The 57,671-nt window shown below is 38.5% G+C and carries 50 protein-coding genes (2 of these 50 cut by a window edge); 30 read left to right on the forward strand and 20 right to left on the reverse strand.

Annotated elements, in window-relative coordinates; genetic code table 11:
* The 8 genes from SanaruYs_RS03490 to SanaruYs_RS03525 all read left to right on the forward strand — a co-directional run.
* Positions 1-1,453, forward strand: partial view of a DUF8693 domain-containing protein gene (locus tag SanaruYs_RS03490; RefSeq protein ID WP_127121106.1) — the 3' end only. It extends 1,502 nt beyond the left edge of the window; 1,453 of the gene's 2,955 nt are visible here — the last part of the coding sequence; the start codon falls outside the window, past its left edge; it ends in the stop codon at positions 1,451-1,453.
* 4 nt (positions 1,454-1,457) lie between these two features.
* Positions 1,458-1,652, forward strand: coding sequence for a hypothetical protein (locus SanaruYs_RS03495; protein ID WP_127121107.1), 195 nt, complete (start codon positions 1,458-1,460; stop codon positions 1,650-1,652).
* 284 nt (positions 1,653-1,936) lie between these two features.
* Complete coding sequence (locus tag SanaruYs_RS03500) at positions 1,937-2,350, forward strand: response regulator (protein ID WP_127121108.1); 414 nt, start codon at positions 1,937-1,939, stop codon at positions 2,348-2,350.
* Positions 2,340-3,815, forward strand: coding sequence for a PAS domain-containing sensor histidine kinase (locus tag SanaruYs_RS03505; protein ID WP_127121109.1), 1,476 nt, complete (start codon positions 2,340-2,342; stop codon positions 3,813-3,815). The genes SanaruYs_RS03500 and SanaruYs_RS03505 overlap by 11 nt, the downstream gene beginning before the upstream one ends.
* Positions 3,816-3,824: 9 nt before the next feature.
* Entirely contained in the window at positions 3,825-4,265 is a 441-nt protein-coding gene (locus tag SanaruYs_RS03510; protein WP_127121110.1) for a response regulator, read from the forward strand.
* Positions 4,262-7,321: a PAS domain S-box protein gene (locus SanaruYs_RS03515; protein ID WP_127121111.1), complete on the forward strand. Its 3,060-nt coding sequence runs from the start codon at positions 4,262-4,264 to the stop codon at positions 7,319-7,321. Before SanaruYs_RS03510 ends, SanaruYs_RS03515 begins: the two co-directional genes overlap by 4 nt.
* A gap of 92 nt (positions 7,322-7,413) precedes the next feature.
* On the forward strand, positions 7,414-7,812 hold the full coding sequence (locus tag SanaruYs_RS03520; protein ID WP_127121112.1) for a response regulator: 399 nt from the start codon (positions 7,414-7,416) through the stop codon (positions 7,810-7,812).
* A gap of 38 nt (positions 7,813-7,850) precedes the next feature.
* Positions 7,851-9,794 (forward strand): PAS domain-containing sensor histidine kinase, encoded by a 1,944-nt coding sequence (locus SanaruYs_RS03525; protein ID WP_127121113.1) that lies wholly within the window; start codon positions 7,851-7,853, stop codon positions 9,792-9,794.
* Here the strand turns inward: SanaruYs_RS03525 and SanaruYs_RS03530 are convergent.
* Positions 9,778-10,746 (reverse strand): sterol desaturase family protein, encoded by a 969-nt coding sequence (locus SanaruYs_RS03530; protein WP_127121114.1) that lies wholly within the window; start codon positions 10,744-10,746, stop codon positions 9,778-9,780. The two genes, SanaruYs_RS03525 and SanaruYs_RS03530, sit on opposite strands and share 17 nt — an antisense overlap.
* 385 nt (positions 10,747-11,131) lie before the next feature.
* Here SanaruYs_RS03530 and SanaruYs_RS03535 point away from each other — a divergent pair, with 385 nt between their 5' ends.
* Together SanaruYs_RS03535 and SanaruYs_RS03540 are read left to right on the forward strand one after the other, a co-directional pair.
* Positions 11,132-11,638: a hypothetical protein gene (locus SanaruYs_RS03535; protein WP_127121115.1), complete on the forward strand. Its 507-nt coding sequence runs from the start codon at positions 11,132-11,134 to the stop codon at positions 11,636-11,638.
* A gap of 186 nt (positions 11,639-11,824) precedes the next feature.
* Entirely contained in the window at positions 11,825-12,472 is a 648-nt protein-coding gene (locus SanaruYs_RS03540) for a TMEM175 family protein (protein ID WP_127121116.1), read from the forward strand.
* Between the two features lie 427 nt (positions 12,473-12,899).
* Here SanaruYs_RS03540 and SanaruYs_RS03545 read toward each other — a convergent pair whose 3' ends face one another.
* On the reverse strand, positions 12,900-13,913 hold the full coding sequence (locus SanaruYs_RS03545) for an App1 family protein phosphatidate phosphatase (RefSeq protein ID WP_246011826.1): 1,014 nt from the start codon (positions 13,911-13,913) through the stop codon (positions 12,900-12,902).
* A gap of 74 nt (positions 13,914-13,987) precedes the next feature.
* Between SanaruYs_RS03545 and SanaruYs_RS03550 the strand changes: the two genes are divergently transcribed.
* The 3 genes from SanaruYs_RS03550 to SanaruYs_RS03560 all read left to right on the forward strand — a co-directional run bounded on the left by SanaruYs_RS03550 (position 13,988) and on the right by SanaruYs_RS03560 (position 16,606).
* The gene (locus tag SanaruYs_RS03550) at positions 13,988-14,887 is read left to right on the forward strand and encodes a diacylglycerol/lipid kinase family protein (RefSeq protein WP_246011827.1); all 900 of its coding nucleotides are present in this window, start codon (positions 13,988-13,990) and stop codon (positions 14,885-14,887) included.
* A gap of 136 nt (positions 14,888-15,023) precedes the next feature.
* Positions 15,024-15,767, forward strand: a complete 744-nt coding sequence (locus tag SanaruYs_RS03555) for a sterol desaturase family protein (protein ID WP_127121117.1) — start codon at positions 15,024-15,026, stop codon at positions 15,765-15,767.
* 101 nt (positions 15,768-15,868) lie between these two features.
* Positions 15,869-16,606, forward strand: coding sequence for a DsbA family oxidoreductase (locus tag SanaruYs_RS03560; RefSeq protein ID WP_262708663.1), 738 nt, complete (start codon positions 15,869-15,871; stop codon positions 16,604-16,606).
* Between the two features lie 84 nt (positions 16,607-16,690).
* On the opposite strand, the gene SanaruYs_RS03565 is transcribed toward SanaruYs_RS03560, so the two are convergent.
* The 4 genes from SanaruYs_RS03565 to SanaruYs_RS03580 all read right to left on the reverse strand — a co-directional run bounded on the left by SanaruYs_RS03565 (position 16,691) and on the right by SanaruYs_RS03580 (position 24,133).
* Complete coding sequence (locus SanaruYs_RS03565; RefSeq protein WP_127121119.1) at positions 16,691-17,149, reverse strand: hypothetical protein; 459 nt, start codon at positions 17,147-17,149, stop codon at positions 16,691-16,693.
* Positions 17,150-17,160: 11 nt separating this feature from the next.
* A complete protein-coding gene (locus SanaruYs_RS03570; protein WP_127121120.1) occupies positions 17,161-21,387 on the reverse strand; it encodes a LamG-like jellyroll fold domain-containing protein in 4,227 nt (1,408 codons plus the stop codon).
* A gap of 151 nt (positions 21,388-21,538) precedes the next feature.
* Complete coding sequence (locus SanaruYs_RS03575; RefSeq protein ID WP_160118574.1) at positions 21,539-22,285, reverse strand: LytR/AlgR family response regulator transcription factor; 747 nt, start codon at positions 22,283-22,285, stop codon at positions 21,539-21,541.
* Positions 22,286-22,306: 21 nt separating this feature from the next.
* Positions 22,307-24,133, reverse strand: a complete 1,827-nt coding sequence (locus SanaruYs_RS03580; RefSeq protein ID WP_127121122.1) for a tetratricopeptide repeat-containing sensor histidine kinase — start codon at positions 24,131-24,133, stop codon at positions 22,307-22,309.
* Between the two features lie 331 nt (positions 24,134-24,464).
* On the opposite strand from SanaruYs_RS03580, the gene SanaruYs_RS03585 reads away from it, so the two are divergent.
* Positions 24,465-25,484: an NAD(P)/FAD-dependent oxidoreductase gene (locus SanaruYs_RS03585; RefSeq protein ID WP_127121123.1), complete on the forward strand. Its 1,020-nt coding sequence runs from the start codon at positions 24,465-24,467 to the stop codon at positions 25,482-25,484.
* A 243-nt stretch (positions 25,485-25,727) separates the two neighbouring features.
* Here the strand turns inward: SanaruYs_RS03585 and SanaruYs_RS03590 are convergent, their stop codons facing one another.
* Genes SanaruYs_RS03590 through SanaruYs_RS03600 form a run of 3 tightly spaced genes read right to left on the reverse strand, consistent with a single transcriptional unit; the run spans position 25,728 to position 29,908 of the window.
* Positions 25,728-26,702, reverse strand: a complete 975-nt coding sequence (locus SanaruYs_RS03590) for a ring-cleaving dioxygenase (protein WP_127121124.1) — start codon at positions 26,700-26,702, stop codon at positions 25,728-25,730.
* A gap of 51 nt (positions 26,703-26,753) precedes the next feature.
* A complete protein-coding gene (locus SanaruYs_RS03595; protein ID WP_127121125.1) occupies positions 26,754-28,115 on the reverse strand; it encodes a 3-oxoacid CoA-transferase in 1,362 nt (453 codons plus the stop codon).
* Positions 28,112-29,908 (reverse strand): FAD-dependent oxidoreductase, encoded by a 1,797-nt coding sequence (locus SanaruYs_RS03600; protein WP_127121126.1) that lies wholly within the window; start codon positions 29,906-29,908, stop codon positions 28,112-28,114. Before SanaruYs_RS03600 ends, SanaruYs_RS03595 begins: the two co-directional genes overlap by 4 nt.
* A gap of 89 nt (positions 29,909-29,997) precedes the next feature.
* On the opposite strand from SanaruYs_RS03600, the gene SanaruYs_RS03605 reads away from it, so the two are divergent.
* From SanaruYs_RS03605 to SanaruYs_RS03620, 4 genes are read left to right on the forward strand one after another with little or no spacing between them, the layout of a single operon-like run.
* The gene (locus SanaruYs_RS03605; RefSeq protein ID WP_127121127.1) at positions 29,998-30,861 is read left to right on the forward strand and encodes a dioxygenase family protein; all 864 of its coding nucleotides are present in this window, start codon (positions 29,998-30,000) and stop codon (positions 30,859-30,861) included.
* Between the two features lie 6 nt (positions 30,862-30,867).
* A complete protein-coding gene (gene pcaF, locus SanaruYs_RS03610; protein ID WP_127121128.1) occupies positions 30,868-32,073 on the forward strand; it encodes a 3-oxoadipyl-CoA thiolase in 1,206 nt (401 codons plus the stop codon).
* A gap of 10 nt (positions 32,074-32,083) precedes the next feature.
* Positions 32,084-32,857 (forward strand): IclR family transcriptional regulator, encoded by a 774-nt coding sequence (locus tag SanaruYs_RS03615; RefSeq protein WP_127121129.1) that lies wholly within the window; start codon positions 32,084-32,086, stop codon positions 32,855-32,857.
* A complete protein-coding gene (locus SanaruYs_RS03620) occupies positions 32,854-33,918 on the forward strand; it encodes a maleylacetate reductase (RefSeq protein WP_127121130.1) in 1,065 nt (354 codons plus the stop codon). The genes SanaruYs_RS03615 and SanaruYs_RS03620 overlap by 4 nt, the downstream gene beginning before the upstream one ends.
* Positions 33,919-34,080: 162 nt before the next feature.
* Here SanaruYs_RS03620 and SanaruYs_RS03625 read toward each other — a convergent pair whose 3' ends face one another.
* On the reverse strand, positions 34,081-34,665 hold the full coding sequence (locus tag SanaruYs_RS03625; RefSeq protein WP_218022354.1) for a DUF1287 domain-containing protein: 585 nt from the start codon (positions 34,663-34,665) through the stop codon (positions 34,081-34,083).
* Positions 34,666-34,831: 166 nt separating this feature from the next.
* Here SanaruYs_RS03625 and SanaruYs_RS03630 point away from each other — a divergent pair, with 166 nt between their 5' ends.
* Positions 34,832-35,713: a PAS domain S-box protein gene (locus SanaruYs_RS03630; RefSeq protein ID WP_127121131.1), complete on the forward strand. Its 882-nt coding sequence runs from the start codon at positions 34,832-34,834 to the stop codon at positions 35,711-35,713.
* A 202-nt stretch (positions 35,714-35,915) separates the two neighbouring features.
* On the forward strand, positions 35,916-37,010 hold the full coding sequence (locus SanaruYs_RS03635; RefSeq protein ID WP_127121132.1) for a sensor histidine kinase: 1,095 nt from the start codon (positions 35,916-35,918) through the stop codon (positions 37,008-37,010).
* A gap of 31 nt (positions 37,011-37,041) precedes the next feature.
* On the opposite strand, the gene SanaruYs_RS03640 is transcribed toward SanaruYs_RS03635, so the two are convergent.
* From SanaruYs_RS03640 to SanaruYs_RS03685, 10 genes are all read right to left on the reverse strand, one after another.
* Positions 37,042-37,398 carry a DUF2200 domain-containing protein gene (locus tag SanaruYs_RS03640; protein WP_127121133.1) on the reverse strand — a complete coding sequence of 119 codons (357 nt, stop codon included), beginning with the start codon at positions 37,396-37,398 and terminating at the stop codon, positions 37,042-37,044.
* A gap of 333 nt (positions 37,399-37,731) precedes the next feature.
* Positions 37,732-38,802 (reverse strand): SMP-30/gluconolactonase/LRE family protein, encoded by a 1,071-nt coding sequence (locus tag SanaruYs_RS03645; protein ID WP_218022355.1) that lies wholly within the window; start codon positions 38,800-38,802, stop codon positions 37,732-37,734.
* 115 nt (positions 38,803-38,917) lie between these two features.
* Positions 38,918-39,490, reverse strand: coding sequence for a Crp/Fnr family transcriptional regulator (locus SanaruYs_RS03650; protein WP_127121135.1), 573 nt, complete (start codon positions 39,488-39,490; stop codon positions 38,918-38,920).
* Positions 39,491-39,541: 51 nt separating this feature from the next.
* The gene (locus SanaruYs_RS03655) at positions 39,542-40,810 is read right to left on the reverse strand and encodes a glucose-1-phosphate adenylyltransferase (protein WP_127121136.1); all 1,269 of its coding nucleotides are present in this window, start codon (positions 40,808-40,810) and stop codon (positions 39,542-39,544) included.
* On the reverse strand, positions 40,797-42,014 hold the full coding sequence (glgA, locus tag SanaruYs_RS03660; RefSeq protein WP_127121137.1) for a glycogen synthase: 1,218 nt from the start codon (positions 42,012-42,014) through the stop codon (positions 40,797-40,799). Before glgA ends, SanaruYs_RS03655 begins: the two co-directional genes overlap by 14 nt.
* A 300-nt stretch (positions 42,015-42,314) precedes the next feature.
* Positions 42,315-42,968 carry an XAC2610-related protein gene (locus SanaruYs_RS03665; protein ID WP_127121138.1) on the reverse strand — a complete coding sequence of 218 codons (654 nt, stop codon included), beginning with the start codon at positions 42,966-42,968 and terminating at the stop codon, positions 42,315-42,317.
* Between the two features lie 176 nt (positions 42,969-43,144).
* Positions 43,145-43,567 carry a hypothetical protein gene (locus SanaruYs_RS03670; RefSeq protein ID WP_127121139.1) on the reverse strand — a complete coding sequence of 141 codons (423 nt, stop codon included), beginning with the start codon at positions 43,565-43,567 and terminating at the stop codon, positions 43,145-43,147.
* A gap of 546 nt (positions 43,568-44,113) precedes the next feature.
* Positions 44,114-44,710 (reverse strand): ribonuclease HII, encoded by a 597-nt coding sequence (rnhB, locus tag SanaruYs_RS03675; RefSeq protein WP_127121140.1) that lies wholly within the window; start codon positions 44,708-44,710, stop codon positions 44,114-44,116.
* 373 nt (positions 44,711-45,083) lie between these two features.
* Positions 45,084-46,205 (reverse strand): TFIIB-type zinc ribbon-containing protein, encoded by a 1,122-nt coding sequence (locus tag SanaruYs_RS03680; protein ID WP_127121141.1) that lies wholly within the window; start codon positions 46,203-46,205, stop codon positions 45,084-45,086.
* A 120-nt stretch (positions 46,206-46,325) separates the two neighbouring features.
* Positions 46,326-47,435, reverse strand: coding sequence for an SPFH domain-containing protein (locus SanaruYs_RS03685; RefSeq protein WP_127121142.1), 1,110 nt, complete (start codon positions 47,433-47,435; stop codon positions 46,326-46,328).
* A gap of 277 nt (positions 47,436-47,712) precedes the next feature.
* Here SanaruYs_RS03685 and SanaruYs_RS03690 point away from each other — a divergent pair, with 277 nt between their 5' ends.
* The 10 genes from SanaruYs_RS03690 to SanaruYs_RS03735 all read left to right on the forward strand — a co-directional run.
* Positions 47,713-48,264 (forward strand): NUDIX domain-containing protein, encoded by a 552-nt coding sequence (locus tag SanaruYs_RS03690; protein ID WP_127121143.1) that lies wholly within the window; start codon positions 47,713-47,715, stop codon positions 48,262-48,264.
* Positions 48,265-48,301: 37 nt separating this feature from the next.
* Positions 48,302-49,642: an MATE family efflux transporter gene (locus tag SanaruYs_RS03695; RefSeq protein ID WP_127121144.1), complete on the forward strand. Its 1,341-nt coding sequence runs from the start codon at positions 48,302-48,304 to the stop codon at positions 49,640-49,642.
* Between the two features lie 131 nt (positions 49,643-49,773).
* Positions 49,774-50,328: an acyl-CoA thioesterase gene (locus tag SanaruYs_RS03700; protein WP_127121145.1), complete on the forward strand. Its 555-nt coding sequence runs from the start codon at positions 49,774-49,776 to the stop codon at positions 50,326-50,328.
* Positions 50,329-50,372: 44 nt separating this feature from the next.
* Positions 50,373-51,044, forward strand: a complete 672-nt coding sequence (locus SanaruYs_RS03705) for a 4Fe-4S dicluster domain-containing protein (RefSeq protein WP_246011828.1) — start codon at positions 50,373-50,375, stop codon at positions 51,042-51,044.
* A complete protein-coding gene (locus SanaruYs_RS03710; RefSeq protein WP_127121147.1) occupies positions 51,041-51,550 on the forward strand; it encodes an NADH-quinone oxidoreductase subunit J family protein in 510 nt (169 codons plus the stop codon). The genes SanaruYs_RS03705 and SanaruYs_RS03710 overlap by 4 nt, the downstream gene beginning before the upstream one ends.
* Entirely contained in the window at positions 51,550-51,852 is a 303-nt protein-coding gene (gene nuoK / locus SanaruYs_RS03715; protein ID WP_127121148.1) for an NADH-quinone oxidoreductase subunit NuoK, read from the forward strand. The genes SanaruYs_RS03710 and nuoK overlap by 1 nt, the downstream gene beginning before the upstream one ends.
* Positions 51,849-53,765: an NADH-quinone oxidoreductase subunit 5 family protein gene (locus tag SanaruYs_RS03720; RefSeq protein WP_127121149.1), complete on the forward strand. Its 1,917-nt coding sequence runs from the start codon at positions 51,849-51,851 to the stop codon at positions 53,763-53,765. The genes nuoK and SanaruYs_RS03720 overlap by 4 nt, the downstream gene beginning before the upstream one ends.
* Before the next feature lie 16 nt (positions 53,766-53,781).
* Entirely contained in the window at positions 53,782-55,398 is a 1,617-nt protein-coding gene (locus SanaruYs_RS03725) for a complex I subunit 4 family protein (protein WP_127121150.1), read from the forward strand.
* 2 nt (positions 55,399-55,400) lie between these two features.
* Positions 55,401-56,873 carry an NADH-quinone oxidoreductase subunit N gene (locus SanaruYs_RS03730; RefSeq protein ID WP_127121151.1) on the forward strand — a complete coding sequence of 491 codons (1,473 nt, stop codon included), beginning with the start codon at positions 55,401-55,403 and terminating at the stop codon, positions 56,871-56,873.
* Between the two features lie 12 nt (positions 56,874-56,885).
* Positions 56,886-57,671, forward strand: the 5' portion of a protein-coding gene (locus SanaruYs_RS03735) for an amidophosphoribosyltransferase (RefSeq protein ID WP_127121152.1). It continues 1,098 nt past the right edge of the window; 786 of the gene's 1,884 nt are visible here — the first part of the coding sequence; its start codon is at positions 56,886-56,888; its stop codon lies off the right edge, out of view.

Here is a 57,671-nt window from a genome sequence, read left to right on the forward strand (position 1 = left end):
TACATGTTCAGGGTGCCTTCCAAATCAATCCATGTTTTCATACGATGAAACGGATATAGCAGACACCGATGGAAGTGGAACAGCTGACCTTAACGATGGTTATGTCAATTTTCCAATTGCAGCTAACTCAGAGACATTTATACCCGGAAAAGGATATACTGTATATGTTAGAGGTAATATTTTAAGTACAACGATGTGGGATCTGCGTGGCACTGTCAACACAGGAAATGCCACAAGTATTTCATTGCCCATAACGTATACATCATCTGGAGATATTTTGAATGATGGATGGAATCTTGTCGGCAACCCCATGCCTTCATCAATTGATTGGGATGCAAACACCGGGTGGACAAAAACAAATCTGGACGCTACAATCTATTTAGCAGACAATGGCAATAGTACACTTCAATATGCCACATGGAACGGCACAACAGGAACTAATGGAGGTTCGCGCTTCATTGCAATAGGTCAGGGCTTTTGGGTTAAGGCGAATGGAGAGAATCCAGTACTAAGCACTAATGAAAATACGAAGGCTGCTGGGACGCAAACTACCTTTTTTAGAGAAGGCGCTCTAGAAAACCTGCTGCGAATAACCATGACAACAGGAATAACCCGTGATGAAGCAGTTGTGCATTTTCGTGAGGATGCTACAACTGATTTTGATATTTCAGCAGATGCATGGAAACTAAATAATCAACTGTTCAACCTTAGCACATTATCAAGTAACAATGAAAAACTAGCCATTAATTCCTGGTCTGAATTATTGTGCAGCACTTCAATTAAACTCAGCGTAACGGAAGCCGCCATGGGTACATATACGCTTAAGTTCACCAATATCGATTCATTCACTGATGATACACAACTTGTTTTGAATGATGCCTTTGCAACTAATTCAATTACTATTGTTGAAAATTTAGAATACACCTTTACTGTTACATCAGATCCAAATTCGCAAGGCACTGATCGCTTTGTTTTACATTTCCAAAGGGAAGCCCCTCCTATTGTTATTCAAACAGTAGCAGAAGAACTTTCAGTGGGCTTTACTGAAAATATTCAATGGTATTTCAATGGGCGCCCAATACCTGGTGCAACTCTCCCAAGCATCCAGCCTGACTCATCCGGTACCTATAGCGTGGTGGTTAACTATAACGGCTGTGTCCTCGAAGGGTCAGCTGAATTTCTCGTGACCGCCATTGATGAAGTTATAGAGGACTCCCCTATTGTCTATCCTAATCCAGCAACCGAAAAAGTATATATACAATCACAAAAGGGTGGTATGGAAACGATTTACCTGATCAACGCTTTAGGGCAACAAGTTGACAAAATTCAATCATCTATAGTTGGTGAACAGCAGACGGAGATATTCTCAATGGAAGAGAGGCCAATTGGTGTATACCTAATTAAAATTATTAAAGGGCAAAATGTGTACCTGAAAAGAATTATTAAAAACTAATATTATGAATACCCCCACATTCTTAACCATTGTTCTTGTCATTTCATGCACTAGTCTTTTTGCACAGCCTGGCAATCCTAATAAAGCCCCAGATCAAAATGCTGTTCCTATTCAAGGTGAGTGGATAATTGTTTTGATTGGAGGTCTTTTAGGAGTAGCAAAAGTTTTAAAATACAGAAGACAGGCAATCCAAAAATAAATGAACAGTCCTACCTAACATTGTTTTATCAGCCATAGTACCGCCACCAAATACCAGATATTGTTTGTTTAATCTAGCAGCCATGTTAGAAAGAGTGCAATTGGGCATGCCTGCTCTTCTCGCTTTTCATCTAAGTCTATTGTACTAACCTTCAACAAACGCTATTGAAAGGTAAATCCCAAGAATTATGTAGTAATAAAAGTGACAAACATTGTCTAATACCTCCTACAGAAAAATGGCCTGTTCTTGATCAACTTGCAAGCATAAAATATAATCAATACCTGATGAGAATATTAAAAGTCGTAACCGTTGATGATTCACCAATCATTGCAGAGCGTCTACAAACTATCCTTGCTCAGATAGATCATATAAATTTTGTTGGTAATGCAAATAATATTACCTCAGCGCTTAGTTTGATTGATCATGCGCAGCCACAGGTAGTCATTCTGGACATCAATCTGGAAGCTGATCTTCCAGATCTAAACGGGATTAACTTGTTAATTATGCTGCGTAAGAAATACCTAAACATGAAGATTATCATGCTTACTAACATTACCCACCTGCAATATCGCAATACATGCCTCGCAAACGGAGCAGACTATTTTTTAGATAAATCAAATGAGTTTGAAAAGATAACAGAGATCGTGGGAGGTTTTACCAAACAAGCTGAACGCAATTTTATTAGTAATGAGGAATAAAGAGAACTTTTCTTTCGGAGTCTTAAGCTGGGTTAGTCTAATTGTTATCCTAAGTACAGGAATACTAGAAATGGTGAGCCCTGAAGGTGTATTCCTTTCTTGGGGATACATTGTAGGTGTGCTTGTGGCGCTAATGTCAGAGAAAAAACGTGACATCATCATATCGGTGATATTGTCCTTAATATTTGTAAGCATTTCGTTTTTCAGAATTGAAGATGAAGCCGAGCTACTTACAATTTTAATAACAAGATCGTATGCCTTAATAGGTCTGGGGTTTATGGGGTATTTTGTGCTGCGTTACATTAAGCGCGAACTAAAAACAGCCAATGAAAAAACGTTAATGGCTGGAATTTTTTCGCATGGTACACAGGGTATTATTTTAACAAAACAAAATGGAGAGATCGTTATGGTTAATCCATTCGCAGAAGTACTTTTCGGCTTTAAGGCGAATACATTAACCAGATGCAATATCAACCAATTAATTAAACAAACCACAGTAAGTGAAACACCAAATGATTTATCAGCGATTCCAAATAAATTTAAAGCAATCAGAAACGATGGTGAAGAATTTGCTGCAGAGATAAGCGCCAATCATTACCATTCTGGCGGAGAGTACTACACAGTACAATTCATTACAGACATTACCCAACGTAACGCTGACGAAGAAAAACTTTTGGCCCAAAAGCAAGAATTGGAAATAGTGAATCAGCAGTTAAAGTCATTCTCTTATTCAGTCTCGCATGATTTACGCTCACCTTTACGTGCAGTAGGTGGTTATGCGGAAATGTTGGCTGAAGATTATAGTACCCGCCTGGATGAAGAAGCAAACAGATTGCTTAGAAACATCCGAAGCAATGCCAAGCGTATGGGGACCTTAATTGATGACTTACTTACTTTTTCACGTTTGGGGCGAAAAGAAGTACACAAGCGAATGATCAATATGAATCAGATAGCTGAGGCAGCATTAGCTGAAGTTTCAGAATCGCTAACACACCAAGCAAAAGTTACCATCGAGGCATTACCTGAGGTAATGGCCGATCAGTCATTAATGAGACATGTACTCACCAACTTAGTATCAAATGCAATTAAGTATTCATCTAAATGTACCGAACCGATAGTTAAAATAAGCTTCACCCAAGATGAAAATGACTTTATATTTTGTGTGAGCGATAATGGTGTAGGCTTCGATATGAAGTATGTGAACAAATTGTTTGGCGTTTTTCAACGTCTTCATCTTGACAGTGAATTTGAAGGCACTGGTGTTGGATTAGCCATTGTCTATAGAATCATTCAAAAACATGGCGGTACAATACGCGCTGAGGCTAAAGTAGGTGCTGGAGCCGCATTTTATTTCACTTTACCGCTGGAGCAATCTAATTCGGCTACTGTACAAACAAGTGATTCGATAGGATATACGGTGGAAACAACGAGATTTCTGGGATCGCAGAAATCGAATAACAATTAATATGTATGTATGAAAAATTCGATTGTTGAAATTCTACTCATAGAAGATAACGAGCATGATGCCGAAATGACCATTCGTGCATTAAAAAAAAATAGAATAACAAATGGTGTTATTCATTTAAAGGATGGTGAGCAGGCGTTACATTTTCTTTTTGGAACTGGAGAGTTTGATGGAAGAAATACAAACGAAAAACCCAAAGTTATTCTATTGGACTTAAAAATGCCTAAAGTAGATGGCATAGAAGTGTTGCAACAAATAAAATCAAATGAATTAACCAAAACCATACCCGTAGTGGTACTTACCTCTTCTAAAGAGAATCCTGACATAGAGAAATGCTATGCATTGGGAGTCAATAGCTACATCGTAAAACCAGTAGATTTCACTGGCTTTATGGAGGCAATTACCCACTCTGGTATGTACTGGGTTATGCTAAATCAACCTCCCCAATGAAAAGTGCGCTTGTCCCTATTCTGCGTAGCAACCCAATAAAAATACTACACCTGGAAGATCAACCTTCCGATGCAGATCAAGTTGCGTACATCTTAAAAAAAGCAGATATAGCATTTGAGTTAAAACTTGTTTCAACCCGTATAGAGTATATTGATGCATTAGAAACTTTTGAGCCGGAGGTTGTTTTAAGCGATCATAGTCTCCCCTCTTTTAATTCCATAGAGGCTCTAGAAATATTACGGACAACGAAATCAAAAATTCCATTTGTATTAATTACAGGCACTGTCTCTGAAGAGTTTGCTGTAGAAGCCATGCACGCAGGTGCAGATGATTACATTTTAAAGGATCGCATGCAACGCCTACCCAATGCAGTAACGAACGCATTGCAAAAATATCAAATAAAAAAAGAGCAAGAAGAGGCAGAAACAAAAATTAAAGAAAGTGAAGCAAAGTACCGCTCCTTTTTTGAGAATAGTATGGACGGCATGATGCTTACCATAACAGACGGAAAGATTTTAGCAGCCAATCCAGCAGCTTGTGCTATGTTCAACATGACAGAGCAGGAAATCTGCGAATCAGGAAGATTTGGACTAGTTGATCTTTCTGACCCACGTCTTATGCCGTTAATCGAACAACGTCAGCTTACAGGCAATGCACGTGGTGAGGTCACCTTTCAGCGTAAAGATGGCAGCAAGTTCCCAGGAGAAATAACCTCATCGCTATTTGTCGATGCCTATGGCAACGAAAGAACATCCATGATTATTAGGGATATAACCGAAAGAATTGTAGCAGAAGAAAAAATTGCAACAACCACTTCCTCACTTCAAAAAGCGCTTGATGAATTGAAAAAAGTAATGGATTCGTCACTCGATATGATTTGTGCGGTTGACGAAGACGGCTGCTTCTTACAGGTGAGTGCTGCAAGTGAAATGATTTTAGGATATGCTCCTGATGAATTGCTCGGTAAAAAGATTTTTAACTTTGTTTATCCAGAAGATCTCAGCAAAACAGAACACTCAGCTCAACATGTTATGGCAGGCAATGCCCTTACCAATTTCGAAAATCGATATGTTCGTAAAGACGGATCGCTGGTCACGATAGCATGGTCAGCTCGCTGGGATGAAAACGAAAGAATTAGGTATGGAGTGGCAAGGGACGTTACCAAATTAAAGAATGCAGAAAAACTTATTGTAGCAGAACGTAAACGACTATCGGATTTGTTTATGAATGCCCCTGTGAGTATGTGTATAACGAAGGGCAAAGATTATGTCTTTGAACTTGCTAACCCGATATACCTTGAATTGTCAGGGAAGAAAAATATCATTGGTAAACCTTTCCGTGAAGTCTTTCCAGAGTTAGAGGGGCATGACTTAGTTAAATTACTTGATAGTATTTATGACAGTGGCCAGCCCTTTCAGGCCAATGAGATTGAATATAAAATTGACCGTGACGGTAATGGTAACTTTACCTCCATGTACCAAAATGTGTTTCAACAGCCCTATCGAGATATAGATGGTAACGTAGCTGGATTATTCTATTTCGGGGTTGATGTAACAGAACAAGTAGTGGCACGGAGGAAAATTGAAGAAGCTCAAAAACGCTATAGACAGATTGTAGAGACGGCACAGGAGGGCATTTGGGTAGTTGATCGATTAGATAAGACCACATTTGTAAACGGTAAAATGTGTGAATTGTTTGGATATACACCCGAGGAAATGATTGGCGAAGAGATTTATGCATTTATGGATGATGAAGGTAAGGAAATTGCAGCTAATCTTATGCAAGAGCGAAAAAATGGTAAGTCTGGGCAAGGTCATTTTAAATACATCTCAAAAACAGGCAAAGAAATATGGACGAATATATCTGCTAATCCCTTATTTGGAGAAGATGGATCTTATGAAGGTGCGCTTGCTATGATTACAGATATTACTGAACAAAAAAAGATAGAGGAAGAAAACAAAAAACTTTCGGATGTAGCCAGTCTTACCGTAAACGCTGTAATTGTTACAGACATCGAAGGCCGAATAACCTGGGTTAATAAAGGCTTTGAACGAATTACAGAGTATACCTTAATAGAAGTAATGGGCCAAAAGCCAGGTCATTTACTACAAGGACCCAATACGGATAAAGCTACAAGTAAGTACATGGGTGATTGTATTAAAAACAGTCAGGGATTTCGTGTCGAGATTTTGAATTACAGTAAGTCTGGGCGCGAGTATTGGTTAGATATTGAAGTTAGACCTATACACAATAGTCAACATAAGCTTACAGGATTTATGGCGATTGAGCAAGATATTACTGATCAGAAAAAAGTTGAACTTGAAAGACTGGCACTTATTGATAGCCTTCAGAATAGGAATAAAGACCTACAGCAATTCTCGTATATCGTATCGCATAATCTAAGGGCTCCTATTGCAAAAATTATGGGACTAGTAAGCATAATGGAAAGTGAATCCGAGGAAAATAAATTCTTACTAACCAAATTAAATGAAGAAGCTGCTCAACTCGATGAAGTTGTAAAAGATATTAATACTATTGTTTCTGCACGCAAATCTACTAAGGAAAAGATGGAACAAATTTTCTTTGAGACAAAAGTTAATCTTATCAGACAAGTATTAGAGGAGACCATATCAGAGAATCAAGCGACTATAATTACGGATTTTTCGGCTGCCCCCAATATATGGAGTATTAAGAGTTATGTCTACAGCATTATGTATAATCTTATTTCAAATTCCATTAAGTACAGAAAAACAGATGTGCCGCCCCTTATTGAGGTGCGAAGTACTCAAGATGAAAAATTTATTTGCTTATCCGTAAAAGATAATGGTGAGGGTATTGATCTTGTCAAAAACGGAAATAAGTTATTTGGTTTGTATAAGCGATTTCATACCGGAAATGTTCCTGGAAAAGGAATAGGACTCAATTTAATAAAAACACATGCCGAGTCACTTGGTGGACGTGTTGAAATTGATAGTGAATTAAATAAAGGAACAACATTTCATATTTATATCCCAAAACATGACAACAACACGGAAATTGCGAACCATACTCTTTAATCACAAATGAATTCTGAATGTTAAATGAGTAGTAGGAAAGTATAATAATATATTAAGTAGTGATAAGTAGCTTTTAGGCTTGAATAGAAATTATGGAAACTCAAACAGGAAATAAAGTTATAATGCTCATTGACGATGATGCCATCACTAATATGATTAATACAAAAGTCATTAAAATGAATTTTAATTTTAATGTGTACAACTATGTCAACGCCCAATTTGCATTGAAACAGCTTGAGCAATGGTGTCACTCATCTCCCGAAAATCTGCCATCTGTAATTTTTTTAGATATAAATATGCCAATTATGGACGGCTGGGAATTTTTAGAAGCGTTTCAAAAACTTCCTCATTCAGTACATGAAAAATCGAAGATATTTGTACTTACCTCATCTATAGATGTGGAGGATATCGAAAAAGCAAAAACATTTCATGTTGTAAGTGATTTCTTGTCCAAACCGCTTACTGCCCAAAAACTTAAAGATTTAATCTGAGCTTAGTAAAATTTAAATAATAGTGTCCAGTATTTGAGATGAAAAACACAGCTAACAATTCGGAAGCTTTAATTGAGGATAAAGATCAAAAAATTAAAATGCTTGAACATGCTATTCAGGCTATGAGCAGAAAATATGACATTCTCAGTAAGGCGACCAATGATGCGATTTGGGATTGGGATATTCAAACAGATTTAATAGAATGGAATCATGGATTATATACTATTTATGGACACGATGAAAACAATATTTTAAAGCAAGTATGGATTGATAAACTTCATCCTCTTGATAAACAAGAAGTTTTAGATGGTATTAATGAGGCTATCCGGGCACATAAACTAAACTGGAGTGCAATCTATCGTTACCGTTGTTCTAATGGATCGTATAAGTACACCTATGACCGGGCTTATATTGTTTACGAGAATGAAACACCAACACGTATGATCGGAGCAATGCAAGACATTGATGAGCGTATGGTAGCCCTACAAGAAGTTGAAAAGCTTTCGCTCGTGGCCAGTAAAACAGAAAACCTGGTTATCATAACCGATGCTAGTGAAAACATTGAATGGGTTAACGAAGCTTTTGTTAAAAAAACCGGATATACACTGCAGGAGGTGATTGGAAAAACACCTCGCTTTCTTCAAGGATTAGAAACTGACCGTGAAGCATTAGCTAGAATCAATATAGCAATTAGTCGTGGGGAGTCATGCACAGAAGAAGTACTGAATTACACTAAAAGTGGTAAAAAATTCTGGCTAAAGATGAATATAAATCCAGTATTTAATGAATACAACAAAATCCACAAATTTGTAGCGGTAGAAACTGACATCACTGTACAAAAAGAATATCAAATTGAAATTATTTCCATAGCACTGGAATTATCCAATTTAATAGAAAATGCCAATGCTGTAATTATAGGTGTCGATGAAAATGGTTTGGTGAATGAATGGAATAAACAGGCCACAGTCGTAACCGGATATACCAACCATGAACTAATTGGAAAAAAAATAACTGATTTCGTAGTTGGCTCTGCACGCCAGGCAATTGTAGAGAAATATATTCAACATGTTCTGAATGGAAACACCATAGATTTAAAAGAATTTGAAATCATCAACAGAAAGGGTAAGCATGATATTTTACTGCTCAGTGCAACACCACGTAAAAACACAAAGGGTAAAATTGTGGGATTAATCGCTGTTGGACAAGATATAACCGAGTTAACTGATTATCGACATTCCTTGGAGAAAAAGGTTTTTGAACGGACCCAGGAATTAAATAAGTTACTCGAAAAGGAAAAAGAACTTGCTGCACTAAAGTCACAATTTGCTTCTACCGTTTCGCATGAGTTCAGAACACCATTGGCAACCATTCAACTAGCTGCTAATTATATCCAGAATTACAAAACAAGATTAACTGACGATGAGGTGGGGACTAAAATTAATGTAGTCTTAAGACAGGTAGAACATATGACAAATTTGCTAGAAGATGTACTTACTATAAGTCGAGCAGAAGGAAACAAAATTCAAATTGCTAAAACACCGATTGTTATTAGTGAATTTTTTGAAACATTAAAGGAAGAGGTGGCGCGAAGTAATAATGAAACGCATACTGTAAATTTAACATTTGATTTACTGGAGCCAGTAATCAAGACAGATCCTAAATTACTGAGAAATATATTTATTAATCTCTTAACCAATGCCATTAAATTCTCGCCTGAAAAAGAATTTGTATATGTAAGCATATTACAGGATGATAAGGGGTTGAATGTTACTGTTAAAGATGGAGGCATTGGTATTCCACCAGATGATGTTAAGAATGTATTTGAACCATTCTATAGAGCAACTAATGTAATGGTCATTAAAGGCACAGGTTTAGGATTATCAATAGTAAAAAAAGCTGTTGACTTATTAGACGGAAAAATACATATGACAAGCAAGATTGGAGAAGGAACCGAATTTTCCGTTACTATTCCAACTGTCTGACAACAGGCTTCCACGATGAACTTCGCTCCTTTCTTTTCAGTATAATATGAGAATTTAATGATTCCTTATACTTCGCAATTTTTGAAGGATTGCCAAAAATATAGAATAATCGAATTTTCCAGTTTTTAGCTTTTTTAACATCACTTACCATCGCAATGTATTCATGAAAGTTGATATAAAAGGGATTGCCTTTATGCTCAATATTTTCTGTAAGTCCATATATAACCTGCTCCTCTTCTTTTTGATAGGTCCCGAACATTCTATCCCAAAAAATAAATGTGGCTCCAAAGTTCTTATCAATGTACTTCTCTTGTGATCCATGATGCACTCTGTGGTTTGATGGTGTTGCAAAGATGTATTCAAAAAGTTTAGGAAGTGTTCGAATATATTCTGTATGTACCCAAAATTGAAACAGGATAGCAATCTGATTTGTAATAAAAAAGATAATGGGATGAAAGCCCATTAAAGGAACAGGGAAAAGGAATATAATCTTAAGGTACTGTACCCAGCTGAGTCTGAAAGTAACTGATAAGTTATAGTGCTCACCCGAGTGATGCGCCACATGCGTGGCCCACCAGAACCGTTGCTTATGCGATATGCGATGTGCCCAATAACTACAAAAGTCAAAAAGAATATAACAGGGAAGAAATGTCCACCAGTTCAATTCCATACGCCAAGGCACCAGATTATAAATCCATACTGCCATATAGAATAGAACCACTTTTATCCATGTACTTATAAGGATATTACCAATACCTAGCCCTAGTGAACCTAGGGACTCCACTTTATCGTAGTACTTTCTATTCTGCTTGTAAGAAACAAATACTTCTAAAAGAACAAAAGCAAATATAACGGGCACAGCCCAAATAATAATTTCTGGAGCGCTATTTTGCAAGCGCTCTATTTGACTAAAGGGAATTTTGTCAGCCCCAAAAATTGAATATACCTCCATGCATTTTCTTTTAAGTTCTTAACTACTTGCTTTAGCATTCGATGATGTATATCTTATTTCGTCATCGCACAAATCATCAGAACACTTTTAACAATCGCTGTCACAAAAGCATTAAGCTAAATCTGCGCCACAATAAATCTGTATGTGCGACACTTCCAAGAAATAATATTTTATAACTTAAATAGCATGACTTCTGAACACCACATGCTGAAAAGAATTTACTGGAAATGTCATCATATTTGTATTATGTTATCAAATGATGGGTTTTATATCCACAGCATGAGGTAAAAGAACCCCTGCAGAATACTAATCATGTTAATACAGATTGAATAAGAGGATATAAAGCTGGCATCAATTTTCAATGGAAGACTAAAAACAAACAAATATGAAAAAGCTATTTTATTCTTTCAGTTTTCTTTTAGTGAGTGCATTACTAGTAAACACTGCGTATGCTCAAACACCACAAAGTCAAAGTTCGTCACGACCCATGTCTGACAAATCCATGAGTGATCGCCTTCAAAAGGATTTGAGCAATCGTAATTCAGGTATTTCTAATCAACAATTAAATTGGTTTGAAAGTAATGACGGATTCTATACCAACTATTCGATTAACAATGAAGAATACATGAGCCGTTACGATAAGGAAGGTAACTATATCGAAAGCATGAGAAAGAAAGCGTGGAACGATCAGGTTCCTGCGAATATCAGAACTTCATTCGATAACAGTAACTATAAATCACAAAACGTTAGCGGATACTGGGAAGTCTCAGATGATAATAGAAAAGGCTATTATATGGAACTAAAAGACGATAATGGCAAAATGACAAAGGTGTGGGTTGATGACAAAGGGAAATTCTCTTCTACTCCTTTCAAAGCCAAGCCAAACAATTAATATACAAACTGACTTCATAGAGGCTGACACTATATCACACAACAAAATGTCAGCATATTTCCTCCAAATCAAAGATTGGTTATGGAGCTTAACTCGAGGCAGCATAAGTTTACTATAACAAGTAGATGTTTACCGAATTTCAGAAGTTAATCGCTTTTGAAGTTCGGTTTTTTTAGTCTTATTAATATGCAAACAAGTACTACACGCGCAGAAACATTTAGTGACGGCATAATGGCTATCATGATTACGATCATGATTCTGGAATTGAAACTTCCGGATTTTGATGCCAATCAGGAAGTAAATGATATTCGAAATCATCTTAAAAAACTTATTCAGCATTTTGTGGCGTACATTTTTAGCTTTGTAATGATTGGAATTTTATGGACTAGCCATCACCACTTGTTCCACTTGCTGGAAAAAACAGATAACTTTTTAGTACGACTAAATTTATTCTTTCTATTTTGGATTACGCTTATTCCGATAGTCACTGGAATACTTGGCGCCAATCCATTTCTCCCGATTTCAACAGCGTTGTATGGCTCCGTTATGCTTTTAACAACAGCATCCTTGTCCTACATGCGAGGATACACCTTAAAAAATGATTTAATCCATTCAGGTAAAACAGCTGAAATAAATAATAAAATCTTCAAGGTTTCTGTCATTGGTAAGAGGCAAAGCTACATAAGTAGTTTTGCCTACTTACTTTCTATACCACTATCATTCGTCAGTATATATATTTCTTACGTCTGCTTTGCCATTCCTATCCTATTATTTTTTCTGCCCGCAAGTATAGATGAAGAGAAGTTAGAGAACAAAATCAATGAAAATAGTTAGTAAGTTGTCATTTATTCAGTTCATACCTGCCTATTGGTTTAGATTATTTTTAAAATGAAGAATTTCTGACATTATTTTTATTACACTAGTTACGAGTATAAAATTGAGTTTGAATACTATTTTTTCACTTCTGATGATACTGCAATCCTGTTTGTACCAAGTAAAGCATAAAGGTTTGTAGCGGACTGGGTCGATTCATCCTTAAAAAGGGGATTGATTATATTTTTTACTTGGTAAAGCATAGTCGATAATTTAGTATGCACAGTGAAGCACAAATGTGAAACCATTATTATCATCTCAAAAGATACTCGTAATAGATCCTTCGATCTTTAAATATGGAAAGAAATTCTCTGCTTGGTTAGTTTACTCTTCATACACCATGTTTAACCTGCAGCACGTACTACATTCAAACTAATGACCTGTATCATTAAATGATTAATCCAATTGACTTGGAATGTGCAATAGCCTCATCTGTATGTTTAAAAATACAGGTATATATATCTTTGTTTTCAAGGGAAAGCATTAATTCTTTTGTCGACAACTCCTTTTTACGGCTAATGTTTCTAAGATAAATGGCTACGATTCTATCGGGATATTTATTGGCGACTGCGGCATATATTGCCGGATCGCTTTGAGAATTATCTCCAAGTAAAACAAAACGTTGTTTAGGGAAAACCTGCAATATTCTTGCTACTTTAATTAATTTACCCTGATGTTTGGTTTTTCCTGTTTTAAATAGTTGATACCACTGTTTTATTTCGTTTAGCATAAATGCACCTTTAGGCAGGCCGTTGTGCTTAAAAAACTCATTGAGGTAATCATATAGATTCCATTCGCTACTGGAAACATAAAAAAAAGGGTTCGGTACGGAAGGTTCAGTATGTGCATCAGATAGCAATTGATAATACTTCACCACATCAGAAAATGTTTTCCTGCTCCTTGGATTACGTGTAAATAAAACGCGCAATCGTCTACCTGTTGTGGCTGAGTGAGAAACAAGAACGGTATCATCAATATCTGAAATGAATCCGTACTGGGTCACATGAGGCACAAAAATCTTTCCTTCGCCAAATGCAGTTGGTTTTTGCTGCTGATTCAAAACATGAACTGTTACTGGATGCCAGCCAGGCAAAATAGTATTAATGGAAGCCCATTCGAATTTAAAAGAACCATCCTGTTGCGTAGTAGCGAAGATCCTTTGATCTTCCCAGATTAACATTACATTTACCTTTGGGATCGGCCTAAAAAGAAACAATTTAATTAAACTGATAATGTTTAACAGTACATTATTGGTGTATTTAGTGCGCCAAGTTGGTTTACCTGCCAATACGTGCCCATATACTATGAGACTATCTTTATACCCATAACCGTGGTATACTTTAACATGCACGTTGTAATAATCCAATACAGCAGCCATAATTATCTGCAATCTACAAAACATGAAGGCGGTTTTAGTAAATTCTTATGGTACTTTATTTGCATATAGTGGTCAGCCATCTTACTTTTAAATAGCTAATGGCGTTCTTAATGAATCCGGGGAGTGATCTTAAATTTCTTTTCATCATCAATCCTGGTTCAGGCACCAATAGACAGGATTGGCCGGCTATCATATCTAACTATTTTAACAATTTAAATCATACTGTTAAAATATACCAATTGCATGGTGACTTTAGCAGACAAACTGTAATTGAACAAATAGTCTCTTTTTTACCGGACACTGTTGTTGCCGTAGGTGGTGATGGCACCATAAAATTGATAGCGGAGTGTTTGGTAAATACAAAAGTTCCCTTAGGAATAATACCAGCCGGTTCAGCCAATGGATTAGCTAAGGAACTTGATATTCCAGAAGATTACGAAAAGGCATTGAACCTACTTGTTACTGGTGTTCTGAAAAAGATTCATCTACTTAAAATCAATAATCAAATATGTATTCACCTGAGCGATATAGGTCTTAATGCCCATGCTGTAAAGAAATTTGAAACACTTCCTGGTCGTGGCATGTGGGGTTACATACGCGCTTCATTAAAGGTACTGCGCATCAACCCAATGATTAAAGTAGAAATAGCCTTAGATAATAAGGTAATTAAGCGGAAAGCACATATGATTGTAGTTGCAAATGCTACACGATACGGATCGGGTGCATTGATAAACCCATTAGGAAAGTTAGACGATGACCTTTTTGAAGTAGTCATAGTCAAAAAAATATCTTTGGGCGAACTCTTTAAAATGATCTTCTCTCACAATCCGTATGATTCCAACAAAACGGAAATTTTTCAAACCACCAAGCTAACGCTACGGTCAGCGAGAAAAGTATATTTCCAAATTGATGGTGAATACATCGGAAAAGTAAACGAAGTTCAGGCAATGCTTTTACCATTCGCGCTGGAAATAATTGTACCGCCAGCGGCTGGGTAACCTGATCCAAATCACCTAAAGATTAGCTCCACTCCCTACATTAACTCTTTCACATCCATGATAATAAAAGTAGACTGACTTATCATTTTTAAACATTCAGTCTAAAGCCGGCTTAAGTTTTGGAACAATCAATTATATGTTCTACTTCTTATCAAAAACATTCTGGCAGAATCCATGGTTAGTAGCAGCATTCATGGCAACGCTATTAACGATCATCTTTATAAGATATATTACTGTAGCGTATTTGTATAACTATATACTAAAAGTTGTTAATAAAAATACACACAATATCTACAGACAGAAGCGAACGCAAATCTTAAAAGAAATAAAATGGTCATTTATTTCCTCGATAGTATTCTCCGTTTATGCTGGATTCTCCTTTTGGGCCTATCAGCAAGGGTTAACCAAAGTGTATAATGAATTCCTAACCTATCCATTATGGTATTATTTTTTAAGCACATTTGTTCTATTATTGTTATACGAAACATACTACTATTGGCTTCATCGATGGATGCACCTTCCTGCTGTTTACAAAAAAGTACATAAAGTTCACCATCAAAGTATTCATTCAACTGTCTTTACCTCTTTTTCATTTCATCCATTAGAAGCTATTCTCCAATCAATGTTTTTTACAATGATCATCTTTTTCATACCATTTCATTATTCGGTATTGCTAATTGTGCTCATGCTAATGACAATTTCAGCGGTTATCAACCATAGTGGAACAGAAATATACAACCATAAATTCCTGTTAAAATACTTTATAGGTTCGTCCCATCATCATCTTCATCATACACAGTTTAAAAGTAATTTTGGTTTATATTTTACCTGGTGGGATAAATGGATGAAAACAGAGGCTAAAGTCATTCTTCCAAAATAAAGGTATTTATTCAGGCTTAGTATTCGTTCGGTTTAGTTTAAAGACCCTTCCGAATAATCCGATAGCCAAATCTACCTCTCCCACTAACAGTCTCTTGCAACATCTACTTTCCCGATTCTTTATGTTGTTGGAGTTGGGCTATGGAGCCACAATGGCGAAAACTGATTTTTCAATATAAAGAACATGTAAACTGGTCGTATCGTATGGGTGGTATAATTCCTTCCTGGAATGGCTATGTTGATAATATTAATTCTGTTACGCGCGCCTCGCAAATGGGGCCAATGTGGTTGCATGCTGAACAAGTTTCCGGCATGCCTATGTATGCTACCATCTGGAACAACAATCCACCAGCTTCCTCTTTCCCATCTTGCATCGCTGTGAAGTGTGCAACAGCTCAATCATTGGAAATGGGCGAACGCATGTTAAGAAAGCTAAGGGAATCCTGCCACCTGAATGGTAAAGATATATCTGACAAACGTGTTATACTTGAGGAAGCTGAAGCACTAGCTTTAACAACATCTGAATTTGACCTTAACAAATTTCTAAATGATTTTAAAAGCGAGTCTGGGCAGGATTATTTTCGTGAGGATTGGGATGAAACCAGAAAACGTGGTGTTACACGTTTTCCAACTTTATTTTTTTCGATGCCAGAAATAGGAACTATTCAACTCTCGGGCAGTCAATCATTGCACAATATGAAAAGGGCTTTGTTCCAACTCAATCCCAAATTACAAGCGATAGAGCCCAACGCAAGTGTTCCTGAATACAAAACATACTGGGGCAGTTGGATTGAACGAGAAGAGTTAGAATTTACAAGCGAAAGCATCGCACAGGTATAAAAACTTGGATTGACACCAAAAAGCAAAGCCCCGGAGTATTCCGAGGCTTCACTGTGCTTCAATATATTTTAACTTACTTTCAAATTATTCGCTAACCAAGTTAAATACATATTCTCCAGAAATTGAATTAACCCTCGCTCCTTCCGATTTGCCACCGGCCACAAATGTTAGTGTCAAGTTGTTGTCATCGTGACTAACAGAAACGGCCACACTCCCATCTCGCACAATCTGATTAATATTATCGCCTTGAAAATCCCAGGTGCCACTGGTTTTCCACACATGCCCTAAACTATTTTGCGTAGTGTAGGTCTTGTTACCAATGGTGAGGTTAAATCCAGTAAATTGGCTACTCACATCAATATCATCTTTTATTACACTTCCGGTACTACCCAATACCCACGAGCTGCCTTCATTCATTAATGCTTCGAGTTGCTTATTAAGAGCAACAACTTTAGGGTCTGGACTATCATCTTTACTACACCCAGCACAAAATAATAGTGAACTTAATAGAACGATTGTGATTGTATTTTTTATGTATGTCATGATCGAGGTTTTTAGTTTTTGATAATTTTGTGTGTGGTAGCTTCACTTGCTGTGATTACCCTTACTAGATATATCCCTTTTGGCAATGCTGAGATATCAACTCTATTTGTGAGGTCATTCACAATCATCCACTCTTTACCATCTGATGATAGGATACTCACCTGCGCATTTCCTTTATGAGGAATGTTAATCTGTAGATAGTCAGTAGCAGGATTTGGATAAATCATCAAACTACTTACACCTTCGTCAGTTCCCGTTATTGTAACTATTTCAATAGATCGCTCTACAGCATTCGCTGGTTTAAAATTATCATTACCTGGCTGAGAAGCTCTGATCATCACCGTTCCCAAACCGGTGAAGGAAACCACATTGCCACTAAGGGTTGCCGGTCCTGAAAGCATTTCAAATGTTATAGCCAATCCGGATGAAGTAGTGGCGACCAACGACATTTGGCCAGTTTCTAAAATCTGATCTTGTATAGCAGCGAAAGTGATAGTTTGTGCTTGTCTGGTATCAATAACATCAAAGCTTACGGATGCACTTGCCTGATTAAAATTAACATTACCGGCCTGGCTTGCTGTTAATGTTACAGTGCCCTCGGTCCCGTTCAGTGTAATGGTAGTACCTGAAATGGTAGCAGGTCCGGTGATTGTATAAGATAACTCAAGACCACTGGTTGTACTGGCTACTATATCAAAGGCAGCGTCTTGTATAGTTTTATTTGCAATTCCATTTATGCTTATGATCTGATCTGCTTTATTGATTGTTAAAGTTCCGTCTACCAAGGTAAGCGTATAGTTATCTGCAGTTCCTCCAACGAGCGTGATCGGATAATTTCCTGCATCACTGTTAGCAGTTGCTGTTGTTACTATTACTGGTTGAGAGGTTAACACGGCATCCGTTTCTCCATCAGCAAATCCATTATAAGTGAAAGTTAATGTAGGCAGAGCATCACCATAGGTAATGGTTTGATCCGTAGCAGTTACTGTCAACAATGCCGCATTCACGGTAAAGCTTTGCTCAACACTTGCTGCAGCTTTGTACTCACTGTCACCAGCTTGTAAGGCTTCTATAGTAACTAAACCTAAACCAGTGATACTTACTGTATTTCCAATTAACGTTGCAGGTCCGCTCACCACTGAATAACTCACTGGTAATGCAGAACTTGACGTTGCCGATAAATCAAAACCACCTTCAGCGTAGGTTCTGTCTGCTATTTCATTGAACGTTATGGTTTGAACTAACCTGTCTGTTACTGTTACAGTGGCAGTGCCGGTATTACTATTACCATTTGCATCTTCAACTGTAAGTGTAACGGTATTTGCTCCAACGTTTGCTTCTGTAAAGGATGCTATATCAATACTTAAAACCAGGGATGCAAGATCAGTACAATTGTCAGATGAACCGTTATCGACATCTGCTGCGGTAATAGTAGCATTACCACTTTGGTCTAAATCCACATTAATATTTTTAGTTACTACAGTTGGACCTGCATTGTCTGCCACTGTAACAGTAACATTGGCTATTGATTGATTACCAGAAGCGTCTTCTACCGTAAGCACAACTGCATTAGCTCCGATATCAGCACAGGTAAAGATTGATTTATCCAGGCTTAATAATAAACTACCTGTGGTAGTACAATCATCACTAGAGCCATTGTTCACATCTGCGGCTGTGATCGTGATCTCTCCGGCTGCATTAAGATTGACAGTAATGTTTTGTGCTATAGCTGTAGGATTAGTATTGTCACCAACAGTAATTTCAGTACTCATCTGTAAGCTGCAGATTGAGACACAAGAAATTAAGGCTCCGTTCACCCAATCAGTGGTTCCATCCATATTTGTAAGCGTACCATTTTTAGCACTAACCAAATCAGTTAATACAGATCCCGATGACTGATCGAAAGCATAGTAAAGTTGCAGATTCGGCTCTGTTCCAATAAGACAAAGATCCTTGTTTGCGAAAAGTTCGGCAGCGGTTTTGGCTACAGACCAGATTCTTACCTCATCCATTTTTCCGTTGAAAAACTCTGCAGTACCTGGAATCCTGTCTTCACCAAAATGTATTGGGAAAGCTGTACCAGGTATGGTGGTAAACGGAGCCGTTGTAGTTGCAACCTGAATGCCTCCTACAAAAATTTTGACAACACCATTGTTAAAAGTAATAGCAACATGATTCCATGCATTGAGTGTCATTGCATTTGCAGCAGTTGTTGAATGAGATACTCCTCCTGCACCAGCTACTATAAATCGTAAGCCTCTTCCATTGTCTGTTACATTATAAGAGTCCAGAATAAATTCTCCAGCCTGTATTGCACCGGCTCCACTGAAATTGGTTATTAACCTGTCATAATTTGTCGATCTCGGAAAAAGCCATGCTTCAATTGTTAATGTAGATGTTGTGGATAGTGTGTAAGGTGTGGTAACTTTATCGTTTACTCCATCGAAATCCAAGGCATTTCCGGGAAGTTGGGTGCCTCCTACTTCTGCAAAAACATTAAATGTTGTTGTTGCACTTAAATTTCCTGTATTAAAATCCAAAGCAGTTCTTGTACCTGCAATAGGGCCTTCAACAATACTGTTGTCAGCACTGTTTCGTAAAAAATAATTTACGCCCACTACAGAACTTCCGGTTGAAATTGTTGTACCTGAACTTCCGTCAGTACAAAAATTGGCATTTGCAGCGCTTATTGTTTCATCAACAATTATTGATGTTACTGTTACTGTAGCTGTAGCTGTGCTGCTATTCATTCTGTTATCGGTTACTGTTAGTGTTACTACGTTTTCCCCAAGGTCATCGCAGTTGAAATTTGTTTTTGACAGCGATAAATTAACATCACAATTATCATTAGAACCATTGTTAATCATGGCCGGTGTGATTGTAGCCATGCCGGTGACTGCATCCAGTTGTACGGTAATATCTTGTGCTATTGCCGTTGGTGCTGTAGAGTCTTCTGTTCTTACAAAGGCAGTTCCTGTCTCCACGTTACCATGCGTATCCTCTACTGTTAATGTAACTTGAATATTTGCGCCTACATCACTACATGTAAAATTAGTCTTGCTCAGTGTCATTGTTAATCCAGCAGTTCCACACGAGGCAGAAGTGCCATTATCAATATCTTCAGGTGTAAGTGTTGCATTGCCATTTGCATCTACAGGAAGAATAAATATTGACGAAACGGTAGAAACCACTATGCTGGGCACGACAGTTACTGTGGCGGTGGCCACATCACTATTCCCTTCCACATCTTCAGCAGTAAGCGTAACTGTGTTTGGACCTAGGTCTGCACAAGTAAATGATGTGATATCTAAACTCACCGTTACTGGGTCACCACAAGTATTTGTCGATCCGTTATTAATGTCATTAGCAGCAATTGTTGCATTACCATTGACATCTAACTGAATGGTGATGTCTTGAGTAGAAGCCGTTACGCCTGTGCTACCGGCACAAACTGTTTCTGTTGCTAGTGCTGTTACATCACCTGGAGTCAGGGTTGCATTATAATAGCGTATATCGTCAATCGCGTCCTCATAACTAGAAGAATTCCCCATTCTACTGTTACCGATGGTGATGGGTATTGCAGGTGTAATAAATCGTCTGATTACAGCTCCTGTCACGGCACCTAACTCTTTTTCAGCAACCTTAGTAACGCTTAAGGTGTTGTCAATATAAATCTTATAGGTGTTACCAACAACTTGTCCTCCTGCATACCTCGACTCCATATAAGAACGGTTTGTAATTGTAACATGATGCCATAAACCATCTGCAATGTTGGTAGTAGTCGCAGCATAATGCCAACCCAAATAGCCACTGGTATTCCAACGATACCACTCATAGTTAGCGGCTAGACCAATTCTTCCATTTAAGAGATAGGCATACCAACCAGTTTCGGATGTACCTTCAGTTGAACTAGTACGTTCACTTTGGTCCATGATTACTCTCACATTGGCATCATTAGTCGAGGTTTTAATCCAAAAGCTCACACTAAAACTATTCCCGGTTGTACTTGGTCTTTGTAGATAATCACCATTCAGACTGATGGCGCGATTTGCACCTCCCGCCCTATTAGGAATCAATGTTAGGGCACTTCCTGTTTGCGTAAAGTGGTTAGTACCTACAGTACTGTTTAGATTTCCAAGGGTAAACTTATATTCACCAAGTAAATTAGTTGTTGGAATTTGGCCGTAGCCAACAATGGATACCAACATTCCAAAAAGCAATAGTAGTAGTTTTCTCATAAAGGTGGGGATTGATTTTCTATTCTTTCAAATCCACCTAAAACTAATAGCTGAACAGGGCGGAATTCGGGCTATCGAGAATTCGTTAGCATGTATTGAGAATTCGTAAAGAAGAATCTAAAGTTTGAAGGAGCTTTTTGAGAAATATTCGTCAGTTTAATCTCTCCAGCGCAGTAAAAAGGGAATCCTTTTTACGTACAGCGACTGGCAAAGCACTGCCATCTTTCATAAAAATGGTGCCTCCATCCTTCTTTTCGAAGCGATCAAAATGGTGCAAATTGATTAAATGCGATTGATGGGCCCTGAAAAAGTGTTGACCTTCAAAAAGTGTATCGAACTCTTTAAGTGTTTTAGAAACCATCAAAATTCGTCCATTAGTGAGGAAGAAACGTGTATAGTTTGTTTCAGATGCACAGCGTACTATGTCCTTTACAGCGACCAAATAAACTGTATCTGCATCTTTAAGTATAATTTTTTGATTGGAAATATCCTCCCTATTGTTTTGAACAAGGTTGGCAACCTTAATCTGTTGCTCACTTTCTTCCGCCATGCCTTCGGCTTTTTTTAAGGCTGACACTAAATCATCTGGATCCACCGGTTTAAGCACATAATCAATGGCGCTAATTTTAAAGGCTCTGATGGCGTATGCGTCATGGCCTGTAACAAAAATCACTTTAAAGTCTAGTTGACCATAAAAAGCCAATAAGTCGAAGCCAGTACCGTCTTTCATCTCTACGTCCAACAGCACCAGATCAGGCTTGTGTTCCCTGATGCATGCCACACCTGCTTTTACACCATCTGCTTCTGCAATCACCTGCATATTGGGTGCATAGATAGACAATAGAGTCTTGAGGTTTTCTCTTATGATAGAATCATCATCCACTAATACAATACGCATGCTATTCATATAGAATAAAAATCAAAGGTAACTGTACGGAACTTTCAACTCTACCTTTGTTCCATTAACTTCTCCATTCTCATTGCGAATGTTTTCCCAGACAAGTTCTATTTTCTTCTTCAATGTTTTATTGAGTAATGCCATGCGTTCTTGTATGATGGTAGTTGACAGGGAGGTGTGCTCTTTCAATTCTTGTTTCTGCTCAACGATACCACCTCCATTGTCTGAAATTTCAATGGAGATATAATCTCCGACTTTTATAAGTTTCAATTTGATCATGCCTTGGGTTTTGGCGTTGATGATACCATGCTCGATGGCGTTTTCAATAAAAGGTTGCACAAACATGGGTGGGATTGCATCTGTCTCCCGGTCAATGTTTTCATTAACTTCTATTGTGTAGTCAAATGAATCATTCATTCTTACCCTATGGATATCCAAATAGTTTGTGAGCATCTGAATTTCATCTTCAACAAGTATAAACTCTTTACGGGAGTTTTCCAGAATCTCGCGCATTAGTTTAGCGAATTTTGCAAGGTAGGTTGCTGCCTTCTCCGCCTGATTCTTCAACATGAAATTTTGAATAGCCATCAACGCATTGGACATGAAATGCGGATTAAGTTGAGAGCGCAAAAAACGCTGCTCCAGTGCAGTTTGCTTTTGAATATTCTTTAAAGCACGTTGGCGGTATAAAAGATAAATGAATCCTGCAATAAAAAGTACAACAAACAACCCAATGATCATCGCCTGGTTCTTCTGTTTAATCTCCAGGTCCTTGATAGAAGCTTGTTGTGCCAGGTTAGCAATTTCCAAATCCTTCTTTTCCGTTTCGTATTTTGTTTGTAATTCCTCAATGATCTTAACTTTGTTTTCTGAGAAGATCGAATCTACCATGGCGTAATGCAATTTTAGGTATTCATTCGCCTTATTCCATTCGCTAAGCTGTTCGTAGTATTTATAGTGATTTAAGTAGGCGTCTTTCAATAACCTCAAATTTCCAAGCCCTTCATATATCTGAATTGACTTTTCGTTGTTGCTAATCGCACGCCTATAATCTTGTAGTCCTTCATAACTTTTAGCCAAAGCGAAATGTGTCGCAGCCACATTGGACACCTGATTATGCTGCTCAGCATACGTCAACGTCTTGTTTAAATACTGAATAGCTAATGGATAATTTTTAAGGTTATTATGCAAGTTTCCCAAACTTCCCTCAGCTATAGCTATTCCAGTTAAGAAATTGGCCTCTTCTGAAATTCGTTTTGCGTGCATATAGTATTCTTCTGCCTTTTTATAATCATTCAGCTGTTCATACGTTTTTGCCACATAAAAAAATAGTCCTGCCTTTTCCGAGCTTGGCGCATTGTTCTTTACCAGTTCAATATTTTGTAAATGAATTTCTAAAGCCTTTTCATATTTTCCTGTCACATTATAAATTCTGGCCAGGTTGCTGTTGGTAATGAGCAGGTTCCCATCATCTTGTATTTCTTTCAAGGTTTCTTTGGCTCTAAGTGCATACTGTAACCCCTGGTCATACTCACCTTTAACAGTGGCATGTTGGCTTAGCGCGTTGAGAGCAAGACCGATTCCGCGTTTGTACTGCAATTCCTCAGAAATTTGTAGCGCCTCTTTGAGTAAAGGTGGATTTTTACCGATATCTCCTGAAATATACTGTCTTGCCAGGCTGATCAGTAAGTGTACGCGTATTGTATCATTTGTTTTATGGCTGTCTACCAGCTTAGTAAGGCTGTCCAATTCTAGATCCTGATGCGTTTTGATTTGAGCTATTGCATTAACTCCGGTAAGGATATAAAACAGCCAAAGGCCTAGGATAGGTAAAGGTCTGGGGGGCATGGTTTCTCTAAAATGAAATAGTCCTCAAAATACAAATAAGTCGTTGTATTACGTTTAGGTGGTAATAAGAATTTTCTATTACCAAATTAGGAATAACCCATACATATACCGTTGTTTTCTCCCAATTCTACGAAAGCAAACTGAAGTCTATCCAAAAACATGATCGATCCATCTTCCAGACATGAGGTGCTTTCTCCACAACTAATGTAAACATGCAGAAAGGTGAAGATAAAATGATTTCTGGATATGCATTTTAATAATTAACTGCATGTATTGGACAGTAAAACCAGTTTGGACTTAACTGGCATACTATTTTCATTCTTTGAAATAAATGAAACTCCGGTCTAAAGAAACATATTGGTTGCTTAAAAACGGCCTTATCACCTCATACCCCACACTTCAAAAAAATATTGCATGTGATATACTCATTATAGGCGGTGGTATAACCGGTTCTTTAATGGCTTACCAGCTCTCGCAAGAAGGATATGAAACTGTATTAATAGACAAGCGTGATATCGCGATGGGAAGCACTAGTGCCACTACTGCCTTATTGCAATACGAAATTGATGAACCTTTGTATTCGCTTATAGGTAAGGTGGGTGAAAATATTGCTGTAGATTCTTACCGTGAAGGTGTTTTGGCACTCACTAAACTTAGCAAGATAGTTAAAACCGTAAAAGCTAATTGTGAATTTAAGCGGAAGGATAGTGTATACGTTGCAGACTCGCAAGATGATAAGGAATGGCTTAGAAAAGAGTTTTTAAGCAGGCAGAAATTTTCATTAGACGTAAAATGGCTCTCGTCATCACAACTTAAGGATCAGTATGGTGTTGTGGGCAAAGCAGCCATTTTATCTACAGCTGCGGCCAGTATGGATGCATACAAATTTGCACATACGTTGCTGTCACATAGTATTAAGCATTATGGACTAAAAGTCTACGATCATTCAAATGCAGAAAAAGTAACTTATCAAAGTAACAGTAATAGTAATAGTGTTATTACGGATAACAAGTGCGTAATTACTTGTAAGAAAATTGTGTACGCTTCGGGTTACGAAACGCAACAAATGCTAAAGAAGAACATTGTTACTTTGAATAGCACCTATGCTTTTATAAGCGAACCGTTGTTAAAGATGCCCAAATCCTTACAGGATACTATATTCTGGAATACACAGAATCCTTATTTGTACTTACGCTCAACGCCAGATAAACTGGTTGGGCTTTATGCTTGGGCATTTGTATTTTTTTCTTCACGGATAATAATCATCCGAACGAATTATGTAGGAATGCTCATGAATATAGGCATTAAAAAGCACAAAACCTATAGGAGATCGTTCAATTCCTGTTTTTAGGAGTTTAGAGATGACTGATTGTAGGTATGAAAAAAAATCTACACCTGCAAAATGCTAAGACAATGTCGTTTAGTTATGACTTTTTATTGGCCTCACTTCCAGTCCTCTCCAGAGGAGAGGATGACCATGGAAGCTTAACCAAACGACATTGAAATACTAAGATGGAAATAATATCTACCTTCTTCGGGCTGCCGAAGAAGGTAGATTAGTATAAAGCGCTGTATAATTCTCATCAACTTTAAATTAATTACTCAAATACGATGGAACTTTGATGGGTTCTAACGGAGCAATAATTTCTGCCCTTCTGTTTTCGAAGAATGGTGGCAACAACAATTGATGTCCTAAAGAATCAGCAGGTTCATCTACTGCAAAGCCAATATCAGAAGTCGCAAATTCAAATAATACGCCACTTGGTGTGCGTGTATAAATTGAATGAAAATAATTTCTATCCTTAATATCAGAAACATCGGTATACCCCGCCCCTTCTATATACGCTTTCAATTCTGCACTTTGTTGATCATTTGCTGTTGCAAAAGCAATGTGATGCGGAATACCAATACCGAAAGTCCATGAACCTTGTGGTAAGTCTTTATTGTGATGTAATTCAATTACTCTTCTTGGTCCACCATCTTTGATATGGTAGCGATGGTAATCACCCTCCTGCCCTACTTTTTTGAAACTCAACACTTGCGTCAGATAGCTATCCATCATTTCGACCTCACGGCAGGAAAGCACCGCCCCATGTATACCACGTATACCATCATCAGCAGAAACTTCATCTGTCTGCCATGCCCTGCGGTTATCATTATCACATCCGTATACACCAATACCAATTCCAGAAGGATCAACAAAATCAATAAATTTCTGACCGAATCGTTCTTGTATCCCTGAATTTTTTACACCATGCTTATCGAGGTGCTTTTTCCAAAAAGGAAGCGCATCGCTGTGCACAGAAAAACCTGAAACTTCTACTTGACCAGAACCACGCTTACCTGTTACGCCAGCTTTTTTAAATGGAAATGTAGTATAAACAGAACCTACTTCTGCATCTGCATTTGCATAGTATAAGTGATAGATACTGGCTCCACCATCGAATAGAACCGTTTGCTTAATCATGCGCATGCCCATGACCTTGGTAACAAAGTCGATGTCTTCCTGAGCACCGCCCACGCAAACCGTAAGGTGATGCAAGCCTGTGATGTAATCTTGTGGTCTCATAGAAAATTTAGATTTGGGTTATAGTTTATTATTATTTCAAAAGATGTTATTTTAATTTGTTGTTAATGAAGGTGCGACATCAAAGTTTGCTTCCGTTAAAGACCTTACTGTTGCGAGATCAGCACCGGGCATCAATTCAGTCAGCACTAATTTTTTTTGAATAAACTCAAATACGGCTAACTCAGTAATCACCATATCCACTGCATCAAAAGCAGTAATAGGCAACGTGCAACTTTTAACAATTTTTGCACCGCCATCTTTTTCGCTGTGGTTCATGGTAATGATTAATTTCTTGGCGCCACTGGCTAAATCCATAGCACCACCAACACCTAATAGTGGCTTACCGGGTACAGCCCAATTAGCGAGGTTACCATTTTCATCTACTTGCAAACCGCCCATAATGGCTACGTCTACATGCTTGCCGCGAATCATTCCGAAAGAAGTAGTAGTATCGAAATAGCTAGCACCTGGTAAAGCCGTTACCGGAATTTTTCCTGCGTTAACTGGATAATGCATGGCACCACTGCCGTCTGTCGGTTCGGGGCCTACACCTAACATCCCATTTTCTGTATGCAGAATAATCCCATCTTCAGGCTTGATCAGATCAGCTACTAAAGTTGGTATACCTATGCCTAAGTTGACGATGTTTCCTTTTTTCAATTCTTGTAGGGCACGCTTAGCCATGTGCATGCGCGCTTCATCTACCTTCTTTAAACTACCTTTAACCGAGGCTGATGATCCTAAATCACTTTCTTGCAATTTGGCTTCGACTAAAAAATCAATAAAGCAACCTTGTGTATGTATATTATTAGGATCGAGTTGCCCTACAGGTACTATCTCTTCTACTTCAGCTATTACAAGATCAGCTGCTGTAGCCATGGCAGGATTAAAGTTTTGCTCCGTTAAGCGATACGTTAAGTTGCCTGCCGTATCTGCTTTCCATGCCCGAATAAAAGATACGTTACCCCGAATACCCGGAATAAAAACTTGCTCAACACCATTTAACATGCGTGACTCTCTGCCTTGTGCTAATATAGTACCTGCTGAAGTTGGTGTAAAAAAACCACCTATGCCCATACCCCCACAGCGAATGGCTTCACCTAAAGTTCCTTGCGGAAGAATTTCGTAATCGACTTCACCACCCTGCGCTGCCTTTACTGCATCAGGATTACTGGTGAAATACGAACCAATCATTTTTTTGATCTGACCATTGCGCAATAGCTTGCCGCCACCCAAACCTGGCTCTCCAACGTTATTGCCAATAAATGTAAGTTCATTGATATCCGTTTTTGCCAAGGCATCTAAGAGATGAACTGGATTGCCCGTCATACCAAACCCACCACATAAGAGAACGTCACCACGCTTTACTTTTAAAGCGGCTTCTTCAAGAGAAATGATGGGAACTTGTTTCATATAGATTTTGATAGATGTAATTTTTCTTCAGATAATTTTTTAGAATTCAATGCGAGGATGTCTGTTAATGCCTCAGCAAGTTTTTCTTTAGCATCGCTAACAATGTCTTTAGCGCGAAAGGCTACATGAAAATCTGGTCGTATTAATAAGCAACCGGCATCCTTTATTTCGCGAATCGCGGCCCACTCACCATACAAATCTGTATACTTTTTACCCGGTCCGATTTGTATAAGTCGAATTGGAATATTCAGTTGCGTTGATAGCGCTTGTGCTGCATTCATCCACAACTCTCCACCTATACCCGTAAGCAATGTGAATTCTCCTTTGCCAGCCAGGTCAAGTGTAGATATCCTGTGCCCATTATCATTACCAATCCAAACATGAGGTAAGCGCGCTCCTGGCCATGTTGTCGCTTCATAGTATAATTCTTTATCGCGTTTGTAAGCAGGCTCTATGGTTCCATCCGACTTCACAGCATTAGACGTGTAGCGTTGATTCATTTCAACACCATGGCAATTAAACTCGTACGATTTAAATAGAATCGCCTGGCGCAATTGTTCGCGTTGCATTTCAGCTGCATCATTGTGATCCTTCATCTTTTCCATGTTGGCGCGCATCACTGAAGGATCAGTAGTATCCGTTAAACCAAGTGATTGAAAAATAGTACCAAACTCAGTAATGCTTTTATTGGCACGTTCAACAATTTGCTTGGCGATAGGTGCTCTTTCGGTGTTGTAAGAATTTAACAATTCTTCTCCTGCTTGTCCTTTTACTACCATCGCCACCTTCCAAGCAATATTAAAGGCATCTTGTATAGAAGTATTAGAACCTAATCCATTGGAAGGTGGATGACGATGAATAGCATCGCCCATACAAAAGACTCTTCCATTTGAAACTTGTGTGGCATAGCAATGATTGACTGTCCAGGTTGACGTTGATTTAATTTTGATAGGGATGTTAGGATCACCTACTAATTTCAACACTATCTCTTTTGCTAATTCATCTGTGACTTTAGGTGGACCATCATTTATGTCGTAACCCCATACAATCAACCATTCATTCCACGGACGCACCATACGCACCAAACCCATACCGATGCCACCCACATTCGAGCCTGGCTGCAATACCCAATACAAAACACTGGGGCGATGGGCTACATATTTTGTTAAATCCATTTCGCAAACAATGTTCATGCTTCCGCCTACACCCATCTGTCCTTCGAAAGGAAGATTAATATCTTTCGCCACCTGACTATTTCCACCATCTGCACCAAGCAAATATTTAGCACGAATGGTATACACTTCTTCAGAAAGTCTGTCGCGAACAGTTGCTGTTACGCCTTCATTATCTTGTTCTAATCCTAAGTATTCAGTATCAAACCGATAATGTGAGCCTTTGCTGGCGCCTGCATGGGCGAGAATAGGTTCCAATAAATTTTGCGGAATGTCACAAATTTTAGTTGGGCTGGATAAGGTATAATCTGCCAAGCGATTGGGATGTGTGCCCCATGAATACAAACGTCCAAGCTCTTCACTGGCCAGGCTAGTACAGAAAACATTGTTGCCCATAAACTCTTGCGCAACAGCTTTTTGATTCACTTCTTCTTCAATGCCCAAATCGCGAAACACTTCCATGGCGCGTTGATTGGTTATGTGCGCTCGTGGTGTATTAGCCATCCAGTTATACTTCGTAACCACTACATTTCGTACGCCATAAGCACTTAATAATGCCGCAGCTGCAGATCCCGCAGGGCCACTTCCCACTATTAAAACATCTGTTTCGAATTTATGCATGACACAGTATTTATTTCGGTGAAATATAGTGTAAAAACTATTTTATCGTACTTTTGTTTGATATTAGAACATAAAATTTCGTAAGTACCATGCAAAATCTAATAGAAACTGCCCTTACTGACTTAGTCATTAGCCGTATAAAGGCTGAAAATTCCAGAAATCAGGAGGTTTTAACCAAACTTGTAAAACATCTCCATGCTTTTGTCAAGGATGTAGAACCTACAGAAGAAGAGTGGTTTAAAGCCATTAATTTTCTTACACAAACCGGACAAAAGTGCGATGATAAGCGTCAGGAGTTCATACTTTTTTCGGATGTATTAGGCGTTTCAATGTTGGTCGATGCGATCAATCACCGTTCAAAATCCACGATAACAGAGACAACTGTAAAAGGTCCGTTTCACGCTGCAGCTCAAGCATTTGAAGCGGGTGAAAACATAGCGCGTGGTATCGAGGCTGAACGTGGTGAAACTACCGTAGTACATGGCCGTGTGCTAGCGCCTGAAGGGAATCCGGTAGCCAACGCAACTTTAGATGTATGGCAATCGGATGACATTGGCTATTACGATGTACAAGATGTCAATCAGCCACAAATGAATTTACGTGGAATATTTAAAACGAATGCCAACGGAGAATTTTGGTTTCGCACGATTAAACCTGCAGCCTATCCAGTACCAACAGATGGCCCAGTAGGCGACTTACTGAGAGCTTCAGGTCGCCATGCCATGCGACCTGCACATATCCACTTTTGGATTAAAGCAGAAGGCTATCAGGATATTATCACCCATTTATTCGTTGAAGGTGATGAGTACCTGGAATCAGATGCAGTATTTGGTGTGAAAGACTCTCTGGTTATTCCTTTTGTAAAAAACACAGATACCGACCTTGCTGCGAAATGGAAAGTGACTGCTCCTTTTTTTGAAGCACATTATGATTTTACCTTAGCAAAAAAATAATCTCCGATGAAGCAAGCATATATTGTAGAAAGCACTCGCACTCCCATTGCTAAATTTAAAGGTGGTTTGTCTGAGGTGCGTGCCGATGACTTGGCTGCCATTACCATTAAAGCCTTAATGAACAAGCTGCCCAATTTAGATCCTGCCTTGATCGATGATGTTATTTTGGGCTGTCATAATCAAGCGGGAGAAGATAATAGAAATGTTGCACGCATGGCAGCATTGCTGGCTGGTTTGCCTGTTTCTGTACCCGGGGAAACCATAAATCGTCTTTGTGCTTCTGGTATGTCAGCTGTTATTCAGGCTAATCGCGCCATTAAAGCAGGTGACGGTGACATATTTATTGCTGGCGGTGTAGAACACATGACGCGAAGCCCTTTTGTACTTTCAAAAACATCAACTCCCTTTGGTAATGATGCGCAATTGTATGACAGCAGTTTTGGTTGGCGCTTTGTTAATCCTAAAATGAAGAAGATGTATGGTACTGAGGCCATGGGTGAAACAGCCGAGAATCTTGTAGACTTACATCATATTTCCAGAAAAGACCAGGATTTATTTGCCTTGAACAGTCAATTGAAAGCAGCACGCGCAAGAAATGGAAAACGCTTTGCTATGGAAATTTCAGCGGTGGAGATTCCTCAGCGCAAAGGAAATCCGATCATGTTTGCAGATGATGAATTTATTAAAGGTGAAACAACATTGGAAATTTTAGCAGGTTTAAAACCTGCCTTCCGTGAAAACGGTACTGTTACCGCTGGCAATGCTTCTGGTTTAAATGATGGTGCGTGCGCATTGTTGATTGCTTCAGAAGATGCTATCAAACAATATGGCCTAAAACCCTTAGCCAGAATTGTAAACTCGCAAGTGGTGGGTGTTGAGCCACGCATTATGGGTATTGGTCCTGTAGAGGCTTCTAACAGAGCACTAGCCAAAGCGAATTTAAAAATGAGTGACATGGATGTGATTGAGTTAAATGAAGCTTTCGCGGCACAAAGTTTGGCTTGCATTCGATCATGGAAACTAGCTGACGATGATGCACGTATCAACCCTAATGGTGGAGCCATTGCTTTGGGACATCCATTAGGAATGTCGGGGGCACGCATTTTACAGAGTGCTGCTATTGAATTACAGCAACGTAACGGCAAGTATGCGCTATGCACAATGTGCGTAGGTTTAGGTCAAGGTTATGCAACCATTATTGAACGTGTTTAAATAATTTATCATGAACAAAGAAATCAAGAAATCTGATTTTGTACAGTCGCTTGAAAAAGGTTTGAATGTAATCAACGCCTTTGACATGGATCACGAACAGATGACCTTGAGTGATGTAGCCAAAAAAGTTGATTTGACGCGTGCCAATGCAAGACGGATTTTACTTACCCTCCAACACTTGGGTTATGTAACCTCACTGGATGGAAAGTTATTTTCGCTTACACCCAAAGTATTAAGCTTAGGTTATTCTTATTTGTCTGGTCTCCCCTTTCGTGAATTAGCGCAACCTTATATGCAGGAGTTGGCGAAAGAAATTAACGAGTCTTGTTCAATGTCTGTTTTAGATAATAGTGACATTGTTTACATCGCGCGTGTACATACAAAACGTATCATGACAATCTCTCTGGGAGTTGGCACAAGACTTCCTGCACACGCTACCTCTATGGGTAAAGTTTTGTTGGCGAGTATGGATCCTATGGAAGCCGCTAAACTGATTGGCCAAATGAAATTTGAAGAGCTCACTCCTTTTACACTTTCAAAGAATGCCTTTATTCAGCATCTCGATGTGGTGCGTAAACAAGGTTGGGCTATCTCCGATCAGGAATTGGAAATAGGTGTGCGATCTATCGCCTGTCCGATACGTGATAAAAAAGGTAAGGTGATTGCCGCCATTAACATTAGTGGACATGCCAGCCGTGTAACCTTAGAAGATTTAGTAAAGAAATATTTAAGTGCATTAAAAGATAAAGTTGAAAAAATCGAGCACGCACTCATTAACTTATGAATATACATTCTTTTGAATATACCGCTTTTCCATCTAAAGTATTTTTTGGTGAGAAGAGCTTTGATAATATAGTCAAGCTGTTGACCCAATATCAAAAAGCCTTTGTGATTGCAGAGAAGCGTCAAGAACCTTACGTTGATTTGATTAAAGCAAAAGCAGGTGTTGATAAGGTTTTTCATTTTAATAAAGTAGTACAACATGTTCCTGCTAATTTAGTTGAAGAAGCAAAACAACTTCAACAACGCGAGCAAACGGATGTGTTAGTGGCAATTGGCGGTGGTTCTGCCATTGGTTTAGCAAAAGCACTAGCCTTAACTTCTAATCACGATATCATTGCTGTACCCAGTACGTATGCGGGTTCGGAGATGACAAATATTTGGGGTATTACTACACTGGAAGGAAAAACAACTGGACGAGATATGCGTGTCTTGCCTGAAATTGTTATCTATGATCCTGCTATGACTGCCACCATGCCGGTTGCCTTAGCCGCTACCAGTGCCATGAATGCTATGGCTCACTTAATGGAGGCCGTATATGGTCACGATACAAATCCCATCAGCTATAATAATTCATTAGATGGAATGAAGAAGTTACGAGCAGGCATGATGCTTTTAGCTAAGCACAATAAATTAACGCAAGAAGCCAATCAATTATTACAATACGGTTCTTTCTTGGCAGGTAAGGGTTTGTGCGAAGTATCTATGTCCCTGCATCATAAGTTGGCGCATGTATTGGGTGGATCATTCAATTTAGACCATGCTTCAGTGCATACAGTATTACAGGCATTTGTGTTAGACTATCAATGGGATGCTTTATTGAAAGAAGTTCAACAAGATTTTTGTAATGCTTTAGCGCATCCATATCCACCCGAGGCATTGCTAGCGTTAGCTAGAGGTATGCATGCCCCAACCTCACTTGCTGAAATTGGTTTTAAAGAAGCAGACATCGATAAGACAATTAATATTGCCTTATCCAAACCGTATGCAAACCCGAAGTCGTTAACGAAAGAAGGATTGACTAATCTGTTGTCAAAAGCGTATAAGGGTACGTTGAATATATAATGAGTATACGCACTATAGAATTTAACTAGCTACCAGTCTGTTTGATTTCACTAAGTTTGAAATAACAAAAATTAGCCTCCAAGGCCATCCGTCAGACCGCTCTATTGCGCAGCAAACAGCGGTCAGACGGATCACGGACTAGCAGATTTAATTAAGACTCCCCTATTTCTTATATTGAAAATGCCCAATTATTTTGAAGTTGAACAAACAATCTTCCAGTACTTGACCACTCCCAATATTATGAACAATCAGGTAGCGTTCTCTATCATTTGATTTTATTCCTGATACAATTCCTATGTGAGTCACTGCACCTCCCAGGTTCCAGCAAACAATGTCACCAGGCTGATAGTCTCCAGCCTTATTCGTTATCGTTTTAACCACGCCATGTCTTGTAAAAAATGTCATCAGGTTTGGTACCCGTCTGTGATCAATATTTTTATCGGGTTTAACTAATCCCCAATTTTTTGGATACTTGGCAAAGTTTGCTTTCATATCTTCATGCACTTCTTTTTGTAGGTCAATTCCCAATTTTCTATACGCCCTGATAACAACATCTGTACAAACACCTTTACCTGCAGCAACATCGCCATTGGGATAAGCAATTGTGGTATAGGCAGGATCATAAACAACGCTTTGTTTTGTCAGAACCAGTGCTGAGTCGGCAAGTTGTTTGTAAAAAACTGTTTGCGCATGTGCACAAACAACTATCAATACCAATAAAATTGTGAGAAACTGCTTTATTTTCATGAAATGCATAAGCTTACTATCCTTCAATTTCAGGTTAATTTTAACTTTCTGCAATAACGGTTATTCTGAATAGATATTTTATTTTCATTCTTTATTCAAATATTAGTATAATTGATTCAATCTTTCAGAACCCCAACTCCTACTTTAATCAATATCACGCATCCCCATGAATCAAAATAGCAGTGCCTTTGTCAGGAAGGTTTTATTACGCCAGTCTATCAATTCCGTACGCCTGGTCATCGCTTTATTTACCATTAGTTCAGCTCTTATAAAGCTATTATATAATAATTTTCTACCTAATTTAATTGACATAGATGAATTGCGGTGGATAATTACCGGGTTGGGATGTGTTTTTTTCGCGACTACATTTCTTACTTATAAAAGGGGTTTAGTAGTAGTCTACTTTTCATTTTTCCTTTACCTGCTTACGGTTATTTATCTAATTGCTTTTGTAGTGCTGAATCATTTCGACCCAAATGCAGTGATTATCCTGATACTGGTGATAGGTGTAAGTACTATTGTTATGAACAGTCTGTTTTATTACGCTGTACAATCTTTTGTCATTCTAGGTGCCTCTCTTTTTGCTTACATGACTTATGGCATCAGTGATGAAAACATGATGGCATTAATAAACTTAATAGTGGCACTGGGTGCATTTGGAATTGTTATTAGCGTTCGGCTTAGTCTGATATCAAGCGTACAAAACTCCCATGCTAACCTTGAGAAACTCAACGTATTGTCGATTGTTGCCAACAAGGCTGGTGAAATCGTTTTTATCAGTCCTTCAGTACAACACCTGCTCGGTTATGACCCAAAAGATTTGGTTAAGGATGGCTGGTGGAGTTATATCAACTTGCGCAATGGTTGGATTAACAGAGAATATATATTGAATTACCCGAATATTCTTCCTAAGGAAATTGCCGCTATAGAAACTAAAGTTATCACAAAAGATGGCAGAACTGTTTGGTTGAGCTGGGCTAATTCTCTGCTACCAAATGGAAACTATATGGGACTTGCGCTTGACGTAACCAGATACAAGAACAGTTGAATATTTGAATACTATGGCAAGTCTGGATTGACTATTACTAAGAAAAAAATTTTACTTAGCGCAAAGCTTTTGTGTATATAGAAAATTGTAGAAATAATTCCCCACTACAAATTATTTTTTTGAATTAACTCAGAAATCAACCGCTAATTCTTTGTTTTACATCTCGGAATGATCTTGGCGTAAGATCATTCAAAACCAATTTATGGATAAGGAAGAAGTAATTGAAAAGAAAGAAATAAAAGAGCTTCTTGAACTAAACGAGGAGCTAGAAAATTACTTCCGAAACACCATTATACCACAACTTTTTATTGATGCTAACTTGGTTCTGAGAAAATTCAGCCCTCCTGCCAATATGCATTTTAAATTAACTAAGGAAGACATAGGGAAATCAACACACGATATACCCTCGTTGGCCAATCTGCCGGGACTTATTGATTCAATAAAAGAAGTAATTTCCAGCAATGAGGATATCGAAAAGGAAATACAAACGAATGACAAGCGTTGGTTTCAAATGAATCTTCTACCCTATATTATCAGAAAGCAAAACATCACCAATGGAGCAGTTATTACATTCGTTGATATTACAGAACGCATCGTTGACAAACAAGTTATTGAAAAAATCAATGCCGATCATGAAACCTTTATCTACTCTGTCTCCCACGATTTTCGTGGACCTTTAACTAATTTGGTTTTGTTGATTGACCTTCTAAAAGCAGCAATCAATAAAAAAGATAAAGAAGAGACAAAACTATTATTGGAGACCATGTACAGGTCAGCACAATCAATGGTAACGATTATCAATGAACTTACCGACCTTGCAAAAAACGGAATCGATCCTCAAGACAAGCCAGAAGAAGTCAGCATTGAGCAAATTTTGGAGAGTGTAAAATTTACGTTGAAGAACCAAATCTTTCAATCGCATGCTAAAATTACCACCAACTTCGAGGTTAAAACGCTTCTGTTTTCGCGTAAGAACTTAAGAAGTATAATGTACAACCTTCTTAGCAATGCCATTAAGTTTACTGCAGAAGAAAAAACACCGGAAATTTGTATAAGAACTGACAAACTGGAGGAATACACTTTACTATCTGTAGAAGATAATGGTGTAGGAATTGAGCCTGAGAAACAAAAAGATATTTTTGCAATATTTGAAAGGCTTAAACCACATATTGAAGGTACCGGTGTGGGCCTCTTTATTGTAGATAAGATGGTAAAAAACCAAGGAGGAAGAATAGAAGTAAATAGCAAACTTGGCGAGGGTACCACCTTTACCATTTATTTGAAAAATGAATACTAGCTACCATGAAATCAATAACTACAAGAATATTTTAATTCCTGAGTATCTTCTCCATCTTCTTCCCTTTTGCCAATTCATCAATCAGCTTGTCTAAGTAACGAACCTTTTGCACTAGCTTGTCTTCTATTTCTTCAACGCGGTACCCGCAGATAACTCCTGTAATCTTTGAAACATTAGGATTAAGTTTTGGGGCCTGATCAAAGAAGTTTTCAAAATTGGTCTTAGTATCAATTTGCTTTTGTAGTGTTTTTTTATCGTAGCCGGTCAGCCAATAAATAATGGCATCCACTTCTTCTTTTGTACGACCTTTTTTCTCAGCCTTTGCAATGTAATGCGGATAAACACTTGCAAAAGTCATGATGTAAATTCTTGCGTTATGATTATTCATTTTAGTTAGGCTTAATATTAGAAATCCTTTTAGTCGATCTAAATAAAGAGTAAACGTGGTCCTTACCACTACTGTGCTTTTAATACAGTTTTATAGATCTGAAATTTTGTTGTAAAAAATGCAAATAATTTATGCTATAATCTCTCCAGCTACTCAGAAAACCTCTGAAGTCCTCCAATTCTAAAGTATGTACTCGTTTCATATACTAAGGATCTGTTCTTCAATATTAAGAAATTTAGTGATTAAATTAAACGCTCGTTATTTTCTTGGCCTCTTAGCACTCCTTCACCTAACCCATAACACTTGCCAAAATACTATGTAGATTCCATTTGTCTATTCCAGCTTGTAAGTACTTATATACGAAACTATATCACCGCCAATATAGAGGTTGCCATTAAACTCTTTAACGGCACCAGCCTCCGGAACAAATTTTCCCGTTGTGTCGAAGAGTGCATTGATTACATTTCCTTGCTGTGAAATATTCAAAATCATTCCAAATAACTCTTGCTTCGGTTGAAGAAAATTCGGGAGTGCATAAACAAACTTCTTCATGCCTGGGTTAGGATGAATACGATCAAGGGCATCATTTCTTTTAGTAGAAAATCCTAACCAATATGTCCCATTATCTCTTATTGAAATACCATTGGGGAAGCCCTGAAGATTATCCATAAATACATCTGTATTTCCTTTGCGCTCACCTTTTAACCAGTAGCGTAATATTCGGTATTTTTCTGTCTCTGTCATTAGCAGATGACTTTCATCTGCACTTAACACAACACCATTACCAAAATAAGTTCCATCCAGCAGGGTTTCTACTTTACCTGTAAAAGGGTCATAACAATACAACCCTCCGGCTGTGCGCAATTCTAAGATTAGTTTTCTCCCATACTTTACAGTGTATGCAGACTCATGAGAAGTATTGGAAAAATAAATTTTACCATCAGCACCAATATCCAACCCGTTTGGAATAAGAAAAGGTCGGTCTTTCTCATCCTTACTAGCCAAAACCGTTACAGTCTTATCAGGGCCTATGCTAATCAAGCCTAGCTTGTGGCTCAAGGCAATCAGATTTCCGTTGCTATCAAAATGAAGCCCCGCCACCCAGGCGCTTGAGTTTAGAAAAACATCAACCTTTCCCAATGGATCAATTTTCAAAATACGGCCATCAGTAAAATCGTCTTCTTTACTGTGCACACCACAATACAAATTTCCCTCCTTATCAAAAACAATATCTTCAGGGCCATACCACCCATTAAGCCAAATGCGTTCGGTAGTGCTCAGTTTTTCGTTTAATGAGAGCTTACCTGCAAAAGCAGGTTTCTCTTCAGGCTGCCATGCCAAGGGATTTAAAGCGCAAGATTCGAGCAATAGCATTCCTGCAATACCTAAAATAGACAATGCCATGAATAAGACAATTTTATAACTTTTCATAATCTTCCGTACCGTGTTTATTACAGCACAAGACTATGCCATGTTAATGAAGAATGCATTAACATAGTTTAAGGAATACAACTGTAGCTTACTTTTCTTCCTTTGGATGGCGGATACGACTTAACTGAATAGGTGAAATACCCAGATAGGATGCGACATGGTATTGAGTAATGTGTTGCTCAATACCTGGAAACTCTTTTTGAAATATCTGATAACGTTCTGCGGCATTCAGCAATACAATATCAAGTTCCTTTTTTTCCTTTTCAAGAAAATAGTATTCAGCCATTTTTCTGGAAAGTCTTTCCAGGTCGGGGAAAGCATTATAACGGTTTGTTATTTCGTTATAGTTTATCGTCCAGATTATACAATCAGTCATGGCCTGTTGCGCAATAAGATTAGGACTCCCTTTAAGTAATGAAGTGTATGCGCCAATAACTGTAGGGGCTACAAAAAATTGCTTATTGTATTCTTTTCCTTCACGGTTAGTAAAGTAAGCACGCACAATTCCTGATTCCAAAAAAGCTATTCTAGTAGCTGTTTCATTTGTCTTGGTAAAATGATCGTGCTGTGCTAAGTGTTCCTTCCGAAAAAGTGGTTCGATCTCTTCCCAGGTAGTATCCGATATAGGAGAAACGGCATCAAAAAAAGATTTTAGATTCATTTCAAACAATTCTCCAAATTATTAAACCAGATATAATTCGTAAGCATAACCTTACTTGATTACAAAACCATGCGGTATAGTAACTTCCTTTTTAACCACTACAATGCCTGATGAAACGACAAGCAAATCATTTTCCTGATCGGCAAGATGAGTACCACCAATAATGGTTACATTATCTCCAATTCTACAATTCTTATCCAGAATAGCATTTTCAATATGACAATTCTCACCAATGCCCATTAAAATCTCTCCAGGCTTTTCTGCAATTTCATCCAGTGTTTGGTAGTAATCATTACCCATCATGTAGGTAGCACTCACTGTACTACCCTTCCCTATTCTTGATCGGATACCAATAACAGATCGTTCAATTTTTGCGGCACTAATAATTGAACCATCGGCTATAACTGAGTCGTTAATTAATGTACCTGATATTTTAGAAGTAGGAAGTATTCTGGCGTGTGTATAAATACGTTTTTTATTATCAAACAAATTGAAATTGGGTATTACATCAGTTAAACCCAGGTTGGCTTCGAAGAAGGAGCGTATATTTCCAATGTCTGTCCAATAACCTTCAAACTGGTAACTAAACACTTTGCGCTTTCCAATGGATTGAGGTATGATTTCCTTACCGAAGTCATTAGTGCTCGGATCGTTCATGAGTTCGATCAAAACATCACGGTCAAACACATATATACCCATAGAGGCCAGGTAAATGCGCCCCTCTGCTTTCATGTTATCACTTACTTCCGAATTCCATTTTCGAATTTCATCTATGTTTGGCTTCTCAACAAAACTCGTGATCATACTTTCACCATCAGTCTTCAAAATACCAAAGTCAACGCCATCTTGTGCATTTACAGGAAGTGTAGCAATAGTAATCTTAGCACCACTTTCTTCATGGCGCTGAATCAAATGGTTAAAATCCATTCGATACAATTGATCTCCAGATAGAATTAATACGTACTTAAAATCATGGTGAAGAAAATGATGCATGCTCTGACGTACAGCATCTGCAGTTCCCTGAAACCAATTCTTATTAGAAATGGTTTGTTCGGCAGCCAATAAATCAACAAACGCTTTACTGAACAAACTAAAATTGTAAGTATTTTTAATATGTCGATTGAGTGAGGCTGAATTAAACTGTGTCAGCACAAACATTCTGTTAATATCTGAATTGATACAATTAGATAAAGGAATGTCAACCAAGCGGTATTTCCCTGCAATAGGTACAGCAGGTTTTGAACGTTTTGCAGTTAAAGGGTACAAACGCGACCCCTGGCCACCTCCTAAAATTATCGCTATTACATCATCTTTTATCATGGCTCAAAATTGTTTTATACAATGACTCTGTTTGTTTTGCGATTGCTTTCCAATCAAAATAACTTTCTACTCTAGCGCGGCCATTGGCTCCCATTGTCTTTCTAAGGTTTTCATCGGCCATTAATTTGTTAATACCCGCAGCAAGATCTCGCGAAAATTTATCAGGGTTTGAGGCTTCAAATGGTGCCGTCTTTTCCTGTTCAAGCGGTACCAGTATTCCTGTTTCACCATCAACCACCACTTCTTTAATTCCACCAACACTACTGGCGACTACGGCTGTTTTACAAGCCATGGCTTCAATGTTGATTATGCCAAAGGGTTCGTAAATAGAAGGACAACAAAAAACAGCTGCATGAGAATATAATTGAATTACTTCTTTCTTACTCACCATTTCCGGTATCCAGATTACATTGTTCCTGCTTTGCTGAACTGTTTCAACACTTAGTTTCATTTCGCGGCCAATATCTTCAGTGTCGGGTGCCCCAGCACATAACACAACCTGCGTATCGCTATTGATGTATTTAATGGCATTTACTAGATGGATAATTCCCTTTTGTCGTGTAATGCGTCCTACAAAAAGAACAAAAGGTTTGGTTTTGTTTATTCCAAATTTATCTAATGCAGATGTTTCATTCGTCACGTTGTATTCCTCCAAATCGATCCCATTATAAATAACGCTGATCTTCTTTTCATCTACATTAAAGTACTTCAGCACATCCTGTTTCGTTTCCTGCGAAACAGCAATAACAGCATCAGCCATTTCGATGGCAGTCTTTTCAATCCATGATGATGCATCATAGCCTCTACCCAATTGTTCACGCTTCCATGGCCTGAGCGGCTCTAATGAATGCGTAGTAACAACCAATGGTGTACCGTAGCAAAGCTTTGATAAAATACCTGCAAATTGAGCATACCACGTATGACAATGCACGATATCGGCATTCATCATTCCACCATTCATTTGAATGCAGGTATTCAGTGTTGCAAATATGGGGGCTAACTCAGCCCTTGTATTGGGTTGCGAAAGAGGATCAGCTTTAAATCCAAGAACTTGCAACTGTTCAGTTTGTTGATGCTGATCGCCAAAACATCGTACCTCAACATGCATCAATTGAGATAACTCGCGTGCCAGATACTCCACATGAACACCGGCTCCTCCATACACATTTGGTGGATACTCGCGGGTGCAGAAAAGTACTTTCATGGACAACTTTTTCAAGTAGTAATATATAGATTAAACCCAAATTATGCATAAGGATTTGGCATGTATGTCTATAATATTGAGAAAGGGTAATATTATGAGCGCACATAGTCAGCAAGAAAATGCTGATTATCAAAAGTTAGGGATAATATGTTTGTTTCGCTATGCCAGAGCAGTGAATATTAATACAGATTTAGCTTGCTTTTACAAAGCATAAGAGACAACGATAAAAAGCTGGTTAACGATTTGAAAAATTGTCACTCGGCACGATTATAGCTTGGTTGGAGCTGTAGGTAATTCGCCTCAGTTTTCCTTTTGTAAAGAAATCATTTCAAATTCCATCAGTTTCCATTTTCCTTCCACCATTTTTTTGTGCGTGGTTATTAAAAATTTACCATTTGTTTCCTTATCCAATTCCTGATTATATTCTTCAACTAACTGATATTCTCCGTTAAAAAACTTAAAAATACTAGTCTTTTGAAATGTGTCCGTATTATGCCAATATGTTGTTATTGTTTTATTTACTACATCAAAAGATGGTCTTACATTTATCAAATTTGCTCCATCATTGAATTCACTTTCCCATTTACTAAACAGGCCTGTTTTGATGTCGTAAATATAAAAGTCATATAGAATATCTCTGTATTGTCCATTTCCACTGATAAGAATGAAATCTTCATTGCCATCATAATTGATGTCAATTATTTTCCAAGCTTCGTAATTATTTGGATTTTCGAATTTGGTATCAGGCTTAATTGTCTGAATAATCCGATTTGATGTTGTGTGAATAATTTCAAGCGTATCTATTGTATGAAAACCCTCTTCATCTACCTTTTCAAGGTTCCCGGACAATTTAAAGCGAAATAGTGAATCTTTGGATATATAATTTGTCTGGCCAAACACAAGGGAATGGATTAGAAGCCAAACTCCAATACATATTGTTAATTTAATTTTCACTTAATTATTACTTTATCACCCTAAACCCCCACCCTGCTTCGTATCCTCACGAAACAGTCATTTTTTACTTAAAACGTTTTTCTTCTATAGCTCAAAAAACAATTCTGACTATCCAATGAGCTAACACTTTTATGCATACCGCTGACGAGAGAACGATGATTAAAGTGGTTTGGTTTTTATTCTGTCACCAATTCGATATCCAGAAATCTATCTCTCCAAATTGTTAAAAGTCCTAGCAATGGAACTGCCACACCAATTAACAATCCAGTCATAAAATCTTTAGCACCATTGTCGGGATAGATAAGATTAACCACGCTACAAATCATAACAATTGAAAAAGCTGCAATTGGGAATCTGATATTAGTCTGTTTGTTCGCACTTATTCGAATTTCTTTTATATTGCCATTACTGATGTCAACTTTTACCTTTTTTGAGCTCCCCCACATTGTTTTAGCCTGAATTGTTACCGGGTTGTCAATAGAAATTAATCGTTCTTGTCCATTTGCTATTTCAAAGTGTTCTTGTCCGTCTAAAATTACCTTGTAACTGAAACGTTTGTTAGCCCATTCCTTTAATCTCTTAATTTTCAACTGTGCCATTTTATAATTTTTTTATTTGTTTGTTTTGCTGTTCGCCATGTTAGCGCAGCGCATGGGGAACCACTAATAAAAAGGATTTTTAATCCGTCTCTGCTCTGGTTGGTGTCCTCGCGAACCAGCTTTTGTTTTACCCAAAACGTCTTTCACAAATCTTTCAAAAAACTCCTGCCTAGCCAAGGCCACGGATGAGCTTATGCAATGGCTCACACACAACATCCGCGACAGCAGGATTAGTAGTCCATTCTCAAAGTAGTACTTGTAAGATTGTGAAAATCCAACGGTACTAACCGTCATCAGAGTTAAAGCGATAAGGCACTTTTTCATATCTGTTAGAGTTAATTTTTGCCAAATGTCTTTGTTATTTGCTTACCTCCAACCGAACCCAGCCTTGGTTCTTGTCCTCACGTACCAAATTTTCCTTTATCCAAAACCTCTTTCACAAACATCTCAAAAAACTGATGACTAGCCAAAATCACGGATGAACTTACACACTTGCTCCGGCACAATATCCGCGACAGCGTAAACCAGTTCGCTGTATTCACGCACCTAAAACAACTCTCCCTGTATTGGCAATAACTGAAAACTCATGCGGTGATATGGTGTAACCCCTAATTGTTCAATACCTGTACGATGTTCTTTTGTAGGGTAGCCAACGTTACGTTCCCAGGCATAGCCGGGAAACTGATGAGCCAATTTCTCCATTAAATCATCGCGGTAATTTTTTGCCAACACAGAGGCTGCAGCAATGGAGAGAAATTTGCCATCGCCTTTAATGATACAATGATGACTTATTTTTTTATATGGCGTAAAACGATTGCCGTCAATCAACAACAATTCAGGTCTTATTTCCAATTGATCCAAAGCCTGATGCATGGCCTTAAAGGAAGCTTTCAAAATATTAATCTGGTCAATTTCCTGCGGACTTACTTCTGCAATAGCCCAGGCGAGTGCCTCACTTTTAATGATGGCATCTAATTCTTTACGTTTTAGGGCAGGCAGTTTTTTTGAATCATTCAGCCATTCATGCTGAAAACGTTTAGGAAGAATAACCGCTGCAGCTACTACAGGGCCTGCCAAACAACCACGACCAACCTCATCGCAACCAGCTTCTATTTTATCAGATGTAAAGGAGGATTGTAACAATTGGCGTAATTTGATTACACCACAATGTTACTAAAAATTGGTTGTCCGGCTTAGAATTTGAAATACTATGTGGTTTAGTTAAGCCTTTTTAGTTGCCTCACCTCCAGTCCTCTCCGGGGGAGAGGAAGAATATGGAAGCCTAACTAAACGGCTTAGAACTTCAAATAGGAAACAGTGCCTATGAGCAAGATAATAGCAATGAGTATGAGCTCGGGGGCTACTAATTCCCAATAGACATTGGAATTGAGTGTGCTTTTCATAACTCTTAATTATAATCTAAGATAGCGAAAATATCTGAAAGTAATACCTTAAACAGTTTAGGGGTTTATACCTAATTTTCAGTGTGTTATGCTTAGAATAGCTAATTAATAGTTTATGATTGATTTTGTACAAAGAAGTAGATAAGCGCCAGAATTAATAAGCCTCCCAAAATGGCAAAAGTAATCTTCGCAGCACTGTATGGCCTGTCACCTTGCACCTCCCCTGTTCTTGCATTGATCAGAAATTGGTATAGCTTATTATTAAAACGATAGGCACTAATCCATACCGGCATTAGAATATGTTTGAAGGTTGGATCTTTATAGGTGCTGTTAGTAAAATTAATCATCTGGGTATCTCCTCCTATATCCTGCCGGATGCTTTGGTCAATGATGGGTTCCATCCTTTGCTTGGCTTGTTGGTAGGCTGTTCGTATTTCTACCTGATAAGTTTCTGTTCTGAAGCCACTCAAGTATTTATCGTTGTACACAACCAGGTTTTTAACGTCCCAGGGTTCTAATGCCCGGAGTTTATCTTTTTTGAGAGACGTTGTTGCTTCAATTAAAATGTCATCAAAAATATTGTTTACATGGCCACTGGCTGGATACCACCTTGTTTTTTGTACTTGTCTGGTTCTGTTAACCGATTTACCGTTTTCAACAGTTGTGTAGCTTTCTGTAATATAATAATGCTCACCTCTCTGTCCTGTATAAGAAGTGTCAGTTGTACAATCGAAAGTCCAGTAAGGTAAATACATACCCGACAGTTTACCGGCACGATCTGCATAATGTTTGAGGTCGTTAGGCGCAAACCATAAGCCTTTCAACCATGTACCAAAATTCTGCCTTGCTTTCTTTTCATCGATACCAAAAGGAAGTACATACTGGGGTTTGTGCATACTGGAAGTTGTACCTGACTGGATAACCAAAGGCGAAGCACAAAAGGGACACTTGTCTGAACTTGTTTTAGGATCAAAGGAAGAAACTGCGTGGCAACTATCGCACTTTACAGTTGCTATTTCCATTTGATCTTCCTTCTCAAAATTATTAGCTAGAAAATCTTCGAGTGGAGTCTCCTCTATTTTCCCCACTACATCAGGTTGGACAATTTCATTTTGTGCTCCACAATATTCACAGGCGAGGTGTAATGTGCCCGGCTTAAACTTTAGCAATGCCCCGCAACTCTGGCAGGCCAATTCGAGATTAATAGCCTTTGTGCTTTCTGTAAAATTACTCATGATGCAAAGGGGGAATTATAAATCAGCTAAGGAATTATTATGGTGAAGTTGTTTAGTGCCTCACCTAAATCCTCTCCAAAGGAGAGGATTTATAAGGAAGCTTAACTAAACGATATTGGATTATTGTGGTGGAAGTGGTGGTGGCACTGCGCCAAAGAGAGAAGCGAGTTCTGCTACTTCTCCAGCTTTAATCCAGGCACTCATGCCTTGCTTCCAAATTAATGTATCGCGATTGAAGGTACCTTGTTGAAGCATTTGTTGCAAATTAGCAATACTCAAAGGCCCTTGTTGTTGTCCGTTTACAGCAATAAAATAAGCAGCTGCATTTGGCAAAGGTGGCGGTGCCTGATTACCCGCTTGTGCATTTTGATTTTGCTGATTAAACATCTGTCCCATTTGCTGCGCCATGGCAAAGCCCATACCCATACCCATACCTGAAGCTGCATCGCTACCTGGATTTTTAGCAGCAGCTTCCATTGCATTAGCAGCCTGGAACTGAGCATACTGATTAAGGTTACCCAAAATACCCATGCTACTACGTTTATCCAGTGCTGTTTCCACTTCTGGTGGTAATGAGATATTTTCTACCAAAAATTTAGTTACCTCAATGCCATACTCACCAAATTCCGGATTGATTTTGTTGCTGATAAACTTCGATAACTCATCGTAATTTGCAGCCAAATCCAAAACAGGTATTTTACTTTCAGCTACAGCATCCGTAAAGCGGGTGACGATAAGGTTACGCAATTGCTCAGTAACTTCTTCGGTTGTAAAATGCGCCTGTGTACCGGCTATTTCTCTAATAAATTTGCCTGCATCAACCACTTTAATAGCGTAAGTTCCGAAAGCGCGTAAACGAATAGGACCAAACTCGGCATCGCGTAACATAATGGGATTCTTGGTTCCCCATTTGTTGTCAGTGAAGTTCTTAGTGTTAACAAAATATACTTCAACTTTAAAGGGACTATTAAAACCATATTTCCAGCCCATGAGTGTGGTTAACACAGGCATGTTCTCTGTACTTAGTTTTACCCGGCCTGGTTGGTATACGTCTGCTATCTTGCCTTCATTAACGAAAACTGCCACCTGACTTTCTCTTACCGTCAGCTGTGCACCATTTTTAATTTCATTTTGATGGCGAGGAAAACGCCAAACCATTGTATTGGTACTATCATCGGTCCATTCGATGATGTCTATTAACTCATTCTTAATTCTGTCCCAAAGTCCCATGTTAACTATGATTAAAATTTGAACTACAAATTAATTAATCCTTTCGATTTGTTTTAGGAAAATTAAAATGAATGTCAATTTAAGTGGCCACAGATTACACTGATTTACACAGATTATTGCCAAAAAAATAGAAGGATTAGGATAAGTGCTAAGTGGGTTTTCAAATCTGCGGTTAAGGTATTGAGCATGTAGCCATAAAGGATTCAGCCCAGGAATAAAAGCTAGATGGAATTGCTTAAGTTGCAAGCTTAAATTTTTCAGATTGGAATAGTGATATATGTCAAGTCAAAAATTATCCTGGAAAACCCTATCTACGGAAGTAAAGTATGATAATAATTGGATCACCTTAACTGAACATCAGGTGATTAACCCTTCGGGTGGTGGGGGTATTTATGGAAAGGTTCATTTTAAAAATAAAGCCATTGGCATAGTGGCACTTGATCAGGATAATAACATTTGGCTTGTGGGACAGCATCGCTATACACTAAATGAGTGGAGTTGGGAATTGCCAGAAGGTGGCGGTCCACTGGATCAAGACATTCTTGAATCGGCTAAGCGAGAATTGAGGGAAGAAACAGGCCTAACGGCCAACAAGTGGACTAAGTTGATGCGCTTCCACACCTCAAACTCAATTACCGATGAAGAAGGACATATATTTTTAGCTGAAGAACTTACACAAGGTAAAAATGCATTAGAAGATACAGAAGCCGATTTGCAGGTAAAGAAGGTAAGTTTAATAGAAGCCATAAAAATGATAGCTGATGGCTCTCTTACAGATAGCATGAGCGTTGCAGGTATTTTGTATGTTGCCCGTTTAAAAAATATCTGATCTCGTCAAGGCTTCAACATAGCGCATTCCCTTTAACATGACTCTTAAACAACATCTAAAAGCAAACATTACACTGGCACTACCTGTGATGCTGAGTCAATTGGGGCACGTTACTATGGGTGTGATGGACAATATTATGATTGGCCGAATTGGAGCAACACCATTAGCAGGCGCATCGTTGGCCAATGTTATTTTTAATGTATTGATGTTGTTCGGCATCGGTGTATCCTATGCCATTACACCATTAATTGCAGAAGCAGATGGTAAGCAGGACAAAGAAGCCATTGTTTTAGTTTTCAGACATGGCTTTTTGATTAATGTTTGCCTCAGCTTTATCCTGATTGTAGCGGTCATGTTTGGTAAGAGTTTGCTGTATAAAATTGATCAACCCCAGGATGCAGTTGATCAGGCACTACCCTACTTGAGCATAGTTACTGTTTCTCTTTTACCAATTCTGATCTTTCAATCTTTCAGGCAATTCGCTGATGGTCTCTCTTTAACGTATCTGTCATTGGTTGTGATGATTGCTGCCAATCTGTTAAACATATTTTTAAATTATACTTTCATTTATGGAAACTTTGGCTTTGAAGCTATGGGACTAAAGGGTGCCGGTTACGCCACACTCAATTCCAGATTTTTCATGGCCATTGCTTTAGCTGTTTATGTATTTTATCACAGCAAGCTTAGAATCTATCGCGCCATTTTTGCTTTTGGCAATTATTCTAAAAAAACTTTTAACAACTTACTTCATATTGGTGTTCCGGCCGGTATGCAATTCATTTTTGAAGTGGCAGCATTCGATTTTAGTGCTGTAATGATGGGCTGGCTTGGCACCAATACATTGGCCGCACACCAAATTGCCATTAACCTGGCCACCATCAGCTACATGACTACCAGTGGTTTAGGAGCTGCTGCGGTTATTCGAATCGGTAACTACATTGGTAAAAATGATTATAAAAATGTAAAGGCTTCAGCTTATTCGCTCATAGGTATGGCTTTAGTAATTATGCTGGTATGGGGCTTCATTTTTTACTTAGGACGGTTCTGGTTTCCTGCGCTTTATATAAATAATGCAGATGTAATTGCCATTGCTGCTCCATTACTCATCATTGCTGGTTTCTTCCAATTGTCTGATGGCATGCAGGTAGTGTGTGCTGGCGCTTTACGAGGTTTGCAGGATGTAAAAATACCTTCACTGTATATTTTTATCTCATACTGGATTATTGGTTTGCCCTTGGGATATTACCTGGCTTTTAAAGCTAACATGGGGGCTATTGGTATTTGGTCAGGATTACTCATAGGCCTTACATTAGTTGCACTTGCACTTTTCTTAAGACTCAGGTCATTAATGAACAAAAGGGAACTTGAGGCGGTGTAAGTAAACAATAATTTATTTGAGTTTTCATCACAGACGAATTAAAAATTCTTTGATATGGCTTCCGGATTACAAATCAGGAAGAGGGCATAAGTAAAAGATAGTTGTAACTTCGTCACAGAACCCGCTAAACCATGGAGCCTAAACCCGTACGACTTTCTCAAACCACTATTACAGAATTAATGATTCCCTCTTATGCCAACTTTGGCGGAAAGATTCACGGAGGAATTCTGTTGTCGCTGATGGATAAAGTGGCGTATGCCACTTCCAGCAAGCATGCCGGCACTTATTGCGTAACCGTTTCTGTAGATAAGGTTGAGTTTTTACAGCCAGTTGAAGTTGGAGAATTAGTATCGCTTCATGCCTCTGTTAATTATGTGGGTAGGTCATCTTTAGTGGTTGGAATAAGAGTTGAAGCACAGAATGTAAAAACAGGAATTATTAAGCATACCAACTCTAGTTACTTTACCATGGTGGCAAAAGGGGATGATGACAAACCCACAATGGTACCACCACTACTTTTGGAGCACAACGAAGATGTAAAACGTTTTATTGAAGCCATGCGCATGAAAGAAATAAAGCGTAAAGTGCGTGAAGAAATGGATGATGCCAACTCGGCTATAGATATTGCCCGGGCGCCTCAACTTTTAAAGGATGAGCGTTGTGTTTTAAAAATTTCATTGACCTGATTTGAACCCTTATTTATCAGGCTTGTTTTGTATTTTTGATGCCTGTGGATAGAAACGTAACTTATTGGTCTTCTTTAGCCGATGCTTTCAAATCGCTTTCAGCGGGTTTGAAATTAACGCTTCGCCATCTTTTTAAAGCCACTAAGAGTCAGTCTGTTAAATCCATTAAAGCTGCTGACTATTTTAACGAAAGAGAAGGGATTGCCACCATACAATATCCCCACATACAATTGCCCGTTCCTGATGTAGGTCGTTATAAGCTTCATAATGAGATAGATGACTGCATTGTCTGTGATAAGTGTGCTGTAGTTTGTCCCGTGGATTGTATTACCATTGAGCCCATTAAATCGCCAGAAGTAATTGGAAAGACCTCCGATGGAACTTCTAAACGCATTTATGCAGCCAAGTTTGATATTGATATGGCCAAATGCTGCTTTTGTGGTTTATGCACGACTGTATGCCCCACCGAATGTCTGACCATGACTAAGGAGTATGACTTCAGCGTGTTCGATATTAAAGAACACACATTTGCCTTTGGTGAGATGAGTACTGCCGATATTGATGAAAAGAAAAAAGCCTGGGACGAACATCAAAAACTTAAGGCAACGACTCCTGCAGCACCATTAGCAATAACCACAAGCACTTCTGATACACCAAAACCAGCCAAACCTGTTTTTAAACCTAAGATTAAACCACCCAGTCCTCCTTCGGCATGAGTCTGCTTAACTTCACATTTTATTTCTTTTGTACCATGGTGGCCGGATCAGCTATAACGCTTTTGTTTGTAAAGAACATATTTCATGCTGCCTTAGCATTACTGAGTTGTTTGTTAGGTATAGCAGCACTCTTCATTTTGTGCATGGCTGAATTTTCGGCAGTAGCACAAATTTTATTGTATGCAGGTGGTGTAGTTGTGTTGCTCATTTTCGGAATTATGCTCACCAATAAATCTGGTGCCCAACCTATCGCTATTGGAAATACAGGCATATTCGGTGGCGTTTTAGTGGGCGGGTCTTTGTTTTTCCTGATGCTCTTTTTTGTAAATAAATCAATCTTTATTCTACCGATTCAAAAACCATCAGCTGAAAGCAATACGATAAAAACAATTGGTGTTGAGTTGCTGACTGATTATGTTTTGCCTTTTGAGATTACCGGTATTTTATTGTTAGCGGTATTGGCTGGTGCAGCTACCATTGCAGGCTTTAAACCAAGCAAGAACTAATGCCTATTCAACCATTATACATATTAAGTGCCTTACTCCTATCCATTGGCTTAGTCATTGTGATTGTAAAGCGTAATGCCATTATGGTTTTGATGGGTATCGAGTTGATGCTTAATGCGGCAAACATTAATCTGATCGCCTTCAATCAAAAAACACCACAAACATTAGATGGCCAGGTGTTCTCTTTATTTGTAATGATTATTGCCGTTTGTGAAGCTGCCATTGGTTTGGCGATTATTCTTCAGGTGTATCGTCATTATAAAACATCTGTTCCTGATGAAGTAACTGAATTGAAAGGATGAGCCAGGCATTACTACTCAATTTACTTTTTTTCTTGCTGGGCTTGCCCCTTGTTTCGGCAATGCTTGCTCAATTTATTTCAGAAAAATACCGCTGGCTTAATCCACTCATAGCTGTTTTTCTGCTTTTGCTTACCACCATTACTGGCATTAGCATTTGCGTGGCACAATGGAATGAAGCACCTGTCCTTTTGGAGCATACCTGGTTTAGTTTAGGTAACTATACAATTACAGCCGGCTTCTACATCAACAATGTCACCCTAGTGATGGTGTCGGTTGTCAGTTTTATTTCGCTAATGGTTCACCTTTTTTCCAGTGGCTACATGGCAGGTGATCGATTTGAAAAGAGCTACTATACCATGCTGGGCTTTTTTACTTTCTGCATGTTAGGCTTGGTGCTGGCTAATAATATCTTACTACTATTTATTTTTTGGGAATTGGTGGGTTTTTCATCTTACACGCTTATTGGACATTGGCGTGAAAAAGCCATTGCAGCAAAAGCTGCTGGTAAAGCTTTTGTCATCAATCGCATTGCAGATCTTGGTTTCATCGCGGCTATACTGATTCTGTACACGCAGACCAATAGTTTTAGCTTAACAGAAGTGACACAACTAACGAATGAGTTCTGGAGAAATGCAGCGGCCATCAGTTTGTTAATTGCTGTGATGGGTAAGTCAGCTCAGGTTCCTTTCTTTAACTGGCTGCCTTCTGCCATGGAGGGGCCAACCCCTGTATCAGCTTTAATCCACGCTGCTACCATGGTGGTTGCAGGTATTTTTTTACTAATCAGAATGTTTCCGCTCTTCAGTCCTGAAGCTTTAGATATAGTAGTCATTGTCGGTAGTATAACTGCTTTGTTGGGAGCACTGGCTGCCTTACACCAATACGATATCAAGAAGATTTTAGCCTACTCTACCATTTCTCAATTGGGCTTAATGCTTGCGGCTGTGGGTTCTGGTGCTTATGGTGTGGCTTTGTTGCATCTATTTACGCATGCTTTTTTTAAAGCTGGTTTATTCCTAAGTGCGGGAGCTATTATTCATGTGCTCCATCAGGCACAGCATACTGCACATGTTCATTTCGATGTACAGGATATCAGAAATCTAGGCGGGTTAAAAAAAATGATGCCCATTACCTTAGTTTGCTTTGCAATTTGCAGCGCTGCATTATCTGGTTTCCCTATGTTATCAGGTTTTCAATCTAAAGATGCTATTCTGGTAAGTCTGTTTAACTGGTCGGGCAATTCATGGAGACTTATATTCACTTGGACAGTTGTAGTCTCTTTTGTTTTAACAATTGTTTATAGTGTTCGAATGTTGTGGTACATCTTCTTTGCAACTGCTAAAAAAACAAGCCTGTTGAGGGTAAGCGAAGCTCCCGGGATTTTACGTATACCCATTATTTTACTTTCCTTGTGTTCTTTGTGGTTTGTAGTTTCGGTACATCCTCTTGAATACAATGGCTGGTTACTCAATAGCATACAACCTGCTAAACACTATTTATTCATCACCTGGTTATCCATGATATTGATTCCAACTTTATCTGTAATAGCATGGTGGTGGTATAAAAGCAAGGAATTATCGAGAGTCTATCCTGTTCTAAAGAACGGTTTTTACTTAGACAGGGTATATGATAAAGCTGGAAAGAATACCGTTCTTACTTTAGCATACACAGCAAAGAAGAGTGATCAGGGGATTGATGGTTTCATCCACGTACTTGCCTATGCACAAGTAACTTTTGCGCATCTCCTCGCATGGTTTGATAAATGGATTATTGATGGCGGTGTGAATGGAATAGCCTGGATGGCAAGACAGACAGGAGCTCTGGCGCGTTCTTTTAGTGGAGGTAAAATCCAGACTTATATTTTCTGGACAACCTTTACACTGATAATTTTTCTATTTTGGATTTTGTTTTAACATGTTGTATTAGCTGATGCAGGCCTATTTACTTTCCCTATTGCTGATAATACCACTGGCAGGTGCGTTGGTAACGCTTGCTATGCCCTCAACTTCCAAACAGTTTAGAACCATAGCCTTGGCTATCAGCCTACTTCAGGTTATTGTTTTACTGCTGGTCTTCAGTCATTACTCAACGCAGCAAAATGGTTTACAACTGATTGAATTAAAACCATGGATTACACTGGACATGGGAGCCTGGGGCATTCTCAAGGCTAACTACTTCTTGGCGGTTGATGGTCTTAGTTTACCTTTAGTAGCACTCTCCGTAATTGTTATTTTGATTGCCGTTATCTCTTCGTGGAAAATTGAAAAAAGTCCTAAAGGTTATTTTGCGCTGCTCCTCATATTAAACGCTGCGGTTATTGGCACTTTCTGTGCTCAGGATTTTCTGCTTTTCTATCTCTTCTTTGAATTTATGTTGTTGCCTATGTTCTTCCTCATTGGTATATGGGGAGGTGTTAAAAGGGAATATGCTTCGATCAAATTTTTCCTGTACACCTTATTGGGCTCAATCTTCATACTGATTGTAATGATTGCCCTTTACTTGTCAACACAAAGTATTGGCGATGGTGAATTGATAATCCATTCTTTTAGTCTTGTGGACATGCAGGATGTGAACAATATTATTAGCAATTCAATTTTAGATCCGCAACGCAATGTAAGCATACTAGGCATGTCGGCCAGAACGTGGGCCTTCATCTTATTATTCATTGGCTTTGGTATTAAATTACCGATGATACCCCTACATACCTGGTTACCCGATGCACACGTAGAAGCCCCAACACCTATTTCTGTTTTATTAGCAGCGTTGTTATTAAAAATCGGTGGTTATGGATTACTCAGAATTACCTATCCCATATTTCCAGACATTGCCTTAGAGTTAAGTTGGTTGGTAGCACTCTTTGGTGTTGTATCCATCATCTATGGTGGTCTTGCTGCTATGGCCAGCAAAGATTTAAAAAGATTGATCGCCTACTCTTCTGTTTCACACATGGGGTTTGTGCTGTTAGGCGTTGCCTCTGTTACACCTGAAGGAAGTGCCGGAGCCATTTATCAGATGGTCAGTCATGGTATTATTTCAACCATGTTATTCTTATTGGTTGGTGTATTATATGACCGCACCCACGACAGAATGATTGGTAACTATTCCGGCCTTTCAACTAAAATGCCAGTCTACTTTACCTTTACACTTATTGCTTTCTTTGCTTCATTAGGGTTGCCGGGGCTATCTGGTTTCATGGCTGAGCTCATGGTTTTTCTGGGTGCCTTTAAATCCGGTAGCACCAACTATTTATTGCATGAAAGCTTTGCCATTGTGGCTACTTTTGGTTTAGTGCTGGGGGCAATCTATTACCTGTGGACATTACAGAGAATGTTCTTTGGTAAGTTCCATGTAAAATCTGGCATTAATAATAACCTGGCAGATGTTGATCTGCGGGAGAAAATTATGCTTATCCCTTTACTGTTAATTACAATTACTTTAGGCATCTTTCCACAATTACTACTTGATTTTATCAACCCTTTTGCCGAGGCCTTTAGCTCGTCTATTCTTGAAAGTGGTAAAACATTAAGAGCTTTACTTCAGCGATAACCATGCAGGGGATAGCAGAAAAATTAGAATGGATTCAATTAAGCCTTGGGTATTTTTTACCAGAGTTACTGCTGTGTGTTAGTGTAATTTTTCTTTTGCTGGCCAGTCTTTTTTCTAAAGCAAAAGAAAGAGCAACTGATGCTTTCGCTCTGACTTTTTTCATAGGTGCATTTGTTTTATCGTTACTGCAGTATAGTGAGGTATCATCAACTATTCCGCTTTTCAGCGGTATGCTTCAGCTTAACAATTTTTCAACCCATTTAAAGATACTAATTGATCTGGCGGCTATTCTTACAGTGCTTCTCTCCTATTCGCAAAAAGAACGTAAAGGAGAATATTATGCATTAATTGCAACGGCTACACTGGGAGCACATTTACTTGTAATGAGTAGCAATCTTGTCATGGCTTTTCTTGCACTGGAACTTATCTCACTTCCTTCTTATGCATTGGCAGCTTTTGGCTTTCAGAAAAAAAGTATGGAAGCTGCACTTAAATATTTTTTATTTGGATCAGTAGCATCTGCCATTATGCTATACGGCATGTCTATGCTTTATGGACAAACACTTACGCTAGACTTCGCATCCAGTACATTCCGACAAGCGATCTTTGACAACCAAAACTATTTTTTAGTTATCAGTGTATGCTTTGTATTGGTTGGCTTCTTATTTAAAATGAGCAGTGCACCGGTACACCCGTGGGCACCAGATGTATATGAGGCATCGACCACGCCAGTCGTTGCTTTCTTTTCTGTTGTGCCTAAGCTGGCAGGACTAGGAATTCTCATTCACTTTATACAGGCTTTAAACTTAGGCGGATACTCTTCTATTCGTTGGTATGTGATCATTAGCCTTATCGCCATTCTTACATTGATCATCGGCAACTTTGCTGCTTTATTGCAAAAGAATCCCAAACGTATGATGGCTTATTCCTCCATCGCACAAAGCGGATTTTTATTAATTGGTGCCATAACGCTGAATGAACAAGGTATTGCAGTAATGCTTTACTATGCAACGGCCTTTCTACTAGCCAATTATCTCGTATTCTGGTACATCGCTTATTTTGAGGAGCAAACTGTTGTAGAAATCGCGGATTATGCCGGTGTGGGTAAAACTCAACCCTTCGCCTCCATTATGCTCTTAATTGGCCTGATCTCATTAACAGGTCTACCACCAACTGCTGGTTTTATGGCTAAACTCTTCATTTTCTCATCATTATGGACCGCCTATGAAGACTCACAAGCAATTATCTATATGATGTTATTTGTTGTGGGCTTACTCAATACTGTAGTTTCTCTCTTTTTCTACTTAAAAATTCCTTATCAGGCCTTTTTAAAGGCAGAAAGTCGAACACTTACTATTAAAAAATCGATACTAGTAAATCTTTTCGGAATAATTGTGGTTATCATGCTGTTAGTTTTATTCTTCATGCCTTCAAGTTTGATGGGTTGGCTGAATAGGATTAACTTTGCACTTTGATACGCTCCACTCATGACTGACGAAATCCTTCACGAATGTGGCATTGCCATGATTCGCCTGCGTAAGCCCCTTTCTTACTACGTAGAAAAGTACGGCCCAACCTACGCGATGAATAAAATGTATGTGCTGATGGAAAAGCAGCACAACCGCGGGCAGGACGGAGCCGGTATTGCCAATATTAAAATTGACGTAGATTCAGGACACCGATACATCAGTCGCTACCGTTCAATTAAACAACAGCCTGTGGCTGACCTTTTTAAAAAAATAGGTAAGAAATTCAGAAAAGCGCAAAAACTAGGAAAAGACAGATTTAAAGACGAGCAATGGCTTAAGGAAAATGTGGCCTTTACAGGAGAACTTTGGTTGGGTCATCTTCGCTACGGTACGCATGGTCGCAATAGCATTGAAAACGTTCATCCCTTCTTACGCCAAAACAACTGGAGAAGTCGTAACCTAGTAATGGCCGGCAACTTCAACATGACCAATGTTGACGAACTCTTTGATATTTTAGTAGGGCTCGGTCAGCATCCTAAAGAGAAAGTAGACACTGTAACCGTAATGGAAAAAATAGGTCACTTTCTTGATGAAGAAGTGCAAAGCCTTTTCGAGAAGTATAAAGATCAATTTTCTAATAAAGAGATTTCTGAGATTATCGAAAATGAAATTGAAATAGCACGTGTACTCAGACGTGCCTGTAAAGATTTTGATGGTGGCTATGCCATGGCTGGTATGACCGGCTCAGGCTCTTCATTCGTAGTACGCGATCCAAACGGTATTCGTCCTGCTTATTTTTATGCC

This window comes from Chryseotalea sanaruensis (assembly GCF_003990915.1).
Taxonomy (GTDB): domain Bacteria; phylum Bacteroidota; class Bacteroidia; order Cytophagales; family Cyclobacteriaceae; genus Chryseotalea; species Chryseotalea sanaruensis.

Coding starts and splice junctions, on each gene's coding strand:
- SanaruYs_RS03645 (WP_218022355.1), bottom strand. CDS start 38,802: ATGGCATTGTCTATTTTAGGTATTGCAGGAATGCTATTGCTCGAATCT.
- SanaruYs_RS03650 (WP_127121135.1), bottom strand. CDS start 39,490: ATGAATCTAAAATCTTTTTTTGATGCCGTTTCTCCTATATCGGATACT.
- SanaruYs_RS03550 (WP_246011827.1), top strand. CDS start 13,988: ATGGCGTTCTTAATGAATCCGGGGAGTGATCTTAAATTTCTTTTCATC.
- SanaruYs_RS03595 (WP_127121125.1), bottom strand. CDS start 28,115: ATGAAACAAGTTCCCATCATTTCTCTTGAAGAAGCCGCTTTAAAAGTA.
- SanaruYs_RS03625 (WP_218022354.1), bottom strand. CDS start 34,665: ATGAAAATAAAGCAGTTTCTCACAATTTTATTGGTATTGATAGTTGTT.
- SanaruYs_RS03565 (WP_127121119.1), bottom strand. CDS start 17,149: ATGACATACATAAAAAATACAATCACAATCGTTCTATTAAGTTCACTA.
- SanaruYs_RS03640 (WP_127121133.1), bottom strand. CDS start 37,398: ATGAATAATCATAACGCAAGAATTTACATCATGACTTTTGCAAGTGTT.
- glgA (WP_127121137.1), bottom strand. CDS start 42,014: ATGAAAGTACTTTTCTGCACCCGCGAGTATCCACCAAATGTGTATGGA.
- SanaruYs_RS03585 (WP_127121123.1), top strand. CDS start 24,465: ATGAAACTCCGGTCTAAAGAAACATATTGGTTGCTTAAAAACGGCCTT.
- SanaruYs_RS03520 (WP_127121112.1), top strand. CDS start 7,414: ATGGAAACTCAAACAGGAAATAAAGTTATAATGCTCATTGACGATGAT.
- SanaruYs_RS03700 (WP_127121145.1), top strand. CDS start 49,774: ATGGAGCCTAAACCCGTACGACTTTCTCAAACCACTATTACAGAATTA.
- SanaruYs_RS03545 (WP_246011826.1), bottom strand. CDS start 13,913: ATGTTTTGTAGATTGCAGATAATTATGGCTGCTGTATTGGATTATTAC.
- SanaruYs_RS03710 (WP_127121147.1), top strand. CDS start 51,041: ATGAGTCTGCTTAACTTCACATTTTATTTCTTTTGTACCATGGTGGCC.
- SanaruYs_RS03680 (WP_127121141.1), bottom strand. CDS start 46,205: ATGAGTAATTTTACAGAAAGCACAAAGGCTATTAATCTCGAATTGGCC.
- SanaruYs_RS03725 (WP_127121150.1), top strand. CDS start 53,782: ATGCAGGCCTATTTACTTTCCCTATTGCTGATAATACCACTGGCAGGT.
- SanaruYs_RS03580 (WP_127121122.1), bottom strand. CDS start 24,133: ATGCCCCCCAGACCTTTACCTATCCTAGGCCTTTGGCTGTTTTATATC.
- SanaruYs_RS03635 (WP_127121132.1), top strand. CDS start 35,916: ATGGATAAGGAAGAAGTAATTGAAAAGAAAGAAATAAAAGAGCTTCTT.
- SanaruYs_RS03535 (WP_127121115.1), top strand. CDS start 11,132: ATGAAAAAGCTATTTTATTCTTTCAGTTTTCTTTTAGTGAGTGCATTA.
- SanaruYs_RS03500 (WP_127121108.1), top strand. CDS start 1,937: ATGAGAATATTAAAAGTCGTAACCGTTGATGATTCACCAATCATTGCA.
- SanaruYs_RS03655 (WP_127121136.1), bottom strand. CDS start 40,810: ATGATAAAAGATGATGTAATAGCGATAATTTTAGGAGGTGGCCAGGGG.
- SanaruYs_RS03515 (WP_127121111.1), top strand. CDS start 4,262: ATGAAAAGTGCGCTTGTCCCTATTCTGCGTAGCAACCCAATAAAAATA.
- SanaruYs_RS03540 (WP_127121116.1), top strand. CDS start 11,825: ATGCAAACAAGTACTACACGCGCAGAAACATTTAGTGACGGCATAATG.
- SanaruYs_RS03505 (WP_127121109.1), top strand. CDS start 2,340: ATGAGGAATAAAGAGAACTTTTCTTTCGGAGTCTTAAGCTGGGTTAGT.
- SanaruYs_RS03600 (WP_127121126.1), bottom strand. CDS start 29,908: ATGCATAAATTCGAAACAGATGTTTTAATAGTGGGAAGTGGCCCTGCG.
- SanaruYs_RS03685 (WP_127121142.1), bottom strand. CDS start 47,435: ATGGGACTTTGGGACAGAATTAAGAATGAGTTAATAGACATCATCGAA.
- SanaruYs_RS03495 (WP_127121107.1), top strand. CDS start 1,458: ATGAATACCCCCACATTCTTAACCATTGTTCTTGTCATTTCATGCACT.
- SanaruYs_RS03510 (WP_127121110.1), top strand. CDS start 3,825: ATGAAAAATTCGATTGTTGAAATTCTACTCATAGAAGATAACGAGCAT.
- SanaruYs_RS03620 (WP_127121130.1), top strand. CDS start 32,854: ATGAATATACATTCTTTTGAATATACCGCTTTTCCATCTAAAGTATTT.
- SanaruYs_RS03605 (WP_127121127.1), top strand. CDS start 29,998: ATGCAAAATCTAATAGAAACTGCCCTTACTGACTTAGTCATTAGCCGT.
- SanaruYs_RS03575 (WP_160118574.1), bottom strand. CDS start 22,285: ATGCGTATTGTATTAGTGGATGATGATTCTATCATAAGAGAAAACCTC.
- SanaruYs_RS03720 (WP_127121149.1), top strand. CDS start 51,849: ATGAGCCAGGCATTACTACTCAATTTACTTTTTTTCTTGCTGGGCTTG.
- SanaruYs_RS03555 (WP_127121117.1), top strand. CDS start 15,024: ATGTTCTACTTCTTATCAAAAACATTCTGGCAGAATCCATGGTTAGTA.
- SanaruYs_RS03730 (WP_127121151.1), top strand. CDS start 55,401: ATGCAGGGGATAGCAGAAAAATTAGAATGGATTCAATTAAGCCTTGGG.
- SanaruYs_RS03630 (WP_127121131.1), top strand. CDS start 34,832: ATGAATCAAAATAGCAGTGCCTTTGTCAGGAAGGTTTTATTACGCCAG.
- SanaruYs_RS03615 (WP_127121129.1), top strand. CDS start 32,084: ATGAACAAAGAAATCAAGAAATCTGATTTTGTACAGTCGCTTGAAAAA.
- SanaruYs_RS03690 (WP_127121143.1), top strand. CDS start 47,713: ATGTCAAGTCAAAAATTATCCTGGAAAACCCTATCTACGGAAGTAAAG.
- SanaruYs_RS03590 (WP_127121124.1), bottom strand. CDS start 26,702: ATGAGACCACAAGATTACATCACAGGCTTGCATCACCTTACGGTTTGC.
- SanaruYs_RS03695 (WP_127121144.1), top strand. CDS start 48,302: ATGACTCTTAAACAACATCTAAAAGCAAACATTACACTGGCACTACCT.
- SanaruYs_RS03570 (WP_127121120.1), bottom strand. CDS start 21,387: ATGAGAAAACTACTACTATTGCTTTTTGGAATGTTGGTATCCATTGTT.
- SanaruYs_RS03530 (WP_127121114.1), bottom strand. CDS start 10,746: ATGGAGGTATATTCAATTTTTGGGGCTGACAAAATTCCCTTTAGTCAA.
- SanaruYs_RS03670 (WP_127121139.1), bottom strand. CDS start 43,567: ATGGCACAGTTGAAAATTAAGAGATTAAAGGAATGGGCTAACAAACGT.
- nuoK (WP_127121148.1), top strand. CDS start 51,550: ATGCCTATTCAACCATTATACATATTAAGTGCCTTACTCCTATCCATT.
- pcaF (WP_127121128.1), top strand. CDS start 30,868: ATGAAGCAAGCATATATTGTAGAAAGCACTCGCACTCCCATTGCTAAA.
- SanaruYs_RS03525 (WP_127121113.1), top strand. CDS start 7,851: ATGAAAAACACAGCTAACAATTCGGAAGCTTTAATTGAGGATAAAGAT.